Source organism: Salinibacillus kushneri (genome assembly GCF_900111405.1).
GTDB classification, from domain to species: Bacteria; Bacillota; Bacilli; order Bacillales; family Alkalibacillaceae; genus Salinibacillus; species Salinibacillus kushneri.
Map to the genome: position 1 here is coordinate 115,343 of NZ_FOHJ01000005.1, position 57,671 is coordinate 173,013.

At 35.9% G+C, this 57,671-nt stretch carries 67 protein-coding genes and 4 pseudogenes (2 of these 71 running past the window's edge); 12 read left to right on the forward strand and 59 right to left on the reverse strand.

Features of this window, described 5'->3' with window-relative positions:
* Positions 1 to 545, forward strand: the 3' end of a protein-coding gene (locus tag BMX63_RS08845; protein WP_093134356.1) for a (Fe-S)-binding protein. Its footprint begins 796 nt before the window's first position; the window shows 545 of its 1,341 coding nt (coding positions 797-1,341); its start codon lies beyond the left edge, outside the window; its stop codon occupies positions 543 to 545.
* Here BMX63_RS08845 and BMX63_RS08850 read toward each other — a convergent pair.
* The 8 genes from BMX63_RS08850 to BMX63_RS08875 form a co-directional block, all read right to left on the reverse strand.
* A complete protein-coding gene (locus BMX63_RS08850; RefSeq protein ID WP_093134359.1) occupies positions 542 to 1,663 on the reverse strand; it encodes a CdaR family transcriptional regulator in 1,122 nt (373 codons plus the stop codon). The two genes, BMX63_RS08845 and BMX63_RS08850, sit on opposite strands and share 4 nt — an antisense overlap.
* Positions 1,664 to 2,013: 350 nt before the next feature.
* The gene (locus BMX63_RS08855; protein ID WP_093134361.1) at positions 2,014 to 2,562 is read right to left on the reverse strand and encodes a DJ-1/PfpI family protein; all 549 of its coding nucleotides are present in this window, start codon (positions 2,560 to 2,562) and stop codon (positions 2,014 to 2,016) included.
* 53 nt (positions 2,563 to 2,615) lie between these two features.
* Positions 2,616 to 3,104: a hypothetical protein gene (locus tag BMX63_RS08860; protein ID WP_245732784.1), complete on the reverse strand. Its 489-nt coding sequence runs from the start codon at positions 3,102 to 3,104 to the stop codon at positions 2,616 to 2,618.
* Positions 3,105 to 3,317 carry an iron-sulfur cluster assembly protein gene (locus BMX63_RS18475; protein ID WP_245732785.1) on the reverse strand — a complete coding sequence of 71 codons (213 nt, stop codon included), beginning with the start codon at positions 3,315 to 3,317 and terminating at the stop codon, positions 3,105 to 3,107.
* Between the two features lie 30 nt (positions 3,318 to 3,347).
* Positions 3,348 to 4,382: an amidohydrolase family protein gene (locus BMX63_RS08865; RefSeq protein WP_093134363.1), complete on the reverse strand. Its 1,035-nt coding sequence runs from the start codon at positions 4,380 to 4,382 to the stop codon at positions 3,348 to 3,350.
* A 303-nt stretch (positions 4,383 to 4,685) separates the two neighbouring features.
* Positions 4,686 to 4,769, reverse strand: coding sequence for a cytochrome bd oxidase small subunit CydS family protein (gene cydS, locus BMX63_RS18840; protein WP_425441468.1), 84 nt, complete (start codon positions 4,767 to 4,769; stop codon positions 4,686 to 4,688).
* Between the two features lie 20 nt (positions 4,770 to 4,789).
* Positions 4,790 to 5,821, reverse strand: coding sequence for a cytochrome d ubiquinol oxidase subunit II (locus BMX63_RS08870; RefSeq protein WP_281242740.1), 1,032 nt, complete (start codon positions 5,819 to 5,821; stop codon positions 4,790 to 4,792).
* Positions 5,818 to 7,164, reverse strand: coding sequence for a cytochrome ubiquinol oxidase subunit I (locus BMX63_RS08875; RefSeq protein ID WP_093134365.1), 1,347 nt, complete (start codon positions 7,162 to 7,164; stop codon positions 5,818 to 5,820). Before BMX63_RS08875 ends, BMX63_RS08870 begins: the two co-directional genes overlap by 4 nt.
* A 297-nt stretch (positions 7,165 to 7,461) precedes the next feature.
* Here BMX63_RS08875 and BMX63_RS08880 point away from each other — a divergent pair, with 297 nt between their 5' ends.
* The 3 genes from BMX63_RS08880 to BMX63_RS18845 all read left to right on the forward strand — a co-directional run bounded on the left by BMX63_RS08880 (position 7,462) and on the right by BMX63_RS18845 (position 9,283).
* A complete protein-coding gene (locus BMX63_RS08880) occupies positions 7,462 to 8,499 on the forward strand; it encodes a serine hydrolase domain-containing protein (protein WP_093134368.1) in 1,038 nt (345 codons plus the stop codon).
* Between the two features lie 186 nt (positions 8,500 to 8,685).
* Entirely contained in the window at positions 8,686 to 8,940 is a 255-nt protein-coding gene (locus tag BMX63_RS08885) for a DUF1828 domain-containing protein (protein WP_281242743.1), read from the forward strand.
* Positions 8,941 to 9,139: 199 nt separating this feature from the next.
* Positions 9,140 to 9,283, forward strand: a complete 144-nt coding sequence (locus BMX63_RS18845; RefSeq protein WP_425441469.1) for a DUF1829 domain-containing protein — start codon at positions 9,140 to 9,142, stop codon at positions 9,281 to 9,283.
* Between the two features lie 134 nt (positions 9,284 to 9,417).
* Here BMX63_RS18845 and BMX63_RS08895 read toward each other — a convergent pair whose 3' ends face one another.
* Both BMX63_RS08895 and BMX63_RS08900 read right to left on the reverse strand, forming a co-directional pair.
* Positions 9,418 to 11,868: a restriction endonuclease-like protein gene (locus BMX63_RS08895; RefSeq protein WP_093134375.1), complete on the reverse strand. Its 2,451-nt coding sequence runs from the start codon at positions 11,866 to 11,868 to the stop codon at positions 9,418 to 9,420.
* Positions 11,840 to 13,435: an McrB family protein gene (locus BMX63_RS08900; RefSeq protein ID WP_093134378.1), complete on the reverse strand. Its 1,596-nt coding sequence runs from the start codon at positions 13,433 to 13,435 to the stop codon at positions 11,840 to 11,842. Before BMX63_RS08900 ends, BMX63_RS08895 begins: the two co-directional genes overlap by 29 nt.
* A 308-nt stretch (positions 13,436 to 13,743) precedes the next feature.
* On the opposite strand from BMX63_RS08900, the gene BMX63_RS08905 reads away from it, so the two are divergent.
* Together BMX63_RS08905 and BMX63_RS08910 are read left to right on the forward strand one after the other, a co-directional pair.
* Complete coding sequence (locus BMX63_RS08905) at positions 13,744 to 13,995, forward strand: sigma factor (protein WP_093134380.1); 252 nt, start codon at positions 13,744 to 13,746, stop codon at positions 13,993 to 13,995.
* Positions 13,988 to 14,107 (forward strand): annotated as a pseudogene (locus BMX63_RS08910) (helix-turn-helix domain-containing protein); the annotation flags it as partial. The gene BMX63_RS08905 and the pseudogene BMX63_RS08910, both read left to right, overlap by 8 nt.
* Before the next feature lie 277 nt (positions 14,108 to 14,384).
* Here BMX63_RS08910 and BMX63_RS08915 read toward each other — a convergent pair.
* Positions 14,385 to 14,735, reverse strand: a complete 351-nt coding sequence (locus BMX63_RS08915) for a nucleotide pyrophosphohydrolase (RefSeq protein WP_245732786.1) — start codon at positions 14,733 to 14,735, stop codon at positions 14,385 to 14,387.
* A 139-nt stretch (positions 14,736 to 14,874) separates the two neighbouring features.
* Here BMX63_RS08915 and BMX63_RS08920 point away from each other — a divergent pair, with 139 nt between their 5' ends.
* Positions 14,875 to 15,312, forward strand: a complete 438-nt coding sequence (locus BMX63_RS08920; RefSeq protein WP_093134383.1) for a hypothetical protein — start codon at positions 14,875 to 14,877, stop codon at positions 15,310 to 15,312.
* 88 nt (positions 15,313 to 15,400) lie between these two features.
* On the opposite strand, the gene BMX63_RS08925 is transcribed toward BMX63_RS08920, so the two are convergent.
* The 5 genes from BMX63_RS08925 to BMX63_RS08945 form a co-directional block, all read right to left on the reverse strand.
* On the reverse strand, positions 15,401 to 15,799 hold the full coding sequence (locus tag BMX63_RS08925; protein ID WP_093134385.1) for a VOC family protein: 399 nt from the start codon (positions 15,797 to 15,799) through the stop codon (positions 15,401 to 15,403).
* A 297-nt stretch (positions 15,800 to 16,096) separates the two neighbouring features.
* Positions 16,097 to 16,357 carry a hypothetical protein gene (locus BMX63_RS08930; protein WP_093134388.1) on the reverse strand — a complete coding sequence of 87 codons (261 nt, stop codon included), beginning with the start codon at positions 16,355 to 16,357 and terminating at the stop codon, positions 16,097 to 16,099.
* Positions 16,358 to 16,578: 221 nt separating this feature from the next.
* Positions 16,579 to 17,490 (reverse strand): AEC family transporter, encoded by a 912-nt coding sequence (locus tag BMX63_RS08935; RefSeq protein WP_093134390.1) that lies wholly within the window; start codon positions 17,488 to 17,490, stop codon positions 16,579 to 16,581.
* A 221-nt stretch (positions 17,491 to 17,711) separates the two neighbouring features.
* Positions 17,712 to 17,912, reverse strand: a complete 201-nt coding sequence (locus tag BMX63_RS08940; protein WP_093134393.1) for a hypothetical protein — start codon at positions 17,910 to 17,912, stop codon at positions 17,712 to 17,714.
* 36 nt (positions 17,913 to 17,948) lie between these two features.
* Positions 17,949 to 18,455, reverse strand: a complete 507-nt coding sequence (locus BMX63_RS08945; protein WP_093134397.1) for a hypothetical protein — start codon at positions 18,453 to 18,455, stop codon at positions 17,949 to 17,951.
* Between the two features lie 213 nt (positions 18,456 to 18,668).
* Here BMX63_RS08945 and BMX63_RS08950 point away from each other — a divergent pair, with 213 nt between their 5' ends.
* Entirely contained in the window at positions 18,669 to 19,151 is a 483-nt protein-coding gene (locus BMX63_RS08950) for a GNAT family N-acetyltransferase (RefSeq protein ID WP_093134401.1), read from the forward strand.
* Position 19,152: 1 nt separating this feature from the next.
* Here BMX63_RS08950 and BMX63_RS08955 read toward each other — a convergent pair whose 3' ends face one another.
* The gene (locus BMX63_RS08955; protein WP_093134404.1) at positions 19,153 to 19,479 is read right to left on the reverse strand and encodes a YnfA family protein; all 327 of its coding nucleotides are present in this window, start codon (positions 19,477 to 19,479) and stop codon (positions 19,153 to 19,155) included.
* Positions 19,480 to 19,564: 85 nt separating this feature from the next.
* Between BMX63_RS08955 and BMX63_RS08960 the strand changes: the two genes are divergently transcribed.
* Entirely contained in the window at positions 19,565 to 20,041 is a 477-nt protein-coding gene (locus BMX63_RS08960; RefSeq protein WP_093134407.1) for a DinB family protein, read from the forward strand.
* A gap of 49 nt (positions 20,042 to 20,090) precedes the next feature.
* On the opposite strand, the gene BMX63_RS08965 is transcribed toward BMX63_RS08960, so the two are convergent.
* The 5 genes from BMX63_RS08965 to BMX63_RS08985 form a co-directional block, all read right to left on the reverse strand.
* Positions 20,091 to 20,693 (reverse strand): hypothetical protein, encoded by a 603-nt coding sequence (locus BMX63_RS08965; RefSeq protein ID WP_093134409.1) that lies wholly within the window; start codon positions 20,691 to 20,693, stop codon positions 20,091 to 20,093.
* A 65-nt stretch (positions 20,694 to 20,758) separates the two neighbouring features.
* On the reverse strand, positions 20,759 to 21,034 hold the full coding sequence (locus tag BMX63_RS08970) for a hypothetical protein (RefSeq protein WP_093134412.1): 276 nt from the start codon (positions 21,032 to 21,034) through the stop codon (positions 20,759 to 20,761).
* Positions 21,035 to 21,060: 26 nt separating this feature from the next.
* Positions 21,061 to 21,300, reverse strand: coding sequence for a hypothetical protein (locus BMX63_RS18480; RefSeq protein ID WP_245732787.1), 240 nt, complete (start codon positions 21,298 to 21,300; stop codon positions 21,061 to 21,063).
* Between the two features lie 226 nt (positions 21,301 to 21,526).
* Entirely contained in the window at positions 21,527 to 21,973 is a 447-nt protein-coding gene (locus BMX63_RS08980) for a helix-turn-helix transcriptional regulator (protein WP_093134417.1), read from the reverse strand.
* Between the two features lie 150 nt (positions 21,974 to 22,123).
* Complete coding sequence (locus tag BMX63_RS08985; protein ID WP_093134420.1) at positions 22,124 to 22,780, reverse strand: type 1 glutamine amidotransferase domain-containing protein; 657 nt, start codon at positions 22,778 to 22,780, stop codon at positions 22,124 to 22,126.
* Positions 22,781 to 23,455: 675 nt separating this feature from the next.
* Here BMX63_RS08985 and BMX63_RS08995 point away from each other — a divergent pair.
* Positions 23,456 to 23,905: a LytTR family DNA-binding domain-containing protein gene (locus BMX63_RS08995; RefSeq protein ID WP_093134425.1), complete on the forward strand. Its 450-nt coding sequence runs from the start codon at positions 23,456 to 23,458 to the stop codon at positions 23,903 to 23,905.
* A 2-nt stretch (positions 23,906 to 23,907) separates the two neighbouring features.
* Positions 23,908 to 24,312: a DUF3021 domain-containing protein gene (locus BMX63_RS09000; protein WP_093134428.1), complete on the forward strand. Its 405-nt coding sequence runs from the start codon at positions 23,908 to 23,910 to the stop codon at positions 24,310 to 24,312.
* Between the two features lie 168 nt (positions 24,313 to 24,480).
* Here the strand turns inward: BMX63_RS09000 and BMX63_RS09005 are convergent, their stop codons facing one another.
* From BMX63_RS09005 to BMX63_RS09020, 4 genes are all read right to left on the reverse strand, one after another.
* Positions 24,481 to 24,831 (reverse strand): DUF2200 domain-containing protein, encoded by a 351-nt coding sequence (locus BMX63_RS09005; RefSeq protein ID WP_093134432.1) that lies wholly within the window; start codon positions 24,829 to 24,831, stop codon positions 24,481 to 24,483.
* 177 nt (positions 24,832 to 25,008) lie between these two features.
* On the reverse strand, positions 25,009 to 25,221 hold the full coding sequence (locus tag BMX63_RS18020) for a hypothetical protein (RefSeq protein WP_177167249.1): 213 nt from the start codon (positions 25,219 to 25,221) through the stop codon (positions 25,009 to 25,011).
* 197 nt (positions 25,222 to 25,418) lie between these two features.
* Positions 25,419 to 25,901, reverse strand: a complete 483-nt coding sequence (locus BMX63_RS09015) for a DUF4825 domain-containing protein (protein WP_245732804.1) — start codon at positions 25,899 to 25,901, stop codon at positions 25,419 to 25,421.
* 181 nt (positions 25,902 to 26,082) lie between these two features.
* Entirely contained in the window at positions 26,083 to 26,613 is a 531-nt protein-coding gene (locus tag BMX63_RS09020; RefSeq protein WP_093134441.1) for a hypothetical protein, read from the reverse strand.
* A 140-nt stretch (positions 26,614 to 26,753) separates the two neighbouring features.
* Between BMX63_RS09020 and BMX63_RS18025 the strand changes: the two are divergent.
* A pseudogene (locus BMX63_RS18025) lies at positions 26,754 to 26,980 on the forward strand (DUF6198 family protein); the annotation flags it as partial.
* 99 nt (positions 26,981 to 27,079) lie between these two features.
* On the opposite strand, the gene BMX63_RS09025 reads toward BMX63_RS18025, so the two are convergent.
* The 33 genes and pseudogenes from BMX63_RS09025 to BMX63_RS09175 all read right to left on the reverse strand — a co-directional run.
* Positions 27,080 to 27,955 (reverse strand): aminoglycoside 6-adenylyltransferase, encoded by an 876-nt coding sequence (locus tag BMX63_RS09025; protein WP_093134444.1) that lies wholly within the window; start codon positions 27,953 to 27,955, stop codon positions 27,080 to 27,082.
* A gap of 287 nt (positions 27,956 to 28,242) precedes the next feature.
* Positions 28,243 to 29,094, reverse strand: a complete 852-nt coding sequence (locus tag BMX63_RS09030) for an AraC family transcriptional regulator (protein ID WP_093134446.1) — start codon at positions 29,092 to 29,094, stop codon at positions 28,243 to 28,245.
* Positions 29,095 to 29,529: 435 nt separating this feature from the next.
* Entirely contained in the window at positions 29,530 to 30,195 is a 666-nt protein-coding gene (locus BMX63_RS18670) for an MFS transporter (RefSeq protein ID WP_425441470.1), read from the reverse strand.
* Positions 30,179 to 30,781 carry an MFS transporter gene (locus BMX63_RS18675; RefSeq protein WP_342732229.1) on the reverse strand — a complete coding sequence of 201 codons (603 nt, stop codon included), beginning with the start codon at positions 30,779 to 30,781 and terminating at the stop codon, positions 30,179 to 30,181. The genes BMX63_RS18670 and BMX63_RS18675 overlap by 17 nt, the downstream gene beginning before the upstream one ends.
* A 357-nt stretch (positions 30,782 to 31,138) precedes the next feature.
* On the reverse strand, positions 31,139 to 31,795 hold the full coding sequence (locus tag BMX63_RS09040) for an HAD family hydrolase (RefSeq protein WP_093134745.1): 657 nt from the start codon (positions 31,793 to 31,795) through the stop codon (positions 31,139 to 31,141).
* A 148-nt stretch (positions 31,796 to 31,943) separates the two neighbouring features.
* Positions 31,944 to 32,177 carry a DUF4083 family protein gene (locus BMX63_RS09045; RefSeq protein WP_093134449.1) on the reverse strand — a complete coding sequence of 78 codons (234 nt, stop codon included), beginning with the start codon at positions 32,175 to 32,177 and terminating at the stop codon, positions 31,944 to 31,946.
* A 168-nt stretch (positions 32,178 to 32,345) separates the two neighbouring features.
* Complete coding sequence (locus tag BMX63_RS09050; RefSeq protein ID WP_093134451.1) at positions 32,346 to 32,687, reverse strand: VOC family protein; 342 nt, start codon at positions 32,685 to 32,687, stop codon at positions 32,346 to 32,348.
* A gap of 535 nt (positions 32,688 to 33,222) precedes the next feature.
* Positions 33,223 to 35,670, reverse strand: coding sequence for a molybdopterin oxidoreductase family protein (locus BMX63_RS09055; RefSeq protein WP_245732788.1), 2,448 nt, complete (start codon positions 35,668 to 35,670; stop codon positions 33,223 to 33,225).
* Between the two features lie 17 nt (positions 35,671 to 35,687).
* Positions 35,688 to 36,110 carry a hypothetical protein gene (locus tag BMX63_RS09060; protein ID WP_093134457.1) on the reverse strand — a complete coding sequence of 141 codons (423 nt, stop codon included), beginning with the start codon at positions 36,108 to 36,110 and terminating at the stop codon, positions 35,688 to 35,690.
* A gap of 128 nt (positions 36,111 to 36,238) precedes the next feature.
* The gene (locus BMX63_RS09065; protein WP_093134459.1) at positions 36,239 to 36,676 is read right to left on the reverse strand and encodes a VOC family protein; all 438 of its coding nucleotides are present in this window, start codon (positions 36,674 to 36,676) and stop codon (positions 36,239 to 36,241) included.
* A 494-nt stretch (positions 36,677 to 37,170) separates the two neighbouring features.
* Positions 37,171 to 38,376: an MFS transporter gene (locus BMX63_RS09070; protein ID WP_093134462.1), complete on the reverse strand. Its 1,206-nt coding sequence runs from the start codon at positions 38,374 to 38,376 to the stop codon at positions 37,171 to 37,173.
* Positions 38,377 to 38,735: 359 nt separating this feature from the next.
* Positions 38,736 to 39,299: an NUDIX hydrolase gene (locus BMX63_RS09075; RefSeq protein ID WP_093134465.1), complete on the reverse strand. Its 564-nt coding sequence runs from the start codon at positions 39,297 to 39,299 to the stop codon at positions 38,736 to 38,738.
* A gap of 21 nt (positions 39,300 to 39,320) precedes the next feature.
* Entirely contained in the window at positions 39,321 to 39,863 is a 543-nt protein-coding gene (locus BMX63_RS09080) for a DinB family protein (RefSeq protein WP_093134468.1), read from the reverse strand.
* Between the two features lie 157 nt (positions 39,864 to 40,020).
* Positions 40,021 to 40,965 carry a hypothetical protein gene (locus BMX63_RS09085; protein WP_093134470.1) on the reverse strand — a complete coding sequence of 315 codons (945 nt, stop codon included), beginning with the start codon at positions 40,963 to 40,965 and terminating at the stop codon, positions 40,021 to 40,023.
* On the reverse strand, positions 40,958 to 41,479 hold the full coding sequence (locus tag BMX63_RS09090; protein WP_093134473.1) for an RNA polymerase sigma factor: 522 nt from the start codon (positions 41,477 to 41,479) through the stop codon (positions 40,958 to 40,960). Before BMX63_RS09090 ends, BMX63_RS09085 begins: the two co-directional genes overlap by 8 nt.
* Before the next feature lie 156 nt (positions 41,480 to 41,635).
* Positions 41,636 to 42,019, reverse strand: a complete 384-nt coding sequence (locus BMX63_RS09095) for a hypothetical protein (RefSeq protein ID WP_093134475.1) — start codon at positions 42,017 to 42,019, stop codon at positions 41,636 to 41,638.
* Positions 42,020 to 42,046: 27 nt separating this feature from the next.
* Positions 42,047 to 42,253 carry a helix-turn-helix transcriptional regulator gene (locus BMX63_RS09100; RefSeq protein ID WP_093134478.1) on the reverse strand — a complete coding sequence of 69 codons (207 nt, stop codon included), beginning with the start codon at positions 42,251 to 42,253 and terminating at the stop codon, positions 42,047 to 42,049.
* A gap of 272 nt (positions 42,254 to 42,525) precedes the next feature.
* Positions 42,526 to 43,118 (reverse strand): annotated as a pseudogene (locus tag BMX63_RS09105) (YdeI/OmpD-associated family protein).
* A 67-nt stretch (positions 43,119 to 43,185) separates the two neighbouring features.
* On the reverse strand, positions 43,186 to 43,590 hold the full coding sequence (locus tag BMX63_RS09110) for a nucleotidyltransferase substrate binding protein (RefSeq protein ID WP_093134481.1): 405 nt from the start codon (positions 43,588 to 43,590) through the stop codon (positions 43,186 to 43,188).
* Positions 43,591 to 43,619: 29 nt separating this feature from the next.
* Positions 43,620 to 44,003 (reverse strand): dihydrofolate reductase family protein, encoded by a 384-nt coding sequence (locus tag BMX63_RS09115; protein ID WP_342732242.1) that lies wholly within the window; start codon positions 44,001 to 44,003, stop codon positions 43,620 to 43,622.
* Positions 44,003 to 44,155, reverse strand: a complete 153-nt coding sequence (locus tag BMX63_RS18745) for a dihydrofolate reductase family protein (protein ID WP_342732245.1) — start codon at positions 44,153 to 44,155, stop codon at positions 44,003 to 44,005. The genes BMX63_RS09115 and BMX63_RS18745 overlap by 1 nt, the downstream gene beginning before the upstream one ends.
* 55 nt (positions 44,156 to 44,210) lie before the next feature.
* A complete protein-coding gene (locus BMX63_RS09120; protein WP_093134483.1) occupies positions 44,211 to 44,483 on the reverse strand; it encodes a hypothetical protein in 273 nt (90 codons plus the stop codon).
* Positions 44,484 to 44,565: 82 nt separating this feature from the next.
* A pseudogene (locus BMX63_RS09125) lies at positions 44,566 to 45,659 on the reverse strand (metallophosphoesterase).
* A gap of 154 nt (positions 45,660 to 45,813) precedes the next feature.
* Positions 45,814 to 46,956, reverse strand: a complete 1,143-nt coding sequence (locus BMX63_RS09130; RefSeq protein WP_093134747.1) for a mannitol-1-phosphate 5-dehydrogenase — start codon at positions 46,954 to 46,956, stop codon at positions 45,814 to 45,816.
* Between the two features lie 5 nt (positions 46,957 to 46,961).
* Entirely contained in the window at positions 46,962 to 49,046 is a 2,085-nt protein-coding gene (locus tag BMX63_RS09135) for a BglG family transcription antiterminator (RefSeq protein ID WP_093134486.1), read from the reverse strand.
* Positions 49,047 to 49,138: 92 nt separating this feature from the next.
* Positions 49,139 to 51,070 carry a PTS mannitol transporter subunit IICBA gene (locus BMX63_RS09140; RefSeq protein WP_093134489.1) on the reverse strand — a complete coding sequence of 644 codons (1,932 nt, stop codon included), beginning with the start codon at positions 51,068 to 51,070 and terminating at the stop codon, positions 49,139 to 49,141.
* 351 nt (positions 51,071 to 51,421) lie between these two features.
* Positions 51,422 to 52,129 carry a dihydropteridine reductase gene (locus BMX63_RS09145; protein WP_093134492.1) on the reverse strand — a complete coding sequence of 236 codons (708 nt, stop codon included), beginning with the start codon at positions 52,127 to 52,129 and terminating at the stop codon, positions 51,422 to 51,424.
* A gap of 475 nt (positions 52,130 to 52,604) precedes the next feature.
* Entirely contained in the window at positions 52,605 to 53,138 is a 534-nt protein-coding gene (locus BMX63_RS09150; protein WP_093134495.1) for a GNAT family N-acetyltransferase, read from the reverse strand.
* A gap of 89 nt (positions 53,139 to 53,227) precedes the next feature.
* A complete protein-coding gene (locus tag BMX63_RS09155; protein ID WP_245732789.1) occupies positions 53,228 to 53,659 on the reverse strand; it encodes a hypothetical protein in 432 nt (143 codons plus the stop codon).
* Between the two features lie 69 nt (positions 53,660 to 53,728).
* Positions 53,729 to 54,199 carry a DUF4367 domain-containing protein gene (locus BMX63_RS09160; RefSeq protein ID WP_093134500.1) on the reverse strand — a complete coding sequence of 157 codons (471 nt, stop codon included), beginning with the start codon at positions 54,197 to 54,199 and terminating at the stop codon, positions 53,729 to 53,731.
* Positions 54,200 to 54,217: 18 nt separating this feature from the next.
* The gene (locus tag BMX63_RS09165) at positions 54,218 to 54,763 is read right to left on the reverse strand and encodes a SurA N-terminal domain-containing protein (RefSeq protein ID WP_245732790.1); all 546 of its coding nucleotides are present in this window, start codon (positions 54,761 to 54,763) and stop codon (positions 54,218 to 54,220) included.
* 145 nt (positions 54,764 to 54,908) lie between these two features.
* Complete coding sequence (locus tag BMX63_RS09170; RefSeq protein ID WP_093134503.1) at positions 54,909 to 55,703, reverse strand: MBL fold metallo-hydrolase; 795 nt, start codon at positions 55,701 to 55,703, stop codon at positions 54,909 to 54,911.
* A gap of 116 nt (positions 55,704 to 55,819) precedes the next feature.
* A protein-coding gene (locus BMX63_RS09175) for an FUSC family protein (RefSeq protein ID WP_093134505.1) crosses the window boundary here: on the reverse strand, positions 55,820 to 57,671 show its 3' portion. It continues 83 nt past the right edge of the window; the window shows 1,852 of its 1,935 coding nt (coding positions 84-1,935); the start codon falls outside the window, past its right edge; its stop codon occupies positions 55,820 to 55,822.

Here is a 57,671-nt window from a genome sequence, read left to right on the forward strand (position 1 = left end):
ATTATATCATCACTAATGCTGGTGGATGCGGGGCATTTCTTAACGATTATCACCATCTTCTAAAAGATGAAGAGGAGTGGACCGAACGAGCTACATCCTTTGACCAAAAAATCAAGGATATTTCAAGTCTATTAGTAGAATTGAATTTTCATAAACAGTCTTTAAAACTCCCCTATCAAATTGTGACCTATCAAGACTCCTGTCATTTAAAGAATGGTCAGCAGACATTTATGGAACCAAGGCAATTACTTGATTCGGTTCAGGGAACGGATTATGTGGAAATGAAAGATGCCAGCCGTTGCTGTGGTTCAGCCGGGATCTATAACCTTGTACAAACTGAAATGTCCATGAAAATATTAGATTATAAGATGAAGCAGACACGTGCCACGCATGCGAATGTAATCGTCACGGCAAATCCTGGATGTCTTTTACAAATGAAAATGGGCATAGAAAAAGAAGGATTAGCCGATAAAATGCGAGCAGTCCATATCGTTGATTATTTAGTAGAAGCCTATGAATATAGCAAAAATGAAAGAGTAAGTTAAATATTTCCAATTATATGAAGGGCCACATAAAACAATGTGGCTCCTTCTGTATTTTTCGGGTCGAGTCCGGTAAGCTCAGTAATTTGTTTGAGTCGATAATGTAGGGTATTGGCGTGTATGTGTAAAGATTTAGAGGTTTCTTTAATCGATTGTTTTTGGAGTAAATAAGCCGATAAAGTATCCAGCAATTCTTCGTTATGTAAGATACTCTGTAGTGTTCGGTTCACAAATTCTTCTTTCGTTTTCTCGCAAACCTCAGCAAGAACAATATCTAATAGCAAATCTTCATAAAACAAAATCTCCCCAGCACCCCTTGCAGCCTGTAACGCCTTCTCTGCCTCCAAATATACCTGGTTGATGTATAACTTGGCTACTGACTTGCTAACGCCAAAGGAGAGGTTACAATGGTAATGGTTTAAAAAATAGCGTCGCCATCGATCAAGCTGATAAGTTAAAAATTCCTTACCTACTTCGGATGATTTGTTTTTAATCAACAAAAATCGTTTTTTTCCCCAGCGAATGAGAAAATCCGCTCCCCCATTCGGAAATTGACTCTGAAACCAATTCATTACATTTGATTCCATTTGTGGCTCGGGAATCTCCTTATCCGTATGAACCTGAAGCAATATACATAAATAAGGAGTTCCAATAGATATCCCCAGCATTTGCCCTCTATGAATGAAGTCTTCATCGACTTCATTAGCAAATATCCATTCATAAAAAAATGCTTCAAGCCCTCTCTGCTCCCATTCTCTTTGCTCTAAATGATAAGACTCCTGAATAATTAATTCCGTCATTTTGCGAAGCAGGTCTGCATAAGGTTCCACTTCCCTTGGGTCGCCTGTAATGCCAATAACCCCAATGACCGTATGATCAAACTTTATCGGTAGATTTATCCCAGCTTTTACACCCTTTAAGTCTTTTACACGCTCAGGTGTGATATATAGTTTTTCCCCCTTCCTCACCACATTCCTTGCTCCTTCATGAAAGTTTCCAATACGATCTGCATCGGTTGAGGCGACAATGGTTCCACTTTCATCCGCCACAATTAAATGTTCATTCAGAATAACACTGACTTCATGAATAATTTTATTGGCAAGCTCGGGCAGAAGCTGCATAGCTTCACCTCCATTTTTTAACCCCTTGTGTTGAATACAACTAAAGTGTATTAGTAGATGTAATCTGTCTATGAATTTGGAGTGCTAGGTATCTATTGTTATCATGATGTCCCAACATCAAAAATAGCCCCTCGCCTGGTTTCACAAGGCAATGAGGGGCTATCCTTTCAATGTACCTCCCCCTCTAATGGGGTGGGACTATGGAAAAGTTTTATATGTCGCATGGAACGAATCTCTTAAACTTATGCAAATTTACACTAATTATAACATGTAAAAACCGTTCCTACACATAGACTTCTGTGTGAAACATTTTGTGAAACAAGATTTTTCGGGTGGTGACAGGCACCTCCCTATAATACTTTAAAGAATTCACGCATAAATAGTGGGAGTTCTGGCCATGCATGACCGGAAACGATGTTTTCATCCACATGTATAAGCTCTTCAATATATGTTGCACCTGAAGCTTCTACTTCAGGTCGGCATGCAGTATAAGCTGTCATTTCCCGGCCTTTGACATGCTCTCTTACTGGTGTTAAGACGAGCTGCCCATGGCAAATGACCCCAACCGGCTTATCCTCAGAAAGAAAGTGTGCAGCGATTTCCTGAACCTTTTCATCCATCCGAATGTATTCCGGGGCTCGGCCACCTGGGATGATTAGTCCATCATAATCAGCTGGATTCACATTCTCTACCGCTGCGTGAGAATCAATTTTATACCCCCACTTTTCTGTAAAGGTATCCATATCCGGCAAAAAATCATGAACCACGGTTTGAAGCTTTTTCTTGACTGGTGAAGCAATGGTACAGTCAATTCCCTCCTCTATACAACGATAGTAAGGATAGAACACCTCTAAAGCCTCAACAGCGTCTCCAGTAACAATTAAAACACTTTTACTCATCCTATCACCTTTCCTTTATTTTATTATTAATGCTAAAAAGCCCTAATCAACAACTACGAATTGGGTTTTTCCAAATGATAACGAGCTTCCAAGAGACCTCTACAATAGTGACCATTGAACTCCATGCTAAGTCTGGTCGTCTTAATCCCTAACAAGTAATCCGATAAATCATCCAGGGATATCGAATTCCCATCAGGATCTGTTATTGCATATATACAAGTGTTCGGATGATTTAATTCCTGCTTTTTCTGTAAGTATTTGTCACGTAACTCGAATCCTTCCTCTGAGAGAGTAATATTTTCCAAGTCTTGCAGAGTCATCTGAATAAGATTCTCTTTAGAAAACCCATTATTTAATAGATAGCGAACCAAACGATCCTGTCTAGAATAAAAAGCTTTGATTTGAAAAGTTCTTCTTAATTCATCCAAATTCCCGGTAGTCTGTCCTTCAAAGGATTTACTAAATTGCTTCCCTTCTGTTACTCCATGGTTTATTTCCTCAGATGTACAATGATTATCTAAAGTTACCTGAACATCATTCACCTAATCCAGTTCAGAAACATAAATCCTGATATCCTCCGCCATAATATAGGCAAAGTTAGGCGAACACCAATACGTTGGAAGGCGAAATTGTACCTCTACATGATTTCCTTTTATGGTCACCTCATCTATAAAGTCTAAATCTGTTAAAGGCTGGTCGAGCTCCGGATCATAGCCTTTATCTAATTTTTTTATGACCTCCTGTTTTCTGGACATCCAAACATCCTCTCAAACAAGATTATGGAATTAAACATTTGATAGATTCATTTCCTTAGCAAGCTTGTCATTTTTAATCTTTTCTTTTTGTTCTTCTATATCAATACCATATAAACGAGCGGCATTCCCTGCTAAAATTTTCTTTTTCACATCCATATCCAATACAGCACCTGTTTCCTGCTTAATATCTTCAGGAAGCTCAAATTCGACAAACTTCTCAATTAACCAGCCAGGTTCCCAAATGGCATAGTCACTGCCGAAGAGAATTCGATCTTCATCCAGCCAGAATAGTAATTCACCCATTATTTCCGCAAAGTAACGAGGGCGCGCATATATAAATGGCATCGCAACAGATAAACCGCCATATACATTCTTTTCCTGGGTTGCAATCCAGCAGAAGTCTTCTAAACGAGGTAAACCAAGATGTTCTACAATGAAATTGAGTTGTGGAAATGAGGTTGCTGCGTCATCAACATCAGCTACGTCAAACGCATCTCGATTAAGTGGAGTAATAGTAGGTCCTTTATGAACGTGGATATTTTTAATTCCTAGCTCCTGACATTTTTCTAAGTATCGATAACACCAATCATCGGATAATTTGTAACCCTTCGAATCACCGTACCAATCGGCAGTGTATAGTTTGACACCTTGAAGATTGTAGCGTTCCTTCATCATCTCCAATTCTTCCAAACCACGTTTTCCATGACGCGGATCAAAGGTTCCATTACAAATAAGGCGATTTGGATAGGTCACAGACAACTTATGACTATTTTCCATATCTCCAAAACCATTTTTATAAAATTCTTTCAACAATACCGGCTGAAAAATCGCCATATCAGCATATCCTTTTTCAAATACATCCCGTATCAATCGCTCTTCACTATATTTTAAAAAGTCATCTTTTGACCACCAGTATTCCTTTGGGCTCAAACTGGTCTGATAATCATAAAAACAGTCAATAAATTGCTGGCCATACTCATTTAGCTGATTTTCCTTACTTGCATCCCACAGAGCAATATGGGCATCAATAATAAAAATCTCTTCCCCATCAACGGTCCTGTGCATAGATTCACTCTCCTTTAAAAAACTTTTCCACAATTAAGTAAACGTTTACAAAAAAGTTATAGAAACATCCTCCCTCCTTCAAACTTAAACTACCTATCAAATGACCTGGAAATTTTTATGTGAGATGTATTGCTTGATTAATCTTCTCATTATTATAGCTGAACCTATGTCCCGTTTATATGTGCAGGAATCTAATATTAAAGTTTTCATGTCCCCTATTTTTTGTGGGAACGTACAAAATCACCTCTGTGAAACATTTTGTGAAACAAGATTATTCGGGTGGTGACAGGCACCACCCACCTCCTACTTCAGTGTAACCCAAAATGCGAATGCGACTGAGATTAATAACATGAGAAAGGGTGCAACAAAGATTAGAAATTCATCCAAATATATGGCCTCCTTTTATATCAGGAACTTCTATTTCCTTCTACATAGTCTTTATTAAACAGAAATAGTCGTAGCAACAAATATAACGATGGTAACAGCAGGGAAAAGCCTGCAAGAAAGGCAACAATCAATGATATAGCCATCGCTTGATTTGTAAAGCTATCATACAAGGTTAAATGAGGATAAAGTAAATACGGATAATGCGAAATCCCATATGCATAAAAGGCGAGCGAAAACTGTCCCAGTAACAGAATCAATGCCAGTCCGTAATTTTTTCGTATCCAAAGTAGGCATACTGTAACCACAAATAACAGGAAGGAAAGAGCAAACATCCACCATAAATCAAAAATACGCTGATAATGAACATCATTATGAAATTGTAATTCGTAAATAATTCCCCCGGCCGTGATGATGAGCGGCAGAGCCCATATTAACGCATATTTCCGCATGATAGCCGCTGCTTTGTAATCTTTAGCTTTATTAGCATACCAAGTGAGGAAAACCGCTGAAATATAAAGGGATGCGACAATACTTAATAGCACAATGCTCCATGTCAGAGGACTCGTAAATAATGCCCAATAATCCAAAACAGGACTTCCATCAACAAGCGAAACAAAACCACCTTCTGAAATGGTCAGCACTATCGATAATGATGCGGGTAATAATAAACCTGACAAGCCATACATAAACGCATATCCTTTATGTTCCTTAGCCCCATATGTTTGAAAAGCATAATAGGAACCACGTATCGCCAGAAGAATAATGGCAAAGCTGGCAGGAACAAGCAGGGTTGTCCCATAGTAATAAGCTGTCTTCGGAAAAAACCCAACAACCCCAACAAAGAAAAAGACCAAAAACACATTCGTAACTTCCCAGACTGGAGATAAATAACGTTGAATCACGTTCGCCAGGATATGGTTGGTTCCTGAAAATAAACTAAAAGCATGAAAGAAACCAGCCCCAAAATCAATCGATGCAACCATAATATAACCAAAAAGGAACGTCCACAGCACAACCATCCCGATGATTTCCAAATCTAAAGTTAAAGTCAATATTCATCACCGCCTTTTTCGGCTTCTCGGTCTTTTAATTCCTGTTCGACAGGATTGTTGCGGAACAAGCGGGCTAACACTACAATGGTTCCTACACCTAAAATGAAATAGAGACCTGCAAAAAGTAAAAGCATGAGATCTACATTTTGATTGGTAGTGGCCGCCTCTGAAGTACGTAAAATTCCCCGTAAAATCCAAGGTTGTCGCCCCACCTCTGCCAACCACCAGCCTAATTCAATGGCAAGGATGGAAAGTGGTCCACCTAAAACAATCAGCCAGCGGAAAAAGGAAGAATGCACAAATTCCCATTTCCGTGCTGTCCCAATCCAATAAATAAGCGATAAGAGAACCAACAGCATTCCAATGGTGACCATAAAATCAAATAAATAATGAATATACAGAGGTGGTGTTACATCTTCATCAAATTGATCCAAGCCAATAACTTCAGCCGATGGACTTCCATGTGCCAGCATACTTAAAGCAAAAGGCACTTTAATGGAATATTTGACTTCCTCCCCATCTAAGATTCCATACATTTGAAGAGGCGCTAACTCTTGCGTTTCAAAATGCCATTCTGCAGCTGCTAATTTTTCCGGCTGATATTCAGCAAGATACTTACCTGAAAAATCACCAATAACTGCCGTTGCAATCGAAAAAATCAAACCAATTTTCAACGTCATATGTAAAGATTTTTTGTGATAAACATGATCGGATCCACGTAATAAACGAAAAGCAGCAATGGCAGCGAGAACAAAAGCAACCGTCATAAACGCTGTTACCACAACATGGGAAACCTTCGTTGGCATAGCTGGATTAACCATCGCCTGAAGTGGATTAACATTCACTAATTCCCCATTAGCGATATCAAACCCCCGCGGAGCATTCATAAACGAATTTACCATTGTGATAAAAACGGCTGAAAAGGATGAGCCAATCGCAACAGGAACTAACAGTAATAAATGCTTACGCGGATTTTCAAAGCGATCCCATGTATATAAATAAATCCCTAAAAATATCGCCTCAAAAAAGAAAGCGAATGTCTCCATAAAAAGTGGCAAGGCAATCACATTTCCGGCAAGTTCCATAAAATTTGGCCAAAGGAGGGATAGCTGTAAGCCTATTGCTGTGCCCGTAACCACTCCAACAGCAACCGTGATTACAAAGCCTCTTGTCCACCGTCTTGCCAGCAGGGTATAGTGAAAATCATTTTTCTTAATTCCTACCCATTGAGCTATCATAATCATCAGTGGTACACCTACACCAAGCGTGGCATAAATGATATGGAAGGATAGAGTAAGCTCTGTTAACCACCGACTAAATTGCAAGGCTGTTTCATTTTCCACAACTCATCTTCCTCTCTTATCCACCGAAGATTCTAGCAAGGATGGAGATAAACATAATGACTGCTGCCCCAAAGGCAAGCCACATCAATTTCTGTTCGTGTTTTTTATACATCTCTACACTCCTAAATTGTGTATTCCTCCATTCTTGTTATTTTTTAGGGTGTAACAGTTTCGTTTATAATATCCAAATATCTGTATGGTTCTCCTTTATGAATTTTATAAATTTATATCCCAATTATATACAACAGAACATATATTCGTGTTATACTCTAAAGAAGCGAATCCAGGAGGAAAAATATGAGATTAAATAACATTAATATTGAAGAACGGATGAACCATTATCATGTACCAGGTTTAAGCATTACATTAATTAATAATGGTCAAGTAAGTCGTACAGAAAATTACGGATTATTAGAAGCAAAAAGCAATCAAGAGGTAAAAGAACATTCTATTTTTAATGCTTGTTCAATAAGTAAGTTCTTAACAGGAATGCTCGTTATGAAGCTGTCGGATGAAGGAGTTCTACATTTAGATGAAGATGTAAACAAAACTCTTAAAACGTGGAAAATACCTGAAAGTAATTTCACTAAAGATAAAAAAGTTACATTACGAAGCTTGCTTAGCCATCAATCGGGCATCAAAGATCCTGACAATAGTTTTTCCGAGCTTCATCTAGATAGCGAGGTTCCTTCCATGGTTGATTTATTAGAGGGAAAAACACCTTTTTGTAAACAACCTATTGAAGTCAAATATGAACCTGATAGTGAATTCCACTATTCTGATGCAGGATTTTGTATCATCCAGCTACTTATTGAGGATGTAACAAATAGACCGTTCCATCAAGTAATGAATGAATGTGTATTTGAACCATTAGAAATGAAACATAGCAATCTCAAAACAGGAATGATAGAAATGGAAAGAAAAGATTATGCCTGTGGTCATAACAGAAATGGTGAACGAGTTGATGAAATACACCCTATATACCCTTATCCAGCAGCCTCTGGACTATGGACAACTTCAAAAGACTTGGCTCGATTAGTCCTCGAGTTGATGAATGCTCTAAAGGGAGAAACCAAAATTGGTATTTCACCGATTAGAGCAAAAGAAATGATTACCCCGCAAAAAGGCAAGAGTTGGACTGGATTAGGTGTGTTTCTTGACGGGTTCGAAAAAGAACAAGAAATCTCTTCACTTGGTTGGGGCGTAGGCTTTCAATCTATGATGGTAGCGTTTCCGTATCTAGAGGAAGGTGCCGTTATTATGACAAATGCAGAGTTAGGCGTACATCAAATGGAGGGGATTATTGGGGAGATATATAAAGCTCTTATTTCTTAAAAGTTGTTTTAGAGGTGTAATGTTGGAGAAATATTATTGAATATAAATTTTTATATCAAACTGACTTGTTTTAAAAAGGATGGTATTCCCATGATTAATACCTTAAAGGATGAGTTAAAAACTGAATATTTGAAATGGACAAATTAAAAAATAAGATTTGAGGAAAATGATGATTTTATTGAAATTATAACTCCATTTGTAGATATGAATCCTGATTATATAAGTCTTTCTGTATCACAAGTTGATAACGGATACAAATTATCTGATGATGGATATATCATCGATGAAATTACAAATCTGGATGTACGTATAGATTTTCTGAGAAGAGAATTTTTTGATACAACTTTAAAAATATTTGGAGTAAACTATGATAGAAAAACAGAAGAATTATATGTTAAATTCAAAGAAGTCCGTGAATATCCAAATTATTACAGCGTTTAATTCAATGTATTATCCGGGTATCTGACTTGCTATTAACTTCAAGAAACAAAGTTATAAGTTTTTTTACTGAAGATATAGCAGCTTTCTTTTTGGATAATGATGTACACTTTAACGAAACTACTAATTATGTAGGGAAGTCTGGAAGAAATCAAACCTTTGATTTTGCATTACCAGTACAAAAAACACCAAACCGAAACTAATACAAGCCGTTAACAACCCTACTTCTGAATCAGATAAAGACCCCTTGTTTTCCTTTATTGATGTACAGGAAACAAAAAGTGGCTACTCTTTCTTAGTCTTAGCCAATGATACAAATGTGGAAATCTCAGATAAGTTTAGATAATCCCTTGAGAATTATAATGTTAAAGTACTTCCTTGGTCAGATAGAAGTACTTGGGTGTCTGAATTAAAAACACGATAATCATCCATTGGAAGATTTTTGACTTCCAGTGGATGACCTCATATTTCTCTATGTTCCTAAAACATCCTTACAATTTGCTTAAAGACTTTAGAAGGCTGTTTCCTCAAACTCTTTAAATTAATAAATTCCTTTTCATCACTGTTTTCAACTAAAATTACATCACCCCGAATCGAAACCTTCATATCTTTTATCACAAAACTTTCTACTTTCTGAGCCATGTCCAATTTTTTATCATCCAACTTATTCTTCACCCGATCGGATAATCTTCTCAGCATTCGCCAAATTGTTTTCTCGTCAGTTGATTTCATAAATAACTCTGGTAACTCTTTTGCTTCTAATAAATTGGTAACATCAGTCATAATATAGTTTGCAATACCATAACCTACTGGTTGAATAGCAGGAAATAGACGCATCCAGCCTTTAACATTCAGCATAACTTCTCTTTCCCCTACTTGAACTTCTTCTATTTCCCCGTAGTGAGTGACGCCATTATTCTCAACTGTTTCCTTTGTAGTATATAATGAGATATATTTGGCGTCCTGCCATCCAGTATGTAATCGGTCTGCAGCTATTTGGATCTTACCATTCTGTAAAAATTTTTGATAATCTGCTTCACTAGAAACTTTTAAAACCATTACTTTATCTTCTATAGATGAATTCCACTCTCCAATTGTCCCTCTAGGTAATATTCCTTCTTGCTGAATTTCCTCAGGACTCTTATCAATTAATCGCTCCACAAATTGTTCGACTAAAGTTGTGGCATTAGGAAGGAATGGCAAACCGCCAATATTAACCTCATCTATACTTTTATATAATTTATGATCCTGATAGCTATCCTCGTTATCCCAGGGAAATAATACATATGCTCCAAACGCTTTTCGTTCAAATGGTCCATCATTTTTAATTACGATTGAGTCCCGATACCGATGCATTACATTAATATCATCTTCCATAGGACCAGGAAGTCCATCATAATTTCGTGCATAGGTTGTATTAGATAAAGCGAAGTCGACTCGATATTTAGCATCAAAAACATATTGATACTCATAATTTTTCCCCTTTTTTTCAATACTCAGCATCGTATCTGGAATTTGGGTGATCGTTGGCAATCGTTTCTCACGTTTTTGATAAATAAGTGTTATTTTTTCACTGGTATGTGGATGACGAAAGACGCGCTTTGCCGTGGAATTTGGCTGTAAATTCACAAATAGTCCATCTTGATTAACTTTAATAATATTTTCGGAAACCACTTTATATTTTCGACCTAGAATTTGGCCAAGTTTAAGATACGTCCAGTATTCATAAAGGGTAGCAACATCTTTAACTGACATTTGATAAATATTTCCTTGTAGGGCCAAACCTTTGGATACTAATAAATAGATTTGAAAAGCTTCACGATAACCAGGAGCCATCTGTAAAACTAAGCTCATTACAGAACGATCAAGTGGTCCAATACTACGCCAAAATGGATTGTTTCTTTTGCCTTTTAACTTCCTTTTCATCTCTTTTATATGATTCATCACATCATAATCATCGTTCACATCAAATCTGGAATGAGTTAATTTTTGAATTAAATCATTCAGCTTCTCTATCAACCGATACATCATCCATTTGATATATCGATTCTCATTAGTATCGTAAGTGACTTCTTTCTTTCTATTTAATCCACTAATAGGCATGTAATGTTGATTGTTAATCGGAATTCCTTTGTCCACTTTGGCAAAAAGGTGAGGTCTTTTCTTTAAATATTGACGAGATTTATGATCTTGTTGTCCTAATTGATCTCCTCTAACCTTAGTATGTGTTGTTATCAACTTCTGATGAGGCTGCTGCTCGATTCGATTAATAGCTTTAAACAACTGATCAAAATGATATTGCATCAAACGGAAAAACTCACTTGGTGAGGGTGAACCATCAAGTTTAGTACGGGCTCCTAAATAAGTCTTTTTAATAAAGTGATAAGCTAGATTGTAAATTTCATCATTTACTTCTTCTAATAGCATTTTATAGTCCTTTTCGTAATCCAGTTTCGTTGGAAAAATTTCTATTGTAACAGAAAGTAACGTTTCATCTTCTTCTCTAATTTCAAAAGTAGACAAACCCACTTCATTTAGAAACTGTAATGAGCCCATTAGAGCATAGCTATTACCTAATTGTGTTCGATCGATTGCGTTCCTTAATCCCTTATGTTCATGATAAAAAGTTAACTCCTTATTCCCTTTCGGCGAAACAACTAAAGTGTAAACGCCATTTTCAAAGAAAATAGGACGATGGCTATATTTCTCCCGCAATTTGGCCTCGTTTATATCAAAAACACGAACGGATTCCACCCCTTCACCGTCTACTTTTAATTGCATAGGGTTCGAGAAATCTAATTTTCTATATTGAGCAAGTCCTTCAAATTTTTCATGATAAGGTTTACCTTTTATCACAAGTGTCATATTTTCCGTTTCTATATGAAGAAGCTCCACATCATGATTAGCTAATCCAGAAGGAAGTGAACCCATCCACGAGCCTCCTTCTCATTTCTACCAATTTTGCGGTGCTTTTTGGATATTTTGCGTAAGTTAAATCCATATCCTCATCTGTATCTTCAGTAATTAATCCAGGTGCGGAAATATCAATTAAATCATGAATTACATCCTGAACCCGGCTATCACTACCTGCGATTCTAGGTAGAATTTTTTGAAGTAAACAATGATCAAAAGCTGTGTTAAAGTCCATCAAGCTACCTTCTTCGTTATAAGCCATGTACATACAAATTTCATCTCTTACCCTATATCCGACATGTGCTTGGATTTTCTGCAAGACGTTATTAATGGACTCCAGTTCATCTGTCACACTTCTTACTATTTCAGGATTATTTTGATAGACATCTTTTAAATGCAGATAATTCGTGTCTAAAACTTCCTGATCTATCGAAATAGGTTCAATTTCTTCTTGATCTAATAAAAACTCTAAATGACTTAACTTTACACGATTAAATTCAATTGTATTCGCCCGGTCCAATACCTTCTTACTGAACGGATGTGTGGTTTCATCCATATTAACAGTACCCACAATATAAACATTAGAAGGTAGTGGGATATCTTCACCTGCTACTTCCTTTGATAACAATGTTGACGTTTCAATTTTTCCATTTTTCCATTTCCGGCTTTCCATCACACTCAAAATATCACTAAAATAATACTCCACTCGTGCTAGGTTCATCTCGTCTAACAACACTATATAAGGTTTGTTAGGATTGTTTAAAGCGTCCTTTATTACTTTAGTTAATGGACCTTCTTTAAAATCACCTTTGATATCGGTATATCCTAATAAATCTGTACCATCACTCCAGTCAGGTTGAACAGGGATTAAGGTGAATTGACTATTTTCTTCCGTGGCGCCAATTGCCTCCGCGAACCATTGGACGATTTTGGTTTTTCCTGTTCCAGAGATGCCGGATAGGATGACGAATGGTTTGGTTTTGAGTGATAAAAAGAAATTTGATAATTCTTCTCTTTCATAGTAGAAACCCTTATTTTTTATGTAACTATATGTGTGATCAACTAGCTGTTTATAACTATAAGTCTCGTTAATTATCTCAGTATTAATATCCAAAAAATCAAACTTGTCCATTATATTATCTGGAAAGTGATTATAAAATTTTGAAGCAAATTTTTGTGAAAATTCATTTGATATTGCATAAAAATATCCTTGTTTTATGTTTCCAAAATTGTCAAATGGTCCATTTTCTTCTAATCGCCAATTCTTAGGTATGTCGTCCTTCATGACTGGCACCTTCATATCAAAATAAGACACTTCTACAAAATTTCCATCTTCTCCCCATTGGTCATTATAAAATGGATTTTTATTTGTTATAGGAGCGCTCTTTACCAAGCTTATTGCTTTAACTTCCTTATTTGAATAGACAAACACTACATCTCCTACATTTACTTTCATTAAATCATTATGATGTTTCAGAGCCGTTCCATTTTTGTTCTTCTTTGGAGACCATAAAAATCCACCTTCTTTTTGAGCTTTATGTGCTTGACCTTGATTAACCCACCAATAAGAAATCTGATTTTGCATAAAAATTACATCCTTTATAAACGATTATTATTATTATTTTAACAAATAAACACAAAAAACTTTATCTTTCCATTAATGTTTTAGAAAATTGTAGAATTTTGGATTATTATATTTTAATTTTTATTCTTACTCAAACTCTTCGGTTCAATTTTCACATTACCTCCAAGATTCATAAAGTTTAAACACTCAAGCTTAAAGTTTTGCCCATCAAACTTAAAAATTCGCTATCTGACCAATTCTCCAATAACACCTACACTAACTGTACCGCGGAAAATATAATAAAGGCGCCTTTATAGAAAGAGGTTGTCGTGGTACAAGCAAGCGACTTTAATAATCTGTTGAAAAAGCATGAAAACATTATTTTTCATTTAATTCATAAGTACGGAATTCGTGATCCGGAGAATGAATTTTATCAGGAAGGTATCATCACTTTATGGAAAGCATTTGAAACCTATGATGAAACGAAGGGAAAGTTCTCTACATATGCTTACTTTCTCATTCAAAAGAAATTCCTTACATTGATTCGCAAACATAATCGTCAATGGGAAAAAAATCAGTAAAAATGGAAAGGCAAAAGCCATTAGGCTATCAACTTTAGAGGCTATTTGCAGAGAATTAGAATGCCAGCCTGGAGATATTTTAAAATACAAAAGTGAAGAAGACACGCAATAATCCTACACATTTAGTTTCGTTATGAGTAGATATAAAATGGATTTCTAAATTGATTTTATTGGCAAATTTGATACTTTAATCTATTAAGGGCTTGGTTTTTAGAACAATTTGTTGAGGCGTAGTTCTGTGGCTGACGATTATTTGATGGTTTACCTTAGGTAATAAATAAATAACCTGTATAATAATATAAAAAGCCGATTAAATAAAAAAGAGTGCTAAAATTCTTTGTGATTTTGCACTCAATGCCCATATCTAAAATCATAGGATTTATTAACCATTATAAATCAGTATACTTCTTCCAATTCCCTTTCGCTTTATCTACAGGATATTTCTTTGCATTCTTTTCTAGTTTATCTAGCACAATATCATTTAGATCAACATCTAACATATCTGAAAGCATTAAAGAATAAATGACCACATCCGCCAATTCTTCATGGATATTCTTCTGATTTTCCTTTATAGATGTTTCACTATCCTTCCACTGGAAATTTTCAAGCAATTCGCTCGCCTCCAGTGATAAAGAAATAGCTAAGTCTTTTGGATTATGAAATTGCTTCCAATCCCGCTCATCACGGAACTTGATTGCCGCATTCACTAGTTCACGAACTGTCATATCTTGTTTATCCATTTTAATCTCCTTTAAGTTCTGTTTTACCTGTATTATTTATCTTCATATGGAATTTTTCAAGTCAAAAATCGGGACAGTCCCCAAGTACTAAATGTATAAGCTACCCAGAATTTGGGATATTAAGACTGAGGTGATTGTAATGAAGAGTATAAGTATATTAACATTTTCAGCACTTCTTCTCATTTCTCCTATTCAATTAAGTGCAGAAACTCAAGCAGACTGCCCGGATGCAAAACAATTAGAGTCTGTATCAACACATAATAAGGAAGAACTGACTGAAGCATTAGAGGATATTGTGCCGGATACATACGGAGAGAATGACTACGGAAATCATTTTTCAAAATGGGAGGTGACTACTTCTCTCCCTTTTACTAAAGCTATTGAAAATAAACAGGAGAATAAAGAATATTACGAGCAGGCAAAAAAGGTCTGCGGTGAAGAAGTGGCCAAGCAGTCATGGTTAGTCAAATTACATTTTCCACTTTGGGAAGGAAAAAGTGAAAATGCAACAGATGGTCAGTTATTTTTAGCCAAAAGTAAAAGAGATGGCTGGTTTGCGTGGTATAGGGTACAGTAACGATTCAAAGCGTATCTGCTTTTGCGGATACGCTTCTTTTATTGGCAAAGGAAATGAACTTCCAGAATTAATGCCAATCCCTAGGCGATTATGTTGGAGACACAAGTTCTACTTTTATTCGATCCGGATCCTCAAAGTAAACCGCATAATGATTATCTCCCCCGGCAAAAGGGTGTTTATCCGTATACAAAATCCTTACACCTTTATCTTTTAACTTTTTCGTAATTTGATCAACGTGCTTACGTGAAGCAGCGTGAAAGGCTAAATGATTAAGTCCCACCCCGGATCTATGATACAGGATGTCCAGAAACCTGTCCTCTGCCTGAACAAAAACGATATAAGTTTCCCCTAACTTCCAGCTATGCCCGCTCTCCCACTTCTGAAAAGAGGTATACCCTAATTCCTTAAGAAACCAGCCCCAAAACTCTAAAGTCCGGTTTAAATCAGAAACATAGATCTCAATATGATGCAATAAACCTGTTGTCACATTTATTCCCCCTTATCACACAATCACCTAAGCAAATTTAGAACAGTCGCTTAAGTAGCTTCACAAATTTAACTCTGGTCTTCCTTCCTCACCACGTTTATCTATTTAATCTGTTTCCTCCTCAACCGCATCCAATTGAATGATAATATTAAAATAGCGACAAGCCACTTCTTTTTTCAAATAGTAAGACTTCCAAAGCCTTATGTTTTCGTAAAATCTCAGAATGGATTCAATTGCTTGTCTTTTAATTTATCAGCCTCAAATATTTGTTTCATCATGCTTCATCAAATGTGTGGTTTACTCTTTCACTTTAAAATAAATAAACGTCTGTCTAACAAGATATACTGCAAAGGTTGGGATAAAAATATATAGACCTGTATTTACTACATACATATTGACTAATAGTCCATATCCTACAGCAACTAGAATGATTGAAACAAGAAAGAATAAGTTTAGCGCCGTTCTTATCCATTTCTTCAGCTTTTTACTATTCCATTCAATACGTTGCAGAATCAATCCAAGGCTTAATCCACTTAGAAAAAGGATAAGATACGTCACAAAATTCCTCCTTTATCACCTTAATTAGATTCCAATAACCATTAACACAAGTATATCAGTTTCCTGACATGTTTTGGCATAAATTTACTAATCGTCATCAAAAATCAAGCTAATCCTATCATCATTGCAAAAAAGAAAAGACGCGATTAGTCTCGCGTCATTTAATATGTTTCTTAATCATTTTGTTTCCATTTTTAATGAAATAAGCCTGTAACTCCTCTTTAAATAACAAAATTCGCAATGACCCACACCAAAACAAAACTAATAATAATAGACAGATTCGTAACTGTCCCTACAAATCTTCTGTCATAATTAAACTCTACAGCATAAGGAAGCACAGACATCGACGTTGGCAGGATTAGTCCGATTAATACCGTATATTTAAACATATCATTGAACGGGAGGAGCATAAATAGCCCAATTCCCACGGCAATTCCAATAACATATCTTACAGCCATATATTTAACGACTAGCTTAAGATAGCTCTTTTCAAACATAAAGTTTAAATAAATGCCCAGAAGCAATAGGGACATCGGCATATTAGCGACGGAAATAACGTCTGCTGTTTCGATCAATAATTTAGGCAGTGGGAAATTGATTAAACTGATGAATACGATAATGATAAAGGTCATAAAAGGGATTGAATGGGCCATTTGTCTGGAAATGGTGCGAACATCTAATGAAAAGGAACCGGCTGAATAGTAAGCTCCAATCATATATACGAGTCCAAACACAATAAAAGCATTTCCCATATCAAACATACCAAAATACTGAATGCCTTTACTTCCCCAGATCCCTTCGACTAATGGATAGGCAAACAAACCTACGTTAAATCCAGGCACCATCATCGTCAGCATACCTTTTGTATATCGACTTTGTGTCCGGAAAACAAAAATACCTATAACTCCCATAATCAGACCATAAACGAGGCCGATAAGAATAAGTATAATTAAGGATACATCCAGCGTCATATCATGAAAACTGACAATAATGAGTGCAGGGAGTGTTAAATTAAAAATAATACGTGAAAGTCCTTCTCCATCCTTCTCTTTAATGAAGTTTGTTCGTTTCAATAAATAACCTAAGGCAATAATAAGTATGGAATATAAAAACTGCTGATTAAAACTAGACAACGATGATTACTCCTTACTATATCCGAGTTTACTAGATTGATAAGTTCATACGAAAAATCATAACGCTGTCTGTGGGGTTCGTCAATGGGAGGGTCTCATATGATCGTAAGGAGGTAAGAGGCTAATCACCTTTGATTTTTAGTAGTAAGTCTAATGTTTGTCAATATGTGCCTAAATCACTCTTCCCCATTCTTCATAACCAATAAATATACATTTATCGCTTATCTGCCATTGTTCCTTCTATGATTCATATAGACCAAAGTTGTTATCAGAGCATGCGCCACTGCTCCCCCTATCAGCATACCTATCCATTGTCCCCAATCAAATGAATGACTCCAAAGACCTTGTCCAATAGCTACAAGTGTAAAACCTATAGATGTACCAATAAACGATATAATAATTGATTTAAAACTAATATACATATAAATCACCCTTCATCGAACGATGTGAAAAACTTCTTATATCAAAAAGATTCCCAAAACCAAAATGAGTACCGTGAATAAAAACGAAGATTGAATCTTCACTTGATTTTTAGCTTGTTTACGCGTTTTGTGAATAATAGATAACACCAGCATATGAAAAACAAATAAAAAATAATATAAAATACAATACATTAACCAACGTTGACTTTGGAATAACTGATTTAAAGGGTCACTTAAAAATACAACAAAAATACCAATGAACGAAAGCAGCAATATAATCGTAAGGATGACGGGCATTTTATCCCATAACGAATGAGTTAGAAAGGTATCACTCTTCTTGGTCTGAAAGTACAAAATGAAACTAAATAGACCAATAATAATGATTAGAAAAGTGATTCTTTCTAGCATTAATATAAATGCATCAACATTAGAAGCATTGACGGATATAGCCACATCTTCCTTAAAGGAATCAATAAAAAAGGCTAAGATAGTTAATAAAAGAATCATAATGAATTGATAAAAACTCCAGCGTGTAAATATCATAATCGGGTATACTCCTTAGCTACATTAACGAATCACTGTAGTCTCATTATAACGAACCTATTATAACCATTAAAAGGAAAATTTTATAATGCAATAATTAAATCCAAAAAAAACATGTTATCAAAATTCATACATCTTAACGTTGAAAGAGGGAAATACTTGAAGTATACTTTTTACGAACATACGTTTTTTCTTTAAGCCAAGGAGGAGAAAATGAAGAATAGTATTACCCTTGATTTCTATAAGGAAGCATACAAACCAAAATTACAGAACTATCATTTATCTGAAGAGCAAAATCGCTATGCACCATTTCCTATGGATGCCCTATTAACATGCAAGGAGGATTCTACCAGGTGTCCTATTGTGATCTTATATCAAGGGGAACCTGCTGGCTTTTTTGTACTGCATGGATGGAAAGGGGTTCAAAAGTATAGTGATAACAAGGAAGCTATTTTAATCAGAGCGTACTCCATTAATGCCAGTTATCAAGGAAAAGGAATTGCAACAGAGTCATTAAGGATATTAGATTCCTTTGTAAAGGAACACTTTCCAGATAAATCTGAAATCATTCTGGCAGTTAATCACCAGAACACAAATGCTCAGCACGTCTATCAAAAAGCTGGCTTTACTGATAAAGGATTGCGTACGATGGGACCAAAAGGTGAGTTGTATATTTTTCATAAACCTCTCAAGTAAATCATTGGCGGGGCGCAAATAACATCACTGAAACGCCTATTAGACAAATCCCAGCCCCAATCCAGTCATACATATCCGGCGCTTTCTTATCTATTCCCCAACCCCATATAACGGACAGAATGATAAAAATACCACCATATGCAGCATAAACACGGCCAAAGGAAGGAAAGGCTTGAAAAGTGGCTATTACTCCGTATAAAGCTAATGACAAGCCACCACCAATCCCCCAATAAAATGGCTTTCCTTCCTGCAACCATAACCAGATTAAGTAACCACCTCCGATTTCAGCTATTCCCGCAAGAACAAATAAGACCATGGCATAAAGCATTACATCACTCCCCAAGGTTTCGTATTTTTTATTTATCTATTGCCTCATGTTACAATATTATCAAAAATAATAGAGGAGTGATCCCATGTATCGTAAAGTAGAGGACTTTCTTGCTGATTGGTCCAAAGCGTCAAAAGGTACAATTAAAGTACTTGAATCCCTAACGGACGAAAAATTAGACCAGGCGATTGTGGAAGGTCATAATACATTAGGATGGCTTGGATGGCACTTAGCAACCGCACCGGCATATTTTGGAGGTCTTGTTGGATTCAATATCAATATATCCGGCGATCCTAATCGTGTTCCAGATCAAGCAAGTACCATTGCTGATACATATAAAAATGTCGCGGAAAGCATTCAGCGTCAAGCAGAAGAACTTACAGACGAGCAAATAGAAGATGAAGTGGACGCTCACGGCACTCCTACCCCGCGTGGTGCCCTACTCCGCACATTAATTGACCATCAGACCCATCACCGTGGTCAAATGACTGTTCTTCTTCGCCAGGCAGGATTAAAGGTTCCTGGTGTCATGGGCCCAACAAAAGAAGACCAGGAAAAATAATCAGTGAATAAGGAGTATGGAAGACCATACTCCTTATTTTACAGGAAATTCAATCTTTTGCAGACAACTGTTCAAACCCATTCATTTTAAAATCACCGCTTTCTTTTGTAAGTGTAAACCGGTAAACGTTTGTTTGTGTCTGATTGTCTACTTGTTGCTTCACTTTCACGGTTATATCATAATAATAGTAGTTTCGTCGGAGATTAATCAGTTTTACATCTACTAATGATTTTTTCGGATGACGCTCTAGGCTAATTGCGGAAAAAGCCATCTCTTCACTTAAAGTTGATTCAGCAAGCTTTCTCCGTTCTTGATCACTAAGTCCCTCACTTGCGAGTTGATAATAAGATTCGATTTGTTCCAATCCTGTCTTTTGTAAATATTCAGCTGAATAAAAGTAGGGCGTAAAAAACTGATAGAAAAAGAAAAGTATAATCAAGCTATTTATCAAGGATTTAATCAGGATTTGGAATCGAATCGCTGTCAGCCATTTATCCAGTCGTATAGCTATCCAGGTAACGGCGATAATAACTGCAACTAAAATAAGAAAAAAGATAAAATGATTAGCATAACTGAAATCCAGCCAATCATCGGTGCATAGAAATATGTAAACGAAAAAAACGGAAAGTAATAATTTAAAAGCTTTACTCATAATTACGATTACAACTCCCTACATCCAGTTTCTCTCTAAGCTTCTATGTCAAAGAATCTGAAACTTCATCTACGTATAATTTTTACTAGAATCCCTGCCAAAATCATACCAGATCCAATATAAATATATGTAGAAGGTTTTGTTAACGCCAGTAAGATCGAATCGATTACATAGATATCACTACAATACTGAACATCTTCTGGTGTGAAAGTAAATACGTCTCTACATTCTGAAACTGGTAATATAGCAACCTGATTTATATAAAATAGGGAGTAAAAGCCCGACATCAAAAATAAAATAAGCACAGGACCCCCTATAATGAACAACTTCTTGTTCCCCATGCCATAATCCTCCGATACATGTTTTATTAAGTGGCGTATTTTCTTTCAAAATAAATGTCTAAACCTAATACAGCTCCATAGATAAGTGACGTTAATAGGGAATATGTACCGTAATTCAAGTCAAATAGCAGATTTCCACCAAAAACTGGTGTAGTAAAGATGAAATAAAAAGGGTATTGTATGGAGGAAATACCCTCAAGGATTATATGATTACGCATTGTATGTTCAAATGCTGTAATCATAAAGATCAGTACACCTGATATCACTCCTGTGAGTGTAAATATCCTTAACGTTCTGATCCCTTTTTTAGAATACAAGATTAATATAGCTATAAATAATATAGTGAACATCAAATGGAAAATATTAAGGTTTAGATCTGGATGTTTTATTGATGGCATAAAATTAAGAGAAAATGCCAATAAATACGAGGCGACCAGTAATAGTAAAGTATTATAATTCAACAAAGACCCCCCATTATTATTTGAAAAGTAACTATTCGAGCTCGTCTAACCTTTGCAAAGCCTCTCTTTCTTCAAATGAACTAAACCACCTGAAGTTGTCTTCGTCTAAGATCCTGTAATGATGACTAATTACATTTTGCTGGAGACGAAAATCTCCTTTAACCTTAACTTCCCTCCACCAGACTCTCCCCCCCATTGTTTTCTCCTTGGGTGTACCATCGACACGATTGGCAATCAGCTGGATAAAATCAACCGGATTGTCACCAATTACAGATACCAGCAGCTCACTTTGATTAAATAAGGCACAGAATGCTACTACAATGGTCCAACTGGCTTTAGTTCTTCCCTTTTCAATTTGTATAAGCGTTTTTTTGGAAATCCCGAGTATTTCAGCCATTTTATCCTGTGATAGATCCTGTTCAGTTCGTACAAGTTTCATTTTGCTAGAAATGAGCTTTACAAAGTTGTCCTTATCCAATGTTTTCAACTCTCCTTTTAGTGTAATTTTACATTAAAGGTGTTATTTGTCAATATAGCAAATCCATATAAAAAAACGTGAATGGAGATAGAATCCATTCACGTGTAATGTTGCTGTTATTTTCCTGTATAAATTTCCAAGCCTCTTTGTTTAAGCTTCTAAGGCTTTCACTACTTTTTCAGCGGTACTTTTACTTGACTGCGGGTTTTGACCTGTAACCAAGTTACCATCTCTAACGGAATGATCGGTCCAATTTTCACCGGATACGAAGTTTGCACCTTTTTCACGAAGCTTTGATTCTAATAAGAATGGCATATGTAGATCCAGTTGCATTTCTTTTTCTTCATCATCTGTAAATGCTGATACCTTCTTCCCTTTTACTAGTGGTGTTCCATCTTCATAAGTCGCATTCACCAATCCAGCAGGGCCATGGCAAACGGATCCAATAACTTTATCTTCCTCAGCAAATTGCTGAAGAACATATTGCAATGTTTCATTATTCGGGAAATCAAACATGGCTCCGTGTCCACCTGGTAAGAAGATTGCGTCGAAACCTTCAGCATCTTCTTTCGTTAGCTTTGCGGTATTTTTCAGTTCTTCTTCTGCTTCCTTCCATTCTGCTTTTTCTTCAATACTATTTGGATCCAATGCTACTTCTCCACCTTCAATACTGGTTACTTTCACATCGTATCCCTGTTCTTTAAACACTAAATAAGGCACTGCAAACTCCTCAAGCCAAAGTCCGGTTTTATGATCATCTGTAATGGTTGTGTGATTGGTTATAACCATAAGTACTTTTTTTGCCATTTTGCTTACCTCCCTAATAGATATGTAACACATGTAATATGTGTCGTCTGTTTATATTTTATTCAACACTTACTTTTTAGCATAGATTTCAGGAGGCTTGCAAAAAAAGTGCTTAGACTGCTTCTATTCGATGTGACCTGGTTTATTCATTTATTATTCAATCGCGACCGATTATCTCCCCTTATTAAAAAACCTTACTAAACGATAAATATCTAGGTTCAATAACATTAATTAAAAAATTTTACAGTACACTGTTTCTTTTTGAGAAAAGCGTCCGTTTGTTTGATTAATTCGATAAAAAATGCATTAAACCTTTTTAGATCCACACCGTTGTTAGTGAAATAACTACAATCATTATTATTTAATTCATCAGCATACTTAGTTAAAAGGTTATCATAGAACTCGTTCAACCTATTATGATACCCTTTTCCTGCTTTTCCTTTTATAGAATAGCTCATCCCTTATGTTGATCAATAATCGCTTAAAAGTCCATTTTTTATAGCAAAAAAGCCATTTTGAAAAGAGGTTGTTCAAAATAGATTTTTTTCCACCAGAACGAAGTGGCATTTCATACCTAAATTCTGTTTGTTCATACAAGGAAAAGTGTCACTTATTCTTTAATTATTATATATAAACCAAAAAACCGTTATAGTTATTACCGAAAGGAGGAAAGCAATGAAAGTCAATATCGATATTGATCAAGAATATGAAGGGGTTTTTGTTACTATTCACGCAAAAGAATGGACACAGGATCTCGAAGATATAGTTAAAAGTTTAGAAAGTAGAACCCATAAAAGAATTGTAGGGATTGAAGAAGATAAATCAATTCTTCTTACACCGGATGAAGTTGAATATGTATTTGCTCAAAATCGAAAAGTATATGCTTCTATCCACAATCATACCATTGAGCTTACTATGAAACTGTATGAATTAGAAGAAATATTAAGTGGCTATCATTTCACCCGCTTCTCTAAATCAGTAATAGGGAACTTAAATCATATTAAGTATTTTGAATTGGCCTTTAATGGTAATTTATGTGTTTTCTTTCATTCAGGAGGTAAAGAGTACGTATCAAGGAAGTACGTTAGCGAAATTAAGGAAAAATTAATCCTGGGAGGTAAGTGAATATGATTAATATAACGATAAGGAGAAGTTTTATTGGATTAGGTTTTACAGCAATCGTTACTTTTATTGCTTTATCGATTATGGTGGTTCAAGGAGTTGAAGCTAGCGTTTCAGATATTTGGAAAAATATGCTTGGAAGTATGCTGATGGGCGTTTACTTTGGAATTGCCTCTCTTCTTTATGATATTGAAAGTTGGAGTCCGCTAAAACAAACTTTGATACATTTCTTACTATCAATATTCATTTGGTTACCACTAGCCCTTTACCTTGGATGGGTGCCATTTGATGTTGAGTCGCTTTTCATTGCAACTGGTCTATTTATCTTGAGTTATGCCATGTTTTGGTTCGGTACGTGCATCTATTTCTTAAAGTTAGAAAAAGAAATGAATAACTCAATTAAGAAGTAACCCTTAAAGTTGAACAAGAGTTTATCCAATGACTCCCCCTGTACCTAGAAATGCTTTCTAGATTATACTACAAAATCACTCTTATATTCAGTTTAGGCGCTAATTTATTCCTGATTAGCGCCCGATAATTTAACACAGCTATTTTCGAGAAATCGGAAGTTTTCTTAATTATTCACGCAAAATCTTCTCCATCGCTTTTCCCTTTGCTAACTCATCGATCAGCTTATCCAAATAGCGAATTTCCTGCATAGTTGGTTCTTCGATGTCTTCCACTCGAACACCGCAGATTACGCCTTTGATCAAAGTCCGAGAAGGATTCAATTGAGGAGATTCAGCAAAGAAGGTCTCAAAGTCTGTCTGTTTTTCCAATTGCGCTTCTAACTCTTCCTGGTTATACCCAGTTAACCAACGGATGATTTCATCGACTTCCGCTTTCGTACGTCCTTTTTTCTCCGCCTTCGTAATATAGTGGGGATAGACACTCGCAAAACTCATTGTATAAATCTTATGTTTGGTCATGGTACATCCTCCCTCATCTATTTTGGATTAATTACTTTACAATTATATCATTCAAACGTTATTTTGATTTTTAATATATAGCTATCTTTTAAAAATTTTAGTAAATGTCATTTGAGGCATGTCGCAATGATGTCATGAAAGAAAGTTCCTTTTCTGTATGTTCAGTTATGAAATTTTTCAAGGTTTCCACACGATTATCCGAATACCCAAGATAATTAGGTTTACCTTTTTTATCCTCGAGTTCATTAACCCTTTTTTTTCAAGGTTTGAAATCTTTTTCTTTAAATCATCATTCGGAGTTTTAATCCGATGTGGTATCCCCTTAAAAATTGCCATTACAGCTATAATTAAAACAATAATTCCAGCTGCAAACATCAAAATTATTTCCATAAATAACTTCTGTCTTTTCTTGATAATCCTTCCAATAAGCCAAGAAAAAGGGCCATCCTTATTCCAACTTTGCTTCCGATTCTGGCAGTTAAAAACCTCAATCTAATATCTAGTTTTCCATAATTTCTTTGACGTAGATAGTGCCTCGATTGTGGAAGATCGTTATTAAGATTTTCTTATTAAACTAAAGCCACCCTTTAGTTTAAAAGCTGATTTATCTTCTTATCATCTTCTAAAGATTCTTGTATTAGCTCTTTTAATTTATTTTCATTGTCAATTTCCTTCAATTCTATTCCATACCATGCTTGTAGCTTTTCTCTCGAAATTTTATACTCTTCCATACCATCAACCATTTCAAAATGAAAGGTTATCCAGTCCACATTTTGTATCAATGTAAAAAGGTAAGAGGCATTGGTGATAGCTGTTTCTTTATCATTTAATTCTGATTCCATCCAATCATAGTTTACAATTATCCCATATGGTTCTTCTTTTGTTTTAAGTTCTAATCCGCTGAAATGTTTTGCCCCTTCTAAATGAATAACTGAATTAACTACTGCACTGTTATCACCCACATATGAACCTTTATACTGAAATAAATCAACATTAGTATTATTTGAATTTGAATGACAACCACTTAAAAAGAACATTACCAATAGCGAAAACAACAAGAATATAATCATTTGTCTCAACTTCATTCCCCCTTTATTGAATACCCATTATATAAATATAATAATCCAAATACCTTCTTTAATTATCCTGCCCTTTAACCAATAGGAGCTGCCGCGACAACTCCTTCTTCAATATTTGCTCCCAATAGTTGAAGAATTTTTTATTTTATAGAAATGTAATACCTTTTATAACTTACATTCCGACTTCTTCTACTTTCTTGAATATCCTTGAATACATTTCCTTTATGTATTCTTCTGTTTTTTCATCATTATACAAACCAAATCCCCAGTATTTTAATGAACCATCTTCCTGATGGTTAAGAACCCCAACAGCATAGCTATTTCCAGGGGTCCATTCCCACGACTCATTATATTCTGTATCTTTTACCGTAAAAGGAATATGGTTTTTAGCAGATATAAAAAAGAACGGGATGGCAGAATTTAAGTAATCATCTGCATATTGACTCTCAGCAGCTTGGGATAGATTTTCTTTCATAATAAAGACCGCATTATAAGAATCTAAATCTTTACTTGTCAATTCTTCAAATGAAATTTCACTGAATCTCACTTGTTCCTCTTTTATTTTTGGTGTTTCACCAACCACCGCTATTCTTAAATCCTTTTCTTCATACAATTCAAAGTCTGGATTTGGAGAACAAGCTGATAATACAACAAATAATGATATGAATAAAAAACATAAACTGGTTGCTTTTATTCCTTTCATATTTATCCTCCTGTTTCAACAAGACAATAGGTCTCCTTGTAATAATGGGTTCCTAAACATTTACTGTAATAAAAAGGGGGATAATCCTTCTTTACAATAAGCACCCGTTAGTTCAATATAATGGAGCAAAAATAGATATACAACGTATCGATTTACGAGAATTTATGATTCAATTACTATTGCCTTTTTATTTGGTTTTTTCATGGATGCAACCTTATTTCTATTACAATTGTTTCCACCATCTGAAACACTTGTCACTCGATATGTATATTTAATTATCCGTTTATTCGTCTTTTCTATCGGCTTGCTGGGGTATTTTGCAGCGAAAATGCCATTAATGCCTTATGATACCTTAACATATGAGATTCCTGTTTGGTAAGGTGCCCTGCACTATATAAAATATCTATAACGATCTTCATCAAGTGTTAATAATTTTTTGACACACTTAATATCCATACAGAATCATCTATTTATGGATTTTACTTTCATTATAATAGGATTCAACTAATTGGTTAGCATATAAATTCGCTTCATCAGGATATTCAATTTTCAAAGTTTCACATACATCTATCGCTGATTCTCTGAAGATACTCATAGTATTTTTAAGTGCATTCCACACATCTTTTTCTTCATAGTGAGCATATAGTCTTTTAAATGAATCAATTATATTAGAATCTGCCCACTCTTCAAAAAAGCGAAATCCATGCCAAGTATCAAACTCAACTCCTCTTTTTAATTTTGTTTGAATTTTAATTATTGATATAAGCAAATTTTTCATGTAAGAATCACAAATCGACTTACCGACTAAGATTTCACCTCTACAAAGTTTTTTTGAAGTCAAAACTGCATGATACCAAAAATCATGAATAGAATTATTGATTTCTTCTTTAGTTGCCAGATTTATAGATGGTCTAGTACTAATAGCTACCTCAAGAATTGACTCTAAAAGTTTGTCCTTATCAATTAATAGCTTAGATCCTTTTGAAAAGACTCCAATTGCTTCATTCTGTTCTTCCACTTCTGATATTATTGAGGTCGACAAACAAGCAAAGTCAACATCTAGACCCCCTTCAAATAAAACTCGACGTTCAGTACCACCACCAACTGCTGTATTTTCAAGAAATGAAATATATGTCTTCCCTATTTCATGAATCCATTCTTGATTAAAAAGTAAATATTCAGGATTTCTCGAAAAAATGACAAGATCTAGATCAGACCACTTATCAGCAGGCTTAACTCTTCTTGCTCTAGATCCTACAATTATTGCCGCACGAATATTTTCTTCCTCCTGTGCGTATTTTACAAACCTTTCAATAATTAAATCATACGTTAAATTAATCATGAACTTATAATCCCCCCATTTTAATAATTTACATAAGGCTACTTCCTTATTTATATAATGAAATGAATATGCTTCTTTAGTTGGTCAAGGCTCAAACCTGCTATTGCTGATATAAGAAATACACAAACGCGCTCATTTTCGGTATAGTAAAATCATAGCTCTGCTATTTCCTATACAAGATTTTTCCTTTATCATGTGAAGAAAACCCTAAATATAGCTCTGAATGGCTAGTACAGAAATGCGAAAGGACGCCAAATAAAGATTGGCGTCACCTTCAATTTCACCTACTATTTTACAGGAATCCAGATTTCAGAATACAAATCCGGATTGGAGGGATCCTCGTCTGAATACACCTCCAATTCCGGCGTTCCTGCATGTTGGTAGCCACTTGAGGGAAACCATTCCGAAAAAATCTGCTTCCACACGTTCTGCATAGCATTTGGCATGGGCCCATGAACCTCAAATACTGCCCATTTGGAAGCGGGAATTTCTAACATCGATAATCCTTTAGGGCGCTTTCCTTCATAGGACGTGCCTATCCAATAATCAATGGATTTGGAGGTATTTTCAACACATACTCCCAACACTCCTTCAATAGCACCATTATTCAACTTGAACAATAATTCATCGGTTCCGTCTGCATTGACCTTTTCCCACATTTTAGGAATACCCTTATTATTCTGTTCATCGACCAATGAAAATTCCCTTTTAATTCCCGCAATCTTGAATTCCTCCCGTTCAACAATCTTATATTGCATGGGTTCTGCTCCTTTCAAATTCACCTGAATCACCAGGCGGTTATAGGATTTTAGCTTTCTCTTATTTTTTCTAGCATCACTGGGTGTCACACCATGTTGCCTACGAAAAGCCTTTGAGAAAGCTTCGGGAGTTTCGTAGCCATACTTGTGCGCTATGTCAATTACTTTTGCGCTTGTTTCCATTAACTCATGGGCAGCTAAGGTTAGACGGCGCCGGCGAAGATATTCACCTACAGATATATCAGTCAATATCGAGAAGGTACGCTGAAAGTAAAATACTGAAAAATTTGCTTGCCTGGAAATGTTTTCAATTGATAGGTCATCCAGCAAATGTTCTTCCATATAGTTTATAGCCGTCTGTATTGACTCAACCCAAGTCATATCGCTCACTCCCTATTTAGATAGTAACAAGGCATCACTTTTTAGTCCTGTCATTCTGTGCTTTCCGGTGACAGCCTATTTAATTGAATTAAAGAAAATACACAGGAGTACCTCAATTGTTTTTGAAACAGATAAAAGGGTATTTCATCCTAAGGTTAATAAAGCATGAACGCTTTTTTATAGACGTAAAACGCCCGTTTCTTTAAAAGGGAGGAGCTGTTAAACATAGGCGTTGTATTCCCCTCCAGTGCGCTCGCTTTCAGCGGGCGTTCCGGAATCCTCCTTCTTTACGCCCGTGGAGTCTCCGGTATACTGCTCTTCCCGTAGGAATCTCGAGCACACCCCTCTATCAACTTGGTAGAAAATAAACGACAAACTTTAACACACCCAAAAAGTAAGATGATTTGTCAGAGCAAGAAAATTTATGAACATAAGTCACCCACTTATTTCAACACGTTCAGTCAAGCCGTATTTACCAGGATCAATCTCTTTTGACTTCGGCAAGTTCCGCAAATCTTTAACAAAAAACCATACAATTGATACCAGCAATATCCCTAAAGCTGCCACACTGAAAGTAGCAACACTTCCTATAGATGCACCAACTGCCCCGCCAACCAGCGCTCCCATTGGCATCGCAGACGTTGAAACACTCGTCATTACGGAGAATGTCCGTGCTAGTAAATGCTTCGGTACAATGCGCTGAATAACCGCGGAAATAAGCACCTCTGTTGCCCCAATTGGAATCGTTGCCGCACCGAACAATAGGATGCTTAGTAAATTCCACGGTGCCAATACGGATGCCGCCCATAATAAGGCACTTATACAAAAAGCTACAATCTGTATCTTTCCAATTGCAAACCTCTCCACATACGGCGATAAAAGCGCCCCAACCAAGAATCCACCGGAAAGTGCAGCCATCATATATCCATAGAATGCGGCATCTCCTCTTACATCCGTATAAGCTGGCATCACTGCCATCGCAGCTCCAAAGGCAAAATTAGCCCCCACCGCTCCGATAAAAAATTTTGCGATGATTGACCCCATCACAAAACGAAAGCCTTCGGAAAGATCCTTTCCGTATTTATTAAAACAGCAAAACAGCTACCGCAAATGTTACCGCATCCACAAGGTACAAGGTAACTGCCCCTAACATCGCAACCAATACCCCCGCTAATCCACTGAAAACCAAATCCAATCCTTGATAGGCGAAAGAAAATGCTGAATTCCCTTTGACAAGATCATTTGGACCAAGAATGCTTGGCAGAGCAGCCCGTTCCGCTGGAAAAGAAAACTGTCCAACAAAAGCGACGATTGGCATGACAACGAGGACGACTGTAACATTAAGAGCCCCTAAATAGTAAAATACTGGAATGATCAAAACAAGCAAAAGTTCCATGAGTTGTGTCACAACCAGAGTTTTCTTAAGTACCCAGCGATCCACCAGGGGTCCAACAAGGAATTGAAGCGAGGTGGGGATCATCGTTAAAAATCCAGCCAGTCCGGTATGAAACGTTGAACCCCCCAATTGATGTACTAACCACATAGCCGCTACAGCATAAAGGCTGTCTCCCGCATTCGTAATCAAACGCCCAATGAATAAACGTGTGAAATTACTATTGCCGAATAATGTCCACAATTGACAACACTCACCTTTTAGAGTTTTTCTATTTCTATTTTTACTTTTCAAACTAGCTAGTGAACATTCAATAGAGGGAATTACACTACATCTTAAGACTGATTTTATTTTGAGAAGGGAGTTCTTCCAACTTAAATTTTGTATAACTTTTAATGTCTTTTCTGTTTCCTCTCTACTAGGGATTCTACCGATTCACCTTGGTGTGCAAAAGCACCCATTACTTGACAAGATGCTAGTCAAAATGTATCCCAACAAACAATTTCCAGCCCATAACTAAAAATACCAGTCTAGTACACTTCCCCCTAAAATCCGATTAAAGGTTTCCCTTCTTTTAGAAAAGCCCAGTTAGGCTAATCAAATTTATCTTTTTTTCTTTCATGTGAGTAAAACAATTTCTGATTACGTTTATTATGTAAAATAGCTTAATAATCTCCCAAAAGAGTTAATCTCGTCATATGGTTTTATGTCGGTATTATTCTTGATCATATGAGGGTTGAACCATATGCCATTTATATTTGCATTTTGACAACCACCAATATCCTTTTTTATGTCGTCACCAACGAATAATGCTTCTTCAGGTAGCACATTAAGCTGATTTAATGCTAATTCAAAAATGCGTTTGTCAGGTTTACTAAATCCCACTTCTTCAGAAATAATTATTTTATCAAAACAACTATTTAAATTAGAGGTAATTATTTTAGCTTTTTGTCTCTGAGTTGAGCCGTTTGTTATAATTGCAACTTTAACTTGCTTCTTTATAATATTTACGATATTTATAGTATCTTGGTTTATAGAAAAACAATAAGGGAAAGTATGATTCCAAAAATCTTGAATGTAATTGCGTGGTAATCTATATTTTGGTGGGAATTCATCAAAAAATGATTCCAAAACTTTTACTTTATCACCATTGCCATAGCTTCTATTATCATATTCTTTAAATTTTTGTAGCATTTCATTTTTCGCTGAACCTTTTACGTCCTCATAACACTTTTCTGAAATAATTAAAAACATTTTATCTACTGCCTTATCCCTATTAAGTAAGGTATCATCTAAATCAAATAGCATTGCTTTATAGCCTTTCAAATAACTTCAGCCTTTCTCACATTATATAAATAATTCCTATAATCCCTAGTCAGCACCTTGTAATTTTCGGTTTACCAAAAAATGTAATGTTCAACTATCGACCCTATAGTTGAATAATTGCTATATAATGTTAGCTCTGTTTCTCTTTTTCAAGTAGTTCAATAATTTTATCTAATTTTTGATTAAGATTTTTTAATTCTTTATCATAATTTTCACCACTTTTATTTCTTTTGTAATAGTGGTAATACCCATCATTTTTAGGTTTTATAAAGAATGAACGAACTCCATAAAAGATAAAAGCAATTAACATAATAAATACAATATTTATTAATAGCATCCACCCAAAACTCCCTAATGTCTCCATACAACGATCCCCCTATTTTAGTTCAACGGAAATGGACTTATGACTCTTAAGGATATATTTCCTGATACAATTTGGTAGTTCCCATATTCAGCAATCGGACGATTAGATAATTCCTTGTTTAATTAAATTACCCTTCGTTGTAGTATGAATAAAATTTTCTTTACTTAATTACTCCCAAAAGCAAACCTGCAATCTATTTTTATCTAAATCATAAAAATCAAAAAACTTATTGTCACCATCATCTTTTAAATCAGTTACTTCTACACCTTTTTCTTTTAGTTTTACATATGTATTGTTAATATCATTAGTAAAAAAAATCGGATAAGTTGAATTTTCTTGTGAAGATACTCTTCCTTCTTCAATAGTTAATGGAACCCCACTATCTCCAATCGTGAATACTTGATAACCTTCCCCCTTAAATACTACTTTAAAACCTAACTCTTGATACCAAACACTCGATTGTTCTATGTTACTAACTGTTAAACATACTGTATCTATTCTTTCAAACATATAAGTACACTCCTTTAAGTATTTAATAGGTAATTACTTTTATTGAGTAATTTATACCTTTATTTTTTAAGTAAACTGCCCTGTATTTTAAGTACAGCTCTTCACAAACCCACTCATATTTTAACATAAATATCCATTTTAGAAGATGAAGTTCTTTCACAATCTGGCCCTAAAATAAATAAAAGCACATTCCTTGTTACAAAAATGTGCCCTAATGCTTATTCTATTCAATTGTATCTTTGTACTGTACAGTAGTTGTTCTTCCTTACATAAGTACCTTTTTATGTTTTTACCGAAAAGGTGTTAAATGGTAAATATACTAAATAATCATCCTCCTCATAAATTCATTCTCGATTATTAAGCCAGCTAAAAAAAATTATCCCCATATTTTCGGCAATTTGACCTGGGGATTTCACAATTCAACGCGCATCCGACTCAAACACTTCAGGAAACCCATACTACATCATTTTATTACCAACTTTCTTTTGAAAAGTTTCTATCCGTAAATGAGTAAGTAGGAAAAAATCACCTGTATCTACTCTTTCTTAAAAGGTAATTCTGCTTGGGAGAAGTGTGGAAAAATTTGAATATTTCGGTATGGCATATAAGGAGGAATTTCTACGTTTGTGCGAGAAAGTGGTACTTCAATTTGATCTCCAATATCTGCACGATAGGGTGGTATCATATGATTGATTTTAGCTAATTCCTCCAATGACAATGCATTAGTTTCTGCAATATCCTCAAAGGTTTGTTTTTCAGAAATCGTGATTTTATTACGTACTGGTTCAATTTTGCAGGAGCACTGCTTAAAAGTCGGTTGCTTTGATAACGGGTCTGTAAAATCAACAGTAAGTTCATTGGCAGATTGATTATTTTCCCACGTTCCATAATGGAACGGTATAAAAACAAGTCCAGGTTGAACCGTGTCAACCACTCGTGCCGGAACGTTTATCGAACCTCTTGGGGAGGAAACCTTGACTAGTTCCCCGGGGATAATTCCTAAACTTTCTGCGTCTACAATATTTATCTCCACATATCCTTCGGGAGCTATCATTTGTAAATAAGGAGATCTACCCGTTTTCGTTCTTGTATGCCAATGCCACACGAGTCTCCCAGTCGTTAGCCAAAATGGATATTCTTGTCTTGGTTGCTCAACTGATGGTACGTAATGGGTGTCATAGAGAATGGCTCTTCCGTTTGCTTGCATCGATTCAAATTCTTCTTTCGTCCTAGGTCTACCCGTAAATAAATCCTTCCCATAGGTTTGCGCATTATCGGGGAAGGTATGGAATTTAAAATCAGAATATAGCCTTGGAGTACCAAGCGGGTGCTTTTCGTCAATAGGCCATCGTAGTCCATTATTTTCTTTCAGCTTTTCATAAGTGGCAGCACTCATATCACTCGGCCTTCCTTTAGAGACCTTTTTCCATTCCTCGAAGCATTGCTCTGGCGTTTCGTAAGTAATTAGTGGTTTTCCGTCTTTGGTCTTAAAACCCATTCGTTTTGCAAAATCCAGTAAAATATCAAAATCACTTTTCACGCCATTGGGTGGATCGACCGCCTTTGTTAGTAGATTGATTGTTCGATCTGCATTTTCCATTGTTCCTTCTTTTTCTCCCCAAATAGCCGGAGGAAGAACAACATCTGCTACTTCGGTTGTTTCCGTTAAGAAAGGATCCTGAACAACCACAAAAGTATTTTCAAATGCTTTTTTTGCTCTTTGGCGATTTGGTAAAGAGGCCATTGGATTTGTATTAATGTTCCAAAACAAGCCAACTTTTCCTTTTTCCATTAAATGAACGATTTCCTCAATACCCTTTTCTGGTCCAACTTCTAAGTCTGAAGTATTCACATTCCAAAGTTCTGCCATTTCCTTAATATGTTTCGGATTACCCGGGTTCCTGTTCCCTGGATACGTACCAACACCACCAACAGTGCGGTTCCCAGAAGAGCTAGGTTGCCCAGCCATATGTAACGGACCACTACCGGGCTTGCCAATCAATCCTCTTATTAAATGAATGTTATTAATAGCCACACAGGAACTAGTGGCATCTGCCGATTGGTAAGCACCTTGAAGTGTGGTACATACCAAAGAGTTTGTTGTACCTATAACATGAGTAGCCATCTCCATGATATGCTCTGGTATTCCAGTTACTTTTGCTGCCAAGGAAGGTGTCCAAGGTTCGGTAGCCCATTGGATACGTTCAAAACCAACGGTGTGTTCTCGGATAAAATCTTTGTCTATCCAACCGTTTTTTAATAGTAGATGCACGATTCCATTTAACAACGCTAAATTGGTTCCAGGCTTTAACTGCAAAAACAAGTCAGCTTCTTTAGCTGTCAGTGTTTTTCTAACATCAACGACAATGATGTATGGCTTTCCTGTACGGCGTTTACGCTCCATAATTCGTTCGAAAAACACCGTGCCAGTTTCTGCTGGATTATGACCAAAAAACATGATTGTATCGGTTAAATCCACATCCTCAAACGAAGCAGGAACACCATCTGCGCCAAACGATTGAAATAGGCACCACTCAGTCGTTGCGGTACACAATCTTGTGTTGGCATCTAATAAATGAGACCGTAAACCAGCTCTACCAACCTTAGCAATCGTATAGTAGGTTTCTAGTGTACCTTGACCAGTAGAGTAAAACGCTATCCCATCGGAACCAATCGTCCGAAGCGTTTCTTTAGTCCTCGTAACAATAAGGTTCATCGCCTCATCCCAAGAAGCAGGCTGCAAGGTACCATCCTTTCTTATTAATGGTGTAAGTAAACGATCTGGACTATTATTAGCGTACCATTGGTTCTCCCCCTTCGGATCAAGTCGCCCCCGATTTATGTCATGATCTTCATTCCCTTTTATCCCAACGATTTTGTTATCTTTTACACCGATATAACAGCCGCAACCAATGGAACAAATGTTACATGTACTATACACCCATTTGTTTACGTCTCCTTGGCTGTATAAATTAATATCCATTCTTGATTTCTCCCAATTCAATAGTCAGCACCTACTTTCCTTCGATATAACGGTGGAACAATATATCTAGCATCTTCTTCCCCATAAATACCTTTAATGTACGGAACCAATCGCTTTAAGTATTTCTGAATATTTTGATACAAATCCAACCGATGTTGGACGATGTTAGATGGCGTGACTTCCATCCAGAGGGAAGCTCTTCCCCACGCCCGGACAAGTGGTTCGAGAGCCTCGTCATCTCGGTAAAGAATAGAAAATAATTGTTTTAATTGATGAAGGTTCGGTTGTGGTTGATGTAGGATAAGAAGGATCTGATAAAGGACATGATTCGATTCATATAAGAGTGGTTTAATTCGTAATTCTAATGGGTTATTATTGATAGGAAAATTCTCGAGGAGGTATTGGAAGGTTTGATATGTTCGAGCAATAGTATGGTACATTTTTGCCCCCCTTAAATAGACATCTGTTAAAAAACACAAACATACATTATAGGTATATGAGATGAATAGGTTTTTATGATACGCTATTGCAGAGGTATATAATCCTTAGTGTGTTCCCCATTTAATATTTATTTGATTTCCTCCGCCAACTCTAAAATAATACCTTCTGGACCACGAACGTAGCATAATTTATAAGCGTTTTCGTAGTTTTGTATCTTACCAAAAAGTTCCGCTCCTTTCTTTTCCAATTTGGCAACAACAGCTTCAATATCTTCAACAGCAAATGCAATATGCCGGATACCTAAGGTATTTGCAAAAGATTGCTGAATACCTTTTTCATCTGACGGCGTATGGAATTTAACCAGCTCCAAAGTTGCCTGGCTATTCGGCACCCCTAACATTACAACGGTCTCTCTAACATTATTAAGCCCAATTATCCGTTCTACCCACTCTCCTTTCACTTCTCCTTCCCCTAGCACTTCAAGTCCAAATTCCTGAAAAAATTCTTTAACTGCCGAAAGATCATTTACGATTACACCGACATGATCTATTCTATTGATCTTCACATCTCATACCTCCTATATTTTATTAAGCTTATCACACACAATGGCTATGGCTTGGTAACGCGCCCGTTTGTTGAATCCTTTTCTCTTGAACAGTAAAAAAACTACGCAACAAATGGCTCTGGTGTTTTTCGTCTTTCTTCTTCAACATGAGCCACCGTTACTTTCTGTAGTGCTTACTGCTCACCTATGAAGAATGATTAAGAAATGTAAGAAGAATTTTATTTTAAGAAAGGTGCACTTTATTTGGAGAGGCGGGCATGATAGCCTACTTTAGCTGAGACAGAATCTTTGATACGTCTGGCTTCATAGCTCATAATCATGCCCGCAGAGGCTCCAAGTAAAATGACGCAATTTCCCTGCACTTACTTCCCAAAAGAAGTTTGTTAATACTTAGAAAAGTTTTAAAGCACTACATTTAGTTGCATTTATTCATCAATATTTAATAAAGATGATGCATTTAACGGCAAAATAATTGTCAGACGCACACCCATTACTTACTTGATTATATTCCGAACGAACAAATGCTTATTTTGAAATACAATTATACTGACCACAGCAAGTAATAGTCCTGAAACAATGAAGACTGTTCTAATTCCGATTAAATCTGCTAATATCCCCATAACAAGCGACGATATACCAAACACACCCGTTCCTATGGCACCTAAGGAAGTATAAACAGTCGATAACCTTTCCTTTGGAACGCTGGTTTGAATTACTGTTTGCTGAGGAATGTTCTTTATCTGTCCAAAAAGTCCAACGCCAAGTGATAATAATAAAGCAATGAATGGATTACTGGTCACGCTGAATAATTCTGTTATCAGAAAGCCAAACAATGAACCACCAAAGATAACCTTTCCTAATTTGTTTTCCAGAATAGAGGAGTATATTATACAATAAACACTCCCTAATATTAATCCCAAAAAGAAAGAACCATTAATGAAGCCCCACCATCTTTCACCTACGTGTAAAGCTTCACTGACGAACACATATAAAATAGCAGCAACCCAAACTGTTCCTGCAATGGTTTCCAAAAAGTCTATTAATGCTATTTTCCTTAACACCGGAGTATTAAGTAAAGTTTTCCAGCCCTCTTTAATCTGTCCTAATTTACCTTCTTGTTCAATTGACTGTTGTTGAATATTTTCTAAGAAACACAGCAGGATACTTGCAATAACAAATAAGAGCCCAACAACCCATACTACCTGTTGGGAGCTCATGACTATTAAGAACAAACTACCCACAAACCACATTACTGTTTGAATTAATTGAGTTACTGTTTCTGCAATACCATTTGCCTTTACTAACTGTTCAGACTTTACATAATGTGGAATCAATGTTTGTCTAAGTGGGTTTGCACATCCATCAAGTAATGCGATTAACCCGATGATGATAAACAATAGGAAATAATTGGATTCTTCTATTACGTTTAACATCAACCCTAATACAATGATTAGACACGTTTTCCCTAGTTGTGAACCAGCCAGTAACCACTTCAAATTTACTTTTCCGATTAAAAAAGGGGTCAACAGACTAGATACAAACATAGAAGAGGTAATGGTAAAGGGCACAAATGATGCTGCAGTTGCCGATCCTGTTAATACAAAAATCGTACTAATAATACTTACCATATACAGAACATCACCCATATTGGCAAGTGACTGTCCCATCAATAGCAAAGAAAAATTTTTATTCAGTTTCATACAATATCCCCCATTTTTCATACCTTTTCTTCTCTAAATGGGGGAATTTTAAATTGGACTATTCATCTATATATAGCTCCTTTGTTCTTATAGATAAATCCTGGGGGATATGAATTTATCAAAATTTTCCACTATAATCCTTATATAATTCTAACATAAATTTAAAGGATTACCTTCTTGCTCAACCCTTACACTGAAGTTATTCATAGACCAGCATGTATTTGCCATTTAATCTATGTATGAAATGGCAATATATTTCCTGACCTTCAACATACTGCCGATGTATAAAATCGTGTATATTGAGAGTCTTTTGATTATGGAGTTTCTTAAAGTAAAGCATCCTGTTTGTTTGATAAACGTTATTTATTTTTTAGTAGTCTTTCACCAAGAAAATCCTTGGCCATAAAATAGGCATTCGCTGTAAATAATTGTGTTTTTATTTGGTTTGTTCTTAGTAACTTACCCATTTCATCAAAGTCAAACAAGTTAGATTTTATATCTTCGGTATCATCTAAATCTTGTTCAAATTCTTTAAAGGCTTCTATGATAAGATAAGTTATAACTTTATTGTTTTGAGTGGCTGGATTGACCATAAATTCTCCTAATTTAATGGGCTTTGTCTTTGACGTGAATCCTGTTTCTTCTCTGACTTCTCTTAGTATTCCTTCCTCAAATGACTCATTTTCTTCTATTTTTCCAGCAGGAATTTCTAAAAAGAAATCATCTCCAGCATGTCGATATTGTTCCACAAGTACAATCTGTTTATCTTTAGTTAAAACAATTGCATTTACCCAATCGGAGTATTCATTGACATAATAATCATCTATTACAGTTCCGTTAGAAAGTTCACATTTATCTTTTCTTAAATTACCAAAAGGTGTCTTATATAAATATTCTGAGTCTAAAGTTTTCCATCTTTTCAAGCATAATTCCCCCTAAAAGTATTAATCTACTCTTTTATTTGAAAGTGATTTTTCAATATACCACTTTCTAAGTTGATTGATATGAGCCTGATGATAGCGGTTATGGTCAGCCATATGCCAAAGTCCCCAACGAATGGTTGCTTGCTTTTCATTTTCATGACCAAAAGTAACAACTTTATCTAAATCAACATCTGTTAATTGTGTACATGTATCTTTTAACATTTTTAATACACCTTTATATTTAGATATAAGTATATTCAAAGATTTTCCTTTGACCATCGGAAGCCTATTATTTCCATCTAACATGGGGCCATATTCCTCTTTTAGAGAATGGGGAAGTGGTTGCTGTTTCATTCTATAAACCCAATTAAGGTCAACATAGGTAATATGTTTTATTAACTGAGCTGTACTATTAAAGTTGTTATTTGGACCCTTGTAATCTATTTCTTCTTGGGACATACCATCTGTAATAAATTGTAATCGTTGACTATTTTCTTTCACAGCCGAATAAAGAATTCCCACAATTGGTGACATATTTGCATCACCTTTTAAATCGAAAAACATCCCAGACTTTCCTCCTGTATTAATATTTACAAATAAATTTTAACATAATATTCCGACGGTTCTTTCAAAAAATAATAGATCATCTTTTTTATGATCTTCTTATTCAACTCTTCACCCATTTATTTAAGTAGACCTCTTCACAAACTTAGATAAATTACTAAACTTGTTTCCACATTTTCAAAAATACATCTTCTTCCATTTTAAAATATGCATCCATAAATCCATAATAGATATACCCATCTTTAAGAAGTGTAAGTCTAACTGTAGAACCATCATCCAACTTAATACTCAATTCTCTGAATTGATCGTCATTTCGTGAATTACTTAATGGGTCTGAATTTTGACCACGAGGTATAGGCTTCGTCTTGTTTAGTTCCGCAACAAAGGTTTTTAAAGTTTCCATATCTTTAATAGGTTGATAATTATCAATATTGTTATTCCAATCACTGAATGTTCTATACTGTGCAGAAGATATATGCCCTTTAATATTTAATTTACCGAATACATCTTCACCTTTATTTATTGTAATTCCATTGAGGTTCTCATAAAATTCGGCATATTTCTTCCCGTCTTGTTCTTTATAAGTCATTATTCTAAAGTCTTTATCGTACCCTTTAACAGAGTATACATCTGCTTTTCCTACTGTCGATGCAAACTCTTCATCATAGGCTTCTTGTTCACTCCATTCATCTATTGTTCCTTTTGTTGTTCCGAGTTTTTCACCTATAATATCCTTTGCAGTTTTGGCATCAATCTCTGTCCTTGTATTTGTGTATATTTTACCGTTATATACAATTAAACCAATCATATCAGCACTCATATTTTCCTCTGGTAATTGAATAGCAGGGATATTAACTCCACCATCTTCCATAACAATTGGTGTATTGGGATTATTTGTTGTATCGCTTAAATCGTTATTAAACAAAGTGAACGTTCCGATAGACACGAGTAAAGCGGCAGCAATGCCTATGCCTTTTACATTATATCTTTTTTTCTCACTTTTCATTTCTTCTTTAGCTTGGGAAATGCCCATTTTACTTCTCTCACTCAATTCTTTTGGTAGTTCAATTTTATCCATTTCTAGTTTAATCTTATTACTCATAGAAACCGTCTCCTTTCAAATTATTACGGAGCTTATTTAAACCTCTATATAAAATAGTTTTCGCCGTACCTAAAGGGATATCGAGCGTTTCGGATACCTCTTTGAATGTTAACCCTTCGTAAAATCTTAAAATAACAACACTTTTTTCTTCTTCATTTAAACCTTCGATTAAGTCACGAACCGTCACTTCTAAATCAATGTCTTCGTTTATACCCCCCGATAAATTTCCCTCAAGTTCTGGCATTAACTGAACTACTTTTTTCTGCTTTCGAAGTAAATCTAATGAACAGTTAACTGCTATTCTTATTAACCAAGTTTTAAAGTATTTTGGCTCTTTTAGATTTTTGATTGTTTTGAATGAACGATATGCTGTTTCTTGAACCACATCGAGTGCATCGCTTTGATTTTTCACATATACAAAAGCTATTTTATAGATATCCTTTTCGTATTCCTGAAATAAAGTTAAAAATGCATTATCATTACCTTTTTGAGCTTTCTTTACTAGATCTAGCAATCAATTGCCACCTCCGTATCCCATTTCATTTATTAGACGTTTAAATTATTCGTTTGGCTTTAATTTGTTTTTTCAAAAAAATAATCGCCCTTTAAAGGACGATATACTGACGTTAATTCAAATCCCTTATTCAACTTTACTGATAATGAATGCTACTTAAAAACGTCTTGAAAATACGACAAAGGAAATAAAGACAGTCATCATTGTTAAAGCAGCCAAAACGCTCACACTTTGATAACCACTCAATGTTATTACGTTAAATTGAAAAAGTCCCATTAGTATAATCATATAACCTAAGATGAAAAAGTAACTAATAAACATACCCTTTTCCCGTATTCGTTTGGAACGTTCATCATTTTCTTTAAATTGAGGATAAAGATAAGCATTACAAAACGCCATCACACTAACTCCAAACAAAACTATATCGTGACCCATCGGAAAAACTCCAGCTGAAATAGAAGCAATACTTGCTATTACGCTAAATGCTAAAAAGAGAAATCCAAAGACAACAAATTGTATTTGACCTGTTTTTTTATTCATAATTCAACCTCCTAATAATAAATAAAATTACTTATAATCGTCTTGTTCTAAGAAAAAGATGTTTTCCACACTTGTATCAAATAATTCAGCGATAATCATTGCCAAGGGAAGAGATGGATTATACCTACCCTTTTCAATTGATATAATTGTTTGTCTAGAAACCCCTAACTTTTCTGCTAACTTATCTTGAGAGAAACCAAGTTTCTTTCTATGTTCATTCATTTTATTTTTCAATGTTACTACCACCTCCTACTACATCAATTTATGGTAAAGCACCCTTTACGTCAAGTTTGCTTTACATATATTTTATCATTATTTAAAATTCCCTTTAATGACATAAAAAAAACTGTACCTTTATTAAAAAGACACAGTTTAAATGTTTATCAGTATTCTGCCTACTTAGTTTACGTACATCACTTTCATTACCCACTCATATTTTAGGTTTTGAGTACTGAAGCAGTGTATAATTGTTCACTTGCACTAAGCACATAAGTAGAAAAACGATACTAATCATTTAAGCATTTTCCGTTGAGAATTGCTGCGTATATTTTTCGATCCTGGACACCCTAGTTTTAGATTGTTTGGCTTTTGAGAAGTAAAGAACGTATGCCCTTTGTCGTCCCGGTGTCAATGCCTCAAAGGCGGTTTTTAAGGCAGGGATTTCATCGAATTTATTTTGCAGTTCTTCAGGAATAATGAATTCTGAAGTCTGTTTATAATTAACTTCCAAACCAGCTTTTTCAACTTCAATCGCTTCATTAATATAGGTTTTCAAGATGGTTTCCATTTCAACTATTTCTTGAACATTGGTGAACCGAATCTGGCGTTGTGCCTGAGAATTCTCACCAGGCTTGATTAGAATATCCTTGGTATCCTTTAACAGGACACCTTTGAAAAACATAAGCGCACAATATTCTTTAAACCCTTGAATGATAACAATATTACTTTTCTCAAACGTGTAACATGGTTTACGCCACTTTAATTCTTCTGTTAGCCCACAATCAAGAAGGATCATTCTCAATTTATCTATTTCTTCCGGCCACTTTTCGACTTTACTGATATATTCATCAATCTTAGGATTCATTTTACTATCTGTCAGCAAGGAACACCCCTTTTTCCTTTTGTTACCATACTATCAATTTTAAAGATAGATAGTATGGTAAAAGCTATCTTATTTCATTTAATGCTTCCCAAAATAATGTTAACTCCTGTACATACGAATTATTTATATTTGTAAGAAGTTCATCAAACAACTTTTCATTTTTATGAATGTAAAGGGATAAATTCCTTCTATTTTGTATCTTGAACCAAATTTGTTGATTCTGGACAATGCCGAGTTTGGCTAACTCCCTAACAGCCTGGCGAGGAGTTTCGACAGATTTACCTTTTGCATCTAGGTAAGCAAACATCACCTTTTCTGCAAAATGTAATGTAATTTCAAAATAATGGATGTATCCTGCTTTTTCAAGTTTACTATCGAATACAGAGTTCTTATGTTTTATTAATTCATTGAATGCCTTCTCGTAATTCTCAAAAATCTGTCTCCAGCGAATTTCGTCATCATTATTCATGGAATTTCTCCTTTTTCTTAAGAATCCCCTTATTCATTGTTTACTTCATAATGCAGTTCTACAAATTGATTAAAGTTTCTTGTACCTTTTAACGACAAATCTAATTGATAGTCGCCTTGTTTAAATAATGGTATTCCCTTACCGATTACACTTGGGGCAACTGTTAAAATCATTTCGTCAACTAAATTTTCCTTAATGAAAGAGTGTAGCAATTCCCCACCACCAACCATCCAAATATTCTTTCCTTCTTTGTTTTTAAGATGATTGACAAAATGAACTATATCTCCATTTTTAAAACTTACATCCTTCGTGTCCTCAACCGCTGATCTTGTAAAAACATAACACTCTTTTCCCTGATATGGAAACTCTCCTGTTTCATGCTTCACAATCCAATCATACGTTTTCTTCCCCATTAAACAGTGTCAACCGTATTATAAAACGCTAAAAATCCATTGTCGCCTTCACCTTCAACATTAAATAGCCAATCTAAAGACTCATCGTTTGTAGCTATGTATCCGTCCAGACTCATAGCAATAAATAATACCAATTTTCGTTTGTTATTCATAAAATCCCACCCCGAACAAGATTATATGTTCAAATTTTTGATTTACTCATGCAACTTAGTGATGGACCATTTCATATAAGTAAGGAAGTTGCTGAGACAAAACCTCTTCATCCGATCGCCATTCAAACTTAGGGCCAATCCCACCATATTCAAATGCTACACCCCATGGTTCCGGCCAGTACCCTGCGTTTATTTGCTGAATAACCCACTTTGCTAAATTCCAATCTTCATCAGTCATTGGCATACTGTCACGTAGTCGAGCATTTTTGTCAGCCTGAATTCCTGTAATATGCAATTCTTTAAGGTGATGGAGTGGAAGTTTTGACATATATTCTTATACATTCAGGCTTTAACAGCTAACTTCATAAATTCACCTCATGTCTTATTCCAGATTCAAGATTGATAAGTGGTTAAACAAGACAACCTTTCGCTATCCATCCAACTTTCCCCTCTTTTTTAATTAAAGTATATACGGAGCAGTTATCATCAATTACGGATAGAATATCTCCTCGGTTTCACTTATTTGTGAGCAGGAAACATCTGTTTTAGCCGTATAACGCCCATTGTCATTTTGATGAATATACTCATTTTTCACGTAGAGCATTTCATTTGTTTCTAGCTGTTCACATAAAGTAAAGTGATCACCATACTCTACTGGTAAAATTTCATAGAATGGATACTCAACAGATCCTTTTACCTTTTCATCCTTACTAAAATCTTTGATCACTTTACGAGAGGGTAAATGATCAACACAAGCATGCGAAAATAAATCTTCATTAGCCGTTTTATGTATAACCAAAGCATTAAGCTGTCCTGTATCTTTTATGACATTTCCCCCATCGATGGCGATGATTTTCTTCTCGTCATCAATGATTGTGTTATGGGAAGGTATGTCTTGTAAATAATTCACAACTGGCCAATGTCCAACCACAACATATTGGTCCGCCTTATGCGTTTTATCCAAAAATGAAGACATGGTAATCGCAGTTGCACGTTCTGTTTGCCTCCAGTCTTCCCTGTCTTCTAATCCTGCGTGAACAAAAATATATTTGTCCGTTTCAATAGCGGTGGCTAAATTGGATAGCCATTTGATTTCTTCTGAAAAATGATAGAGTAATAATTCCTTTACTTCTTGAATTTCTACTTGTTCATGAAGTTCAAATCCTAATTGTTCCAGCCATTCATTAAGAAGGGAATGGGGTCGATTTGACAAATACTTGATCAATTCAGGATTTTCATCCAAAAGATCATGAACCAAAGTATCACAGTTTCCTTCTGTAACATGAACATTTGCATTCTTAGAGGATAAATCCATTATGTAGTCTACAACCGCTTTACTATTAGTTCCTTTTTCACATAAATCACCATTAACAATTAGGAAATCTTCATTGCTAAAATGAACCTTCATTAAAAGCTCTTTGAATAAATCTATTTCTCCGTGAATATCAGAGATTACAATAACTCTGGAACGTTCAGGAATGGATAACTTCTTTATTTTGTCCAATGGATTTTCTCCTTTACTACGATATTTCAAAAACAAATCATAGAACATTTTTCACTAGTGACATTATTCGATAAAAATATCTAACAATCCTTTATTACAAAAAGAAGCAGCCCAATTTAACATCTTGGACTGCTTCCTTTACTCTGATTATTCTCTATTTCTTTTTTAAAATCTCGTACTGCTTAATGACTTCTTGTGTAATCTCACTATCTTCATTTAGCCCACTTACGTTTTTTAGAACATATGCAGGTCCATGCTCCTGTAACATTTCCTGTATTTCTACGGCTTCTGCATCTTCCGGGTTATCAAACAATAAGGCAGCAGCAATCGCTTTTGCTAGATTTGTGAAGGATAATCCTGCTTTTTGAGCTTGTGTAGCCGGACGAATCAAGCGGTCTTCAGGTCCAAGTTTTCTTTTTGGAGCACGTCCTACTCTTGTTACCATATCATTTAAATGTGGGTTTCTGAAGCGTTCAATATTCTTATTAATGTAGCTTAAATGTTCTTCTTGATTAAGACCATATTCTTTTACTAGGTAGGCACCCGTTTCCTTGAGCGTTTCTCTCACCTGACTTGTAACGGCTTCATCCTCTAACGTCTCATGGATTTTGGATTTACCTTCGAAATAACCAAGGTAGGCAATCACTGCATGGCCCGTGTTAACGGTAAACAATTTTCGCTCAATAAACGGTGCTAAGTCCTCTACGATTTTCATTCCTTTTATCGGTGGAATCTCTTCCTCTGTTTCCACTACCCACTCATAGTAAGGTTCAACGAGCACATCTAGTGAATCCTGGTCCTGAATCGGAACAATGCGGTCAACAGCTGAGTTGAAGAAATAGACCTTCCCCTCTAGCTTGCCTTTTGTTTCGTCATCCAGATTATCAAAGATATATTTCTTTAAAATGTCTGTTGCACCGATTTGATTTTCACACGCAATCACATAAAGCTTTTCATTTGTTTTTGCAATGCGTTCAGAAATCCCGCGCGCAATTAATGGGGCAATTCGTGGCAAAATATTAGGACCAATCGCTGTTGTTAGATAGGTTGCGTCCTGAATTGCCTCAATGACCTCATTTTCCTGATTCATGTTATTTAATCCAGAAACATTTTCAATTTTAATGGTTTCCTGCTCTTCGCTAGCAAGCTTAACTTCATAACTTTTATCTTCATTTAGTTTTGAGATAATCTGATCGGCTATATCAACGAATGTTACATGATAGCCAGACTGCGAAAATAATGCCCCTATAAAACCTCTGCCAATATTCCCTGCTCCAAAATGAACGGTATGTTTCACCATTATCATTCCTTTATCAAATTATTTTGTAGGTATTCTAAAAATAAGTCTTCTACCTTTTTTCGGATGATTGCTTCATTCGAGGATGAAAAAATCATCGTGGCAATATCACTTTCTATCAAGCTGGTACTAATTAGACTAAGAATTTCCTGCTCTCGCTTGCTCATGTTTTCTGGTGCCAGCATTAAAAGAAGATTCTTAACCTCTATCTCCTCCCCATTCATCCCTTGTACTTTACAAGGATTGTCTAAATGGGAAACCTGAAAAACCAGCTGATTTACACTTTCACTCCGACAATGGAAAAGGCCCATATTTGTATTTGGTATACCCAGACCACCTTTTTTCTCCCGCTCTTTTAATTGATTGAGTACATTCATGGAATTATTAATTAATCCTTGTTGTTCAGCTTCTTCAATCATTTCCCCTATCGACTTCCAGTGATTTTCAGTATTTTGCTTACGATAAACCTGTAAATTACGAAGAATCGATTCCATGCTAAAATGAACATCTTTTATTTCCTGTAGTAACTCATTTACATCTAACGGTTTGCTTTTAGGGAATGACTTATTCTGAGCCGATGAGGGCAGGAATTGCTTTCTTCTTGTTAACTTCTCTAAATTTTTCTGCAAATAATTTTTGATGACCCCGATATCCTTCTCAGTTAATAATGGACTTACGTGTATATAATCCACATCCGTAAATGGGAGCCTGACAGTAGAAATAATGAGATCATGATCATTTAGATTAGCAGTCTGAAAATCTTTAATGGATAAAATATTCACCTCATTAATTTCAGCTAACTCCTTTTGAATACGGCTGGCCAGCAATTTAGAAGCTCCAATACCTGTTGGACAAACAACAACAGCGTTTATACTCACATTCTCCTCATTCATCAGCAAAGCCGAGCCAAAGTGGAGGACAACAAAGGCAACTTCATCGTCGGGAAAGTCCACATCCGTAAATTGATTTTCCAGGCTGCCTCTAACAGCCATAAATAATACCGGATATTTTCTTTTTATTTCATCTGTCAAAGGATTAAATAAATCAAGATTCTGTTTCAAACGAAATAAAGAAGGTTCCATGTGCGCCAACAATCCTTGAAACAAGGAGAAATCATCAGATAAATTTACATTAAGCTTGACTGACACGTCCTGAATAACATTTTTTATCAGCTTACTAAGTTGAACACTGTCATAATAAACTGCATCAGTGGGCTGTACCTTAGAACCTCTTAAAACAACTGCTAAGTAATGAATATCATTATCTGTAATCCGAACCAAAAGCGTTTCACTCAGCTCTTTGCATATACTTTCCATGAGCTGAAATTCATGGGTGTTTTCATTTTCCAAAGGATAATCTTCCAATAAATCGTTATTTTCCGTACGCTGAATGGTAAGGCAAATTTGAACAATGAGCCCAATATAATCATTGTCCGCAAGCTTTGTCTCTCCATTATTAATCGTTTCATTTACCAATTGGTCGATAGCAAATAAATAGCGAGGGGAAAAATAACCTAGAATAGTCTCCTCAACTTTATTACCCTGTTGTAGAAAATATAAATGTTCGATGAGATCCTCGTAAAAGTAATGTAAAAAATAGCTGGCAAGAGCATGTCTTATGCTGGCTTCCTTACCAATTAATTCGACCCCTACACCTCTTTTTCTCGTGAGGGTAATGGAAAACTTTTGCAGCCAGTAAGCCACATCATCCAAATAGGACGTCAAGGTGGAATCGCTAATTCCCAGTTCATTGGCAAGGACCTGTTTTTTTAATGACGGTCCCTCATGCAGCAGTATAAGCAACAATCTCAATTTACGTTCTTCAGGCGTTTCATCGGTTGTATTTACACTGATAAGGCTTTGAACGAGCCGGTAGATTTGATCATTTCTTCCATCAATATAAAGCCCTTCATTTGGATGACGTTCCAACTTTAAATCAAATGGTTTTAAAATCTTCTCAACGGATTTAAGATCGCGTTGTATGGTTCGAACACTAACGTTTAAAAATGCAGAAAGAGAGTGTATCGTGTGCGTCCCCGAAGACCTTACAATTAAGTCAATGATTGATTTTTCCCTTGATGTGATAAACATTCATCTCACTCTTTTCAATTATAAAATGTCCTTCTTTCAAGAGAAAAAAGCTTTTGAACCTAGAACAGAAAGGCAGGATAACCTGCCTTTCTCTAATTTCCATTAATAATGTCTTTAATTTCTTGTGCCGTTTTGGCCTGTATCATCTTATCAACATTTTCCTGTTCTGAGCAAATCACTGCTATGCTGGATAGAATTTCTAAGTGAGTCCCATCTTTACCTGCTATTCCGAAGATAAGTTTAGCCTGCTCTCCATTAAACTCTACCCCATTTGGCACCTGGACAACGGTAAATCCTGATTTGTTCACTGCTTTTTTAGCGTCTTCCGTACCGTGAGGAATGGCTACATTATTGCCCATATAGGTAGATGTGATTTCTTCACGTTCAAGCATGGCATCTACATAATTATCTTCAACGTACCCACCTTTTACTAAAGCTTCTCCAGCAAAACGAATAGCCTCTTCTTTCGTCGAGAATTCCTTACCAATAAAAATGTTTTCTTCACGTAATAAATCCTCATCCTCGGCTTGCTCTACATTAGGATTAACATCTGCTGAATCTTCGTCTGATTCTTCAATAAGTTCTTCTTGCTCTGTAGTTTTCCCGTTTTGTAAGCTATCAATCAGCTTATCATACTCAGGACTGGACAAAAAGTTCTCAACGGAAATGTGATAAGCTTCCGGAAGCTTATTCTGTGCACGAGGAGTTAATTCCTCCTGAGTTATAACAATATCGGCATCAGATGACAGATTGCTAATCGCTGTGTTTGTAACCGATACATCAAGGTTAGCTTCATTCATTTTCTTACGAAGAAGGGAAGCCCCCATTGCACTGGATCCCATACCTGCATCACAGGCAAATACAATCTTATTGACTTCTCCTGGCATGGAATTGTTATTTACGGTTGATCCGCCGGTTACATTGTCAGCAACAGAGCTTTTCTTCCCTTTCATTTCTTCCATTTTCTTTGTAGCTTCATTAATATCGCCATCTTTTTGTTTATCTGACTTTAGAACAATAGCAGAAATAATAAAGGATACAATGGTAGCAACAATGACTGCTGCAAAGTTTGCTATATAAACCATTCCCTCTGGAGGAGTAACAGCTGTAATCGCTAAAATACTACCAGGAGATGCTGGTGAAACCAATCCTCCACCTAAAAGGACAAGGGTGAAAATACCACTCATACCACCAAGAATGACAGATATAAACAACATTGGTTTCATTAACACATAAGGGAAGTAAATTTCGTGAATACCCCCAATAAAATGAATGATTCCTGCTCCTGGTGCGGACTGTTTAGCTGTTCCTTTTCCAAATATCATGAATGCTAATAACACACCAAGACCTGGACCTGGGTTTGCTTCAAGAAGGAATAGAATTGATTTTCCTCCCTGTTGAACCTGTTCTAAACCAATCGGTGACAAAACACCATGGTTAATCGCATTATTTAAAAATAGAATTTTAGCTGGTTCAATAAGTATACTTGTTAGCGGTAATAATCCTGCAGCAACTAACCAATCAACTCCCGCTACTAGTAACTGCGTAAATCCATCAACAGCTGGACCTACACCTAAGAACGCAAGAATGGCAAGGATTCCACCAAGAATTCCTGCTGAGAAATTATTTACAAGCATTTCAAATCCTGTTCTAATTTTCCCGTCAATAGCTTGGTCAAATTTCTTAATGACATAAGCTCCAAGTGGTCCCATGACCATTGCACCTAAGAACATTGGTGTGTCTGGTGCACCAACGATAACTCCCATCGTGGCAATCGCACCAACTACTCCACCTCGCTGATCATATATTAACTTACCACCTGTATAACCAATTAATAGAGGGAGTAAGTAAGTGACCATAGGAGAAACTAATTTGGCAAGGTTTTCATTAGGAATAAAGCCACTGGGAATGAACAACGCCGTAATTAGACCCCAGGCGATAAATGCACCGATATTGGGCAATACCATAGAACTAAGGAAGTTACCGAACTTCTGAACTGCAACTTTAATATTTGATTGACCCATTTTATTCTTCCTTTCCATTATATTAATCATAATCATGACTATTTTAATCATAGAATAATGGTAGTGGCCGATTCAATGACAATGAAAACTAACTTTGTCGCATCTAAAATGACAAAGGTAAAGTTTCTAAATATAAAAATTAACGCGAGAATTATTTAAAGGGTTCCGTTTTGAGGTGTATTTTTCAAAACATCCATATTAATGACAACTAAATTGGTAAAGGAAATGACACACTAAATGTCTTCATAAAAAAAGAGGATTGTCTTAAATTATGAGACGATCCTCTTTAAATTAAAGCCCCAGTTAATGGAACATCTATTTAGTATTTACCAAGAAAATATTTTATCTCGCTTAAATGGATGATAAAAACTCAGGCAGTACTTTTTCATGCTTGTCGAGCATAATCTGTTCTGGCTTAATGCCCTGCTCACGCAGTACTTCAATGTTCTGAACGAGGAACTCGTCGCTACCGACAATATAGAAGAGTCCATCCTTGTCTGCAGCAAGATTTTTCACTTCTTCATAGTAGTCTTTACGGTTATCGACGAACTGTGATGTGAAATTCTTGTCAGGTGCGGATTCAAAAATATTAGTAAATAAGAAATCTTTTGATGAATCGATGTTGAGGGAATGAATTTGATTGACGTTGTCAGCACGTTCGAAATAATCAAGTACAAGCGGTCTGAAAGTTGCCAGGCCGACACCTGATGATAGCAGGTAAACATTTTTGTCTTCTCTTCTAAGCGGTACATTCGAATGCGTTTTAAATATTGCAACTTCATTGCCAACTTCAAGATTTCTTAAAATCGTCTTAAACTCAGAGGACTGCTCTCTGATTCGTGTTGTGATACCGATTGAATTTTCCTGCGGTAAAGTGGAGATGGACATATGGCGAATCAGGCTGCGGTTTGGTTTATCTCCGGCATTGAAACCTTCCAGTGCGAAGTGGGTGTGGGAACCTTCTTCCCATGTAAAGTCTTCCGGACAGTCGAGCAGGTACGTTTTAACCTCAGACGTTTCTTCAATAACCTTATTTATTTTAGTCCAGTATATTTGCATTATATATTCTCCTTACTCAATGATATGTATCGTTACAATCTATTATATAATAAGTGATAACGATTCTCAATTAAACAGAGGATTGATTATTTCATATTCGTAATCCAAGGCTGTGTTAAACTTATTGTTGATTTTCTACCAAGTTCATTGGAGTGGAAGTGCGTAAGACTCCTGTGGGAAGAAGGCATATGGGAGGCCACGCAGGCGTATGCTGGAGGGCTGCCGGACAGACCGCGGAATCGAGTGCACTGGAGTGGAAATCAACACCTATGTTTAACAGAGCCTTCTTTAAACATAATGCAATTCTTAAAGGGTTCCGTTTTTTTCAGATGCATATAGCTAATTAATCTTTGTTCAACAATCGGGCCATTATCTAGGAAAACACTTTTGAAAGCAGGTTAAAAATTGAAGTCAATGAAATATAGCCTTTTAAATACAAATGACATCATGTTTACTAGTGAGGGGAAATTCGGGCTTATTTCTTGTATTCCATTAACCAGCAATCCTGATATTCTCCTTCATGAAGTTCATGTTTTGGAAGCCACTTCACTTTATGAAACCCGCATTTTTCATAACATCGTAAAGCTCTCCCGTTTTTTGCTTGCGGATCCATTACCACATAATCTGCTTTTCTATCCTCTATTAAGAAGTTAACCATAGATTTTACAAGCAATGTGCCAATTCCCTGATTCCAATACCCTGTCTCACCAATGAATTGATCGATTCCAAAAATATTTCCTTCTGAATAACCGTATGTTGCCTTCAATTCCTCTTCTATTAAATAAAACTGAATATAACCTATCTCTTTCCCTTCAAACAATACTATACATCTAAATACATGGTTTTCATCGCCATAAAAATTCCTGTTTACCTTGTCTATATCAAATGGATAATCTCTTCCTTCATAAAACTTCAGTACTGCAGAATCTGAGAGCCATTTCGTCAGCAAAGGCTTATCCTTTTCTGCTAATTTACGAACTTGTATTTTTCCGTTTTGAAATAATAACATAACATTCATCCCTGTTTTTAGAACTTTCATATTTGAAAACGATATACAGTCAATATTTAATTACGGATATCATATACCAGGATATCAAATCATTCACTGTCCTTATAAAGTAAAAAAGCCCATTCACCTCGTTTCGCAATTTGTACACTTGATGGAGCATGAGCATCTGCGCCGTTATTTTCTCCACCTAGATCAATGGTCCATTCATCGGGGCTTTTTTGAAAAACCGAGTGAATCGTTTTATCTTCGCGATGAAAACCGACTACAGTTAACATATTTTCTGTCTCACCCCAAAGATGCCACATCCACTTTTGTCCATCTAAGCTCGGCATAGTAGCACCTATCACACCAGATTTATTCTTGTTCCCCGCCATATTTTGAACACCAAATTCGACTGCTTTCTTATCCCAATCAATACGTTCAAAATCACTTGTTTCAACAAATTCTGGGATATCCTCTGGCAGCTCTAACTCCCCTTCTGCTTCACTTGAGGCACAAGCTCCTAAATATACCAAACTCACAAATATCAATAAATAGGATATTCTCCTTCACCCCTCCGAATTCAGATGGACTATAGCGGAAGTGACCTATTACTCAAAACTCTCAGCAATCTTTATCAAATCTTCCTTAGAATACCTATCCTGATCTCCGGATTCCTTCAGAGATAATTGATAGGTAACCTCATTCTCTTTCCAGAAAAGTACCTTGGCTCCTTGATTATGTTCCAGAAATGTACCTTTTAAATTGTCAATAGAGACTTCTTCGGTTTGATTTCCTGTACTCTGTTTTACGTCTGAATTTGATACATCAAGAAATAAATATTCTCCTCCTACACCGTAAAAGGCAACACTAAACATGGATTGATCTGTTGGAGGTTGGTTAATTTGAGTGCTTTCAACCTCAAAAGGCATTTTCATTGGCAATTTGTATTCAAAATCGATGTTATCAAGCTTTTCTGTAACGTCTGTCTGGTTAACTTCATACATATCAGAATTCTGATTCGAACAACCTGTTATTAGGAATATTGCGAAAAATAGTAGTACAAAACCTTTTTTAAACATGCAATTCCTCCAACTTTTTTACTTTTCTTCTAATAAAATCTCAATGTTATCTTTATTTTTTTCTAGTAAATCCTTTAATACCTGATTTGCTTGTTTCGTATATTCCCTGTCACCCATTGGTTCTCCCAGCATTTCTTTTATATAAGCTTCCATATACACGCCTATTTCAGTAGTTTTTTTATGATATTTTTTATAATACTCATCTGGTGACATTCCCAATTTTTTAGCTTGTGAATCTATGAATTCTCTAAAAGAAGAATTAGTAGAAATGCCTATTTCATCTAACTCGTCGTTTTCAGCTGCTTCCATTTGGTTTTTCATTTCTTCAGAAACATCAATGTTCATTTTTTTGACTTCCTGAAACATCAATTTCGTTTGTATAGCCCCATTAATCATATCAGCTATATCTTCATCTGGAAATAAAAAGCGCAGCTCTCCTATTGTTATTTCCTCACCTCTTACGATTGCTGCAACATCATCGTCGTTATAGTCTAAATGGTCTGTGCAACCAACCATAAAAATGAAGCCTGTCAGGATAGCATAAACGAGTATTATTTTCTGCACAGTTTCACCTCAAGTCTTTAACGATACCGATGAACCTCTCATGAAATGTTTTATACTACACTTCTATCATTATATTTTACGTATTTTCTATTCTCCACATCCCCAAAGCGTCGATTCAATTTCAGGAAAAATCTCTACTCTATAATCACTCTGATAGAATGGAGGAAATCACATGCAGTGAATCCCACTCCCCACCAGAAATTTTGATAATCGGATATGGCTTCGGAAAGAACTTTTGCTTAATTTCATAAACGGACAACCCGCTCTTATATAGCTCCTTCACCTGTTCGCTTACATTTTCAAGATAATCTAATTTCTCCTTTAACAGCTCTTTTCCATTTTTAAAGTAACCTGAATGACTGCAGAAAATAGATTGGAAGTCATAATGGAGTAATTTTCTGATTGAGTTCATGATAACAGGAATCGACTCACTCTCCATCATAACCTTTGTTTTTGTAGAAACAAATAGATCTCCTGTAAATAAACGACCAGTTTCTTTATGTAAAAGGGAAACGTGGTCTTCAGCATGACCTGGTGTATAGATAACATCCCAATTATGGTTTCGGGATTGAATAGTATCACCAAGTGGTAACGCCTTAAATGCATCCCGTCTACCCCAGGCAATTTGACGATATTTTGGGTATGGACTGGATTGCTCGCATATCGGAATTCCTTTTTCATGGACATATATCGGGATATCCCAATTTGCTTGTATCCAAGGAGCTAATCCTGAATGATCTTCATGGCTATGCGTTAAGGTAACAAAATCAAACGAATTCTCTTTAAAGAAATCGAGTAATGCTGCTTTAATTGATTGAGTTCCTGTATCAATCAACATTCCATTCACTAAAAACAAAAAGACTCTTCCTACTCTCACTTTGGAGTTTTCAATGATTGCTTCTACACAAGTCACATTCTCTTTTTCATAAAGATTCAGCATTGAAATTCCCCCTCATCTTTATTCATAACGTATTCAAAGAATAACCTCTTATTATCCTTTTTCAACATTTTATGTAGCAAAAAAAGCGTCTCTATCTAGAGAGACGCTTAAGTTATCTAATGGGAAGCTTCATTTCGCAGGGACTTTTGCAAGGAAATGATTTCCTTTTGTATACTCGGAAATTCTTCTATTTCCGGAACTTCTTTTGCCGTTGGAATTCGCTTTCGACTGGCCGCATTTGCCATGGATTCACAGACATATATCAATTGGGCAAGGTTATCATCCGACAGGTTTGGACGATTACTAATCGCACAGTTCTCCAGCAAATAGCTTAAATGATTAATGGAATAAAGGACAGACCAGTAATAAGCGAGCGCTTTCCGGTCAACAGGAATTTCACCAGCTGCTGTATTGTATAAAATGTTTAAATTATTAAGATTGGTACGCATTTTTCGAAGCTCCCTGCTCTGAGTAGCATCAAAACCTTTTCCTTGGTTAGAAAATAAGGCCAGAAGTAATTGAGACTGACTGCGAATGGTTTTTGTGATGAGATGAGGAATTCGACTGGATGCAGACCTTCTTCCTATCGTCCAGACACCTATCAAACCAATTAGGCTTCCAATAATAACATCGATTATTCTTGCGGATGCAAAATACGCAAATGTAAAGCTCCCTTGACTTGTACTTTCCGCCATCAGTAAAGCATTCGGGGTGAAAAATAAAGCAGCTAATCCATAATTTTTAACAATAAACAATTCGGTAATAAAGGTAAGACTTAAAACAAACAAAGCAATCAAATAGCCTGATGGATTAATTGCAAGAATAATACTGGCAATAACAATCCCTATTAACGTGCCAAAAGCTCGTTGAATACCACGATGATAGGTAGCGACAATCGAAAAACCTGACATGACAGCTACACAGGATAATGGAACCCAATATGACCTGGCAAAACCGAATTGATAGGCAATCACCGCTGCAATAATCGTCACAAACCCAAATCGCAATGCTGTAAGGAATACAATGGAATTCTTATCAAATGCCCCACCCATAACCTGTCTGATTGATGTTTTGTTTACTGGAATATCCTGATCAATTCTGGTTTCAGGTACATTCATGATTGCATCGGCATCATAAATTCGCTCGAATAAGGATTCCGTTTTTTCATCCATTTCTTCGGATTGACGAATACTTTTATAATCTAGTTCACTTTGATTGTTCTGATCTAAGGATATAGAAATTTGATGAACGGTTTGGTCCAATTCTGGCGGCAGCTTTGTTTTTTGACCCGAAAAGTTTTCAACAATATACAGAAATATACTATGAGCATGATTATTCAATAAGTATAAACGCTTGAAATGGTCCGTTTTTCGCCATGGGATATACCCTGCTTTTAAAGAGTTATCTGCTTCTATAAGCATAGACATAACACGATGTCTAGCTTCATTAAAGGTTTCGGTACCAACTGCTGAAAGGAATTCTGCTAATTCTTCATAAAGTCGTTTAACAACACTAGTTTCAGGTCCATGAGGATTAAAGACCCATCCAATCATCGCAATGGTAAAAGACAGCATTCCGCTTGAGAAAACAAGTGCTGAGCGCAATAGAGCATCTTCAGGCTGTACCGGCATTCCTGTGGTCATGGCAAATACTAAAACAAAGAAGATAGCAGATGGGCCAGAAATACGCAAAGCGCCGAAAACAAAAATAGCAACAGCACCTATCAGCCCCATTAATAAAGCAATCGCAAGTGGGTACGGAGCGACCAGAGTCCCCAATGCCGTTACTAAAGTCAGGCCTAAAATAACAAAAATAAGCTTCTTGGCCTTTTGGGCATAAGGCACGTCAAAGACGTATAGATAGGTGAAACCGCCCATTGCTGCAATCAAACCATATTCTAAATGGCCAGCCAACAGCCAAATCAGGATGGGAAGAGATGCAGCTAAACCTGCAGAAAAGGCTTTAACC

What these genes read in the sequence shown, in the direction of transcription:
- BMX63_RS09030 (WP_093134446.1), bottom strand. Translation starts at nt 29,094, where the DNA reads ATGACTTGGGTTGAGTCAATACAGACGGCTATAAACTATATGGAAGAA.
- BMX63_RS09120 (WP_093134483.1), bottom strand. Translation starts at nt 44,483, where the DNA reads ATGTCAAAACTTCCACTCCATCACCTTAAAGAATTGCATATTACAGGA.
- BMX63_RS09025 (WP_093134444.1), bottom strand. Translation starts at nt 27,955, where the DNA reads ATGATTAATTTAACGTATGATTTAATTATTGAAAGGTTTGTAAAATAC.
- BMX63_RS09110 (WP_093134481.1), bottom strand. Translation starts at nt 43,590, where the DNA reads ATGAATAATGATGACGAAATTCGCTGGAGACAGATTTTTGAGAATTAC.
- BMX63_RS09000 (WP_093134428.1), top strand. Translation starts at nt 23,908, where the DNA reads ATGATTAATATAACGATAAGGAGAAGTTTTATTGGATTAGGTTTTACA.
- BMX63_RS08920 (WP_093134383.1), top strand. Translation starts at nt 14,875, where the DNA reads ATGAAGAGTATAAGTATATTAACATTTTCAGCACTTCTTCTCATTTCT.
- BMX63_RS18745 (WP_342732245.1), bottom strand. Translation starts at nt 44,155, where the DNA reads ATGAATAACAAACGAAAATTGGTATTATTTATTGCTATGAGTCTGGAC.
- BMX63_RS09020 (WP_093134441.1), bottom strand. Translation starts at nt 26,613, where the DNA reads ATGAAAGGAATAAAAGCAACCAGTTTATGTTTTTTATTCATATCATTA.
- BMX63_RS09080 (WP_093134468.1), bottom strand. Translation starts at nt 39,863, where the DNA reads ATGTTTTTCGATTTAAAAGGTGATGCAAATATGTCACCAATTGTGGGA.
- BMX63_RS08950 (WP_093134401.1), top strand. Translation starts at nt 18,669, where the DNA reads ATGAAGAATAGTATTACCCTTGATTTCTATAAGGAAGCATACAAACCA.
- BMX63_RS08940 (WP_093134393.1), bottom strand. Translation starts at nt 17,912, where the DNA reads ATGTATATTAGTTTTAAATCAATTATTATATCGTTTATTGGTACATCT.
- BMX63_RS09150 (WP_093134495.1), bottom strand. Translation starts at nt 53,138, where the DNA reads ATGTTATTATTTCAAAACGGAAAAATACAAGTTCGTAAATTAGCAGAA.
- BMX63_RS09070 (WP_093134462.1), bottom strand. Translation starts at nt 38,376, where the DNA reads ATGAAACTGAATAAAAATTTTTCTTTGCTATTGATGGGACAGTCACTT.
- BMX63_RS09045 (WP_093134449.1), bottom strand. Translation starts at nt 32,177, where the DNA reads ATGGAGACATTAGGGAGTTTTGGGTGGATGCTATTAATAAATATTGTA.
- BMX63_RS09085 (WP_093134470.1), bottom strand. Translation starts at nt 40,965, where the DNA reads ATGAGTAATAAGATTAAACTAGAAATGGATAAAATTGAACTACCAAAA.
- BMX63_RS08865 (WP_093134363.1), bottom strand. Translation starts at nt 4,382, where the DNA reads ATGCACAGGACCGTTGATGGGGAAGAGATTTTTATTATTGATGCCCAT.
- BMX63_RS08945 (WP_093134397.1), bottom strand. Translation starts at nt 18,455, where the DNA reads ATGATATTTACACGCTGGAGTTTTTATCAATTCATTATGATTCTTTTA.
- BMX63_RS08900 (WP_093134378.1), bottom strand. Translation starts at nt 13,435, where the DNA reads ATGCAAAATCAGATTTCTTATTGGTGGGTTAATCAAGGTCAAGCACAT.
- BMX63_RS09055 (WP_245732788.1), bottom strand. Translation starts at nt 35,670, where the DNA reads ATGGATATTAATTTATACAGCCAAGGAGACGTAAACAAATGGGTGTAT.
- BMX63_RS08955 (WP_093134404.1), bottom strand. Translation starts at nt 19,479, where the DNA reads ATGCTTTATGCCATGGTCTTATTTGTTCTTGCGGGAATAGCTGAAATC.
- BMX63_RS09140 (WP_093134489.1), bottom strand. Translation starts at nt 51,070, where the DNA reads ATGGGTCAATCAAATATTAAAGTTGCAGTTCAGAAGTTCGGTAACTTC.
- BMX63_RS08880 (WP_093134368.1), top strand. Translation starts at nt 7,462, where the DNA reads ATGAGATTAAATAACATTAATATTGAAGAACGGATGAACCATTATCAT.
- BMX63_RS09050 (WP_093134451.1), bottom strand. Translation starts at nt 32,687, where the DNA reads ATGTTTGAAAGAATAGATACAGTATGTTTAACAGTTAGTAACATAGAA.
- BMX63_RS09115 (WP_342732242.1), bottom strand. Translation starts at nt 44,003, where the DNA reads ATGGGGAAGAAAACGTATGATTGGATTGTGAAGCATGAAACAGGAGAG.
- BMX63_RS08915 (WP_245732786.1), bottom strand. Translation starts at nt 14,735, where the DNA reads ATGGATAAACAAGATATGACAGTTCGTGAACTAGTGAATGCGGCAATC.
- BMX63_RS18475 (WP_245732785.1), bottom strand. Translation starts at nt 3,317, where the DNA reads ATGTCCAGAAAACAGGAGGTCATAAAAAAATTAGATAAAGGCTATGAT.
- BMX63_RS08855 (WP_093134361.1), bottom strand. Translation starts at nt 2,562, where the DNA reads ATGAGTAAAAGTGTTTTAATTGTTACTGGAGACGCTGTTGAGGCTTTA.
- BMX63_RS08960 (WP_093134407.1), top strand. Translation starts at nt 19,565, where the DNA reads ATGTATCGTAAAGTAGAGGACTTTCTTGCTGATTGGTCCAAAGCGTCA.
- BMX63_RS08970 (WP_093134412.1), bottom strand. Translation starts at nt 21,034, where the DNA reads ATGGGGAACAAGAAGTTGTTCATTATAGGGGGTCCTGTGCTTATTTTA.
- BMX63_RS09005 (WP_093134432.1), bottom strand. Translation starts at nt 24,831, where the DNA reads ATGACCAAACATAAGATTTATACAATGAGTTTTGCGAGTGTCTATCCC.
- BMX63_RS09145 (WP_093134492.1), bottom strand. Translation starts at nt 52,129, where the DNA reads ATGCAAATATACTGGACTAAAATAAATAAGGTTATTGAAGAAACGTCT.
- BMX63_RS08965 (WP_093134409.1), bottom strand. Translation starts at nt 20,693, where the DNA reads ATGAGTAAAGCTTTTAAATTATTACTTTCCGTTTTTTTCGTTTACATA.
- BMX63_RS09170 (WP_093134503.1), bottom strand. Translation starts at nt 55,703, where the DNA reads ATGCTGAATCTTTATGAAAAAGAGAATGTGACTTGTGTAGAAGCAATC.
- BMX63_RS09060 (WP_093134457.1), bottom strand. Translation starts at nt 36,110, where the DNA reads ATGTACCATACTATTGCTCGAACATATCAAACCTTCCAATACCTCCTC.
- BMX63_RS18020 (WP_177167249.1), bottom strand. Translation starts at nt 25,221, where the DNA reads ATGGAAATAATTTTGATGTTTGCAGCTGGAATTATTGTTTTAATTATA.
- BMX63_RS08895 (WP_093134375.1), bottom strand. Translation starts at nt 11,868, where the DNA reads ATGGGTTCACTTCCTTCTGGATTAGCTAATCATGATGTGGAGCTTCTT.
- BMX63_RS09015 (WP_245732804.1), bottom strand. Translation starts at nt 25,901, where the DNA reads ATGATTATATTCTTGTTGTTTTCGCTATTGGTAATGTTCTTTTTAAGT.
- BMX63_RS08850 (WP_093134359.1), bottom strand. Translation starts at nt 1,663, where the DNA reads ATGCAGCTTCTGCCCGAGCTTGCCAATAAAATTATTCATGAAGTCAGT.
- BMX63_RS09135 (WP_093134486.1), bottom strand. Translation starts at nt 49,046, where the DNA reads ATGTTTATCACATCAAGGGAAAAATCAATCATTGACTTAATTGTAAGG.
- BMX63_RS09095 (WP_093134475.1), bottom strand. Translation starts at nt 42,019, where the DNA reads ATGAATAAAAAAACAGGTCAAATACAATTTGTTGTCTTTGGATTTCTC.
- BMX63_RS08995 (WP_093134425.1), top strand. Translation starts at nt 23,456, where the DNA reads ATGAAAGTCAATATCGATATTGATCAAGAATATGAAGGGGTTTTTGTT.
- BMX63_RS08985 (WP_093134420.1), bottom strand. Translation starts at nt 22,780, where the DNA reads ATGGCAAAAAAAGTACTTATGGTTATAACCAATCACACAACCATTACA.
- BMX63_RS09160 (WP_093134500.1), bottom strand. Translation starts at nt 54,199, where the DNA reads ATGTTTAAAAAAGGTTTTGTACTACTATTTTTCGCAATATTCCTAATA.
- BMX63_RS09040 (WP_093134745.1), bottom strand. Translation starts at nt 31,795, where the DNA reads ATGCTATTTGATTTAGATGATACCTTACTTAATAGGGATAAGGCAGTA.